This window comes from Streptomyces sp. NPDC101194 (genome assembly GCF_044767885.1).
Classification (GTDB): domain Bacteria; phylum Actinomycetota; class Actinomycetes; order Streptomycetales; family Streptomycetaceae; genus Streptomyces.
On record NZ_JBIWOS010000009.1, the window covers coordinates 56692 to 114362 of the forward strand.

Genomic DNA, 57671 nt, shown 5'->3' on the forward strand with positions numbered 1-57671 from the left:
CGCTGACGCGATGGCTGACGCTGGTGGCCCGGTCGTGGACACCGGTCGTGTTCCGCAACGACCGTCCGGGGCTGGTGTTCTGCACGGTGCTCGCGGTCTGCATCGCCGGGCTTGCCTCCGCCTTCGACTTCCTGATGACTCTGCCGGCCATGACGCTGTACGCGGCATCCTTCATCGCCCCGTCGCACCCGCCGGTGCTGGTCTTCGTCGGAAGTGTCGGCTACCTCGCCGTGAACAGCACCACGTTCCTCCTGACGACACTCACACTGACCGCCGCGCTCGTCCCACTCGTGGGGCAGCGCGTCACCTGGCGCAAGGGCATGCAGCACACCTTCACGGAGTTCGGACCGCCCCGGCCGGCGGCGGGTGTCCTCGCACGGTTCGGCGTTCCCACGGGGCTGGGGGCCGCCTTCCTCGGAGTGCTGGTGCCGGTGCTCGGCATCCCGTTCTCCGTCTGGTCCCTGATCATGCTGATGGGCATCGCGCAGGCGGCCGCCGCGCTGTGGGCCGGGAGAGGGTGCGCGCCCCTGCCCCTCCCCCGGGGGCTGATCGCCGCGTACAGCTCGGGGGTGCTCACCCTGCTGGCCTGGACCACCGGAGTGGAGGTGCTGACGGGCTGCCTCCTGGGCGACGGTCCCTGCCGACCGCTCCCCGGCCACGACCACATCCGTCTGGCGATCACGGTGGCGGCTCCGGGAGCCGCCACGGCCTGGTTGCTGCATGCGGCGCTTCTCGCACTCACGCGGCGCCCGAAGCGGTACCTCTGACCGTGCGAGCGGTGTGGATGACACCACGTCGGCACCAGTACCCCGACCACCGGACGGGCGGCCCGAAACGCTTCCGGAAAGGTGCGCGGCCTCGGTCGGACCCGGCGACCCGGCGACCGGGGGGTGCCCCGCCCCGCCCCGGTGGTGTCGACCTCTACCGTCCCTCGCCCGCGATCCGTCGGGCCCGCAGGGCGACATAGAGCTCGGCGGCGTCCACCGGCCGGGTCGGGGAGCGGCCTGTCAGCTCCGTGATGCGTGCGATCCGGTACAGCACGGTGTTGCGGTGGCAATGGAGCCGCCGCGCCGCCTCGGCGGTCGAACCGTTCGCGGCGAACCACGCGTCGAGAGTGTCGAGCAGAACCGCGTCGCCGTCCTCGCCCGACAGCAGTGGCCCCAGCACGTTCGCGCCGAGTTCGGCCGCGGACTCGGCGTGCGCCGCTACGAGGGTGTCGATGGGGGCGGTGCCGTAGCAGTGGACGCCCGCCCCGGCCGGGGCCACGCATTCCAGGGCGACGCGTGCCTGACGCACCGCCTCCGGCGCGGCGGCGAGTGAGGTGAACGGTCGGCTCACGCCCACCCGTGCGGTCGCCGCCCGCCTCACGGCCCCGAGCGCCGCGATGGACTGCGCGTCGCCGGTCGGGGCGGCAAGACCCAGTCGCTCGCCCAGCTCGGTGGTCCAGACGGATGCCACGCCCATGCTCGCCAACCGGGCGGTGATGCCGGGCAGCGGGTCCTCCCCGTTCCGCCCGACCTCGCCCGCCACCACACGGTACGAGGCCCGTTCCGGCAGGCCCAGGGCGCGCTGGACGCCCGCGGCGCTCCCGAACCGGGCATCGCTCGCTCCCTCGAAGACGCCGAGCAGGGTGACCCGCCGCGATATCCGTTCCTGCTGTTCCCGGTCGTCGGCGACCAACCGGTACGCCTCTGTGGCGGCCGTGGAGAAGCGGTCGAGCTCACCCCAGAAGTGCGACGACCGGCGCAGCAGTGCGTCGGCCTGCTCGCCGGTCGTGGCGCGGGCGATCGCCCACTCCCAGATCTCCAGCCCGCCGAGCCGGAAGGCGTGCAGCAACTCCGGGAGCGGGATGCCGTGCTCGGCCTTGATCCGCCCCGCCCGCCGGGCCGTCTCGTCGCCGATGTCCGGGCCTCCGGTCTCCCTGCGCAGGAGGGCCTCGATGTTGGCACGGACGATGTCGCGGAGTACATCGGGAGGCAGCCGGCTCCGTGTGGAGAACGACTCGTCCTCGGTGATCTTCCGGACGGTCACATCGGTGAGTTCTCCGAGCGAGGCGAGGATCTCGCCGAAGACATGCTCGCAGCCCGTGGAGTCGTTCATCCCGTAACCGTACCCGCGCACCCCGCCAACGGAATTGTGCCGCTGCACAAAGCAGTTCGGAGAAACTCGCGGTGCTCGCCCATGGCGGGGAGCTCCACCGTCCGCCATCTTGGTGTGGCCCGGAGAACCTTGTGCCATGAACCAAATCCGCGGCACCACGCCCGCCCGTGCCGTCGCGACCGAGGGAGATCACCATGACCGCCGCAGCCCCCATGGACAGCACCCGGAGCATGCCCGAACTCGACGCGGTCCTGCGCGAGCTCTCCGAGGGCGAGCGGCGCTGGGCGGCGACCTCACCGGCCGAGCGCGGTGCCCTTCTCGACCGGGTGCATGCCGCCGTCTCGGCCGAGGCCGAGACCTGGGTGCGGATCGCGAGCCGGATCAAGCTGCTGCCGGACGGCTCCCCGCTCGCCGGTGAGGAGTGGCTCTCCGGTCCCTATGCGCTGCTCACCTCTCTGGAAGTACTCGCCCGCACGCTCCGGACACTCGCTTCGGGGCGCGGGCCGCTCGACGGCGCAAAGTTCGGGCGGGCACCGGGGGGACGGGTGAGCGTCCCCGTCCTCCCGCTCACCGCCTACGACCGCCTGCTCCTGAACGGCTTCAGCGCCGAGGTGTGGATGCCGCCGCGGGTCGACGCGGACACCGTACGGCGCCGGGCGGGCCTCGGCGCGCGCCACCCGGAGCGCACCGCGGGCATCGGACTCGTCCTGGGCGCCGGCAATGTCACGTCCATCGCACCGCTCGACGTGCTGTACGAACTGATCGCGCACAACCGGGTCGTCGTGCTCAAGCTCAATCCCGTCCTGGGCGACCTGGAACCGGTCTACCGGCGCGCTCTCGCACCGCTGCTGCAGCACGGCGTCCTGCGCATCGTCTCGGGCGGCGGCGACGTCGGCGGATACCTCGCCCATCATCCCGCTGTCGCGCACGTCCACATCACCGGCAGCCTCGCCACCCACGACGCCGTCGCCTTCGGGCCCGGCGAGGAGGGCCGCGCCCGCAAGGCCGCCGGCACCCCGCTCCTCGACAAGCCGATGACGAGCGAACTCGGCGGCGTCTCCCCGGTCATCGTGGTCCCGGGCGTCTGGAGCGCGGCCGACCTCCGCTACCAGGCCGAGCACATCGCGACCCAGCGCCTGCACAACAGCGGGCACAACTGCATCGCCGCGCAGGTGGTCCTGGTCAGCAGCGACTGGCCGCAGCGCGAGGCATTCCTCGGCCATCTCCGCGACGCCCTGCGGAAGGCCCCGGCCCGACCCTCCTGGTATCCGGGCAGCGCGGAAAGGCTCGCCGACGCGACGCACAGCTATCCGCGGGCCGAATGGCAGGGCGCCGAGGGCTCACGTCTGCTGGTCGAGCCCGGCGACGGCGACGACGTGTCGGAGCTGGCGACGAACGAGTACTTCGCGCCCGTGCTCGGTGTCCTCACGCTGCCCGGCACGGGCGCCGAGTTCCTGGACCGGGCCGTCGAGACGGCCAACCGTGATCTCTTCGGCACCCTCGGGGCGAACATCGTCGTCGACCCCACCACTCTGAAGCGGCTCGGCCGGGCATTCGACCACGCGTTGGCCGCGCTGCGTTACGGCACGATCGCCGTGAACGCCTGGACTGCGGTCGGCTTCCTCACCGCGAGCGCCCCGTGGGGCGCCTTCCCCGGCCACACCGTCGCGGACGCCGGGAGCGGGGTCGGTGTCGTGCACAACGCCCTGCTCATCGACGCCCCGGAGCGGACCGTGGTCCGGGGACCGTTCCGGCCCTTCCCGAGGTCGGTCGTGGGGGGCGAACTCGCGCTCTTCCCGAAGCCGCCGTGGTTCGTCACCGCACGCAGTGCCGCCGTGACGGGCCGTCGCCTCACCGAGCTGGCGCGACGGCCGTCGTGGTCGCGGGTGCCGGCCGTGTTCACCTCCGCCTTCCGCGCCTGAGACTCGCGGGCCGGTCGGGCGCCGATCAGGCGGTCGAAGAGCGAGCGGTGGCGCCGATGCGCCGGCTGCCGCCTGCTTCGGGACGCGCCAAGGGGCTGCGCGGGGAACGGACTTCGCGACCGGTGTGAAGTCCGGGCCCCGCGCCGCCTCCGCTCTCGCGGCTCGCCCACCGCCGGGCCTACTCCTGCGGTGCGACCACCGGGACGCTCTCGGGATTCAGCAGCTGCGTCAGATGGCGGGCCGACGCGTCCCAGGACCAGGACTTCCGGGCCCACTCACGGCCTGCGGCGCCCATCTCGTCCGCCAGCTCCCCGTCGAGCAGTATCCGGGTCAGCGCGCCGGCGACGGCCGCGACGTCGGTGCCGTCCACAACGTGTCCGGTGCGGCCGTCGACCACCGTGTCCGGAGCACCGCCCGAATCGCCGACGACCACCGGCAGACCGCTCGCCGCCGCCTCCAGGAACACGATGCCCAGCCCCTCCGCCTCCAGACCGCCCTTCCGGGTACGGCACGGCATCGCGAAGACGTCCGCCGCCGCGTAGTAGGCCGGTGTCTCGGTGTGCGACTTCCCGCCCACGAAGCGGACCGCGCTCCCGTCCAGGCGTCCCGCCATCTTGCGCAGCCGGGCCTCGTCCGGCCCCCGGCCGACCACCACCAGCACCGCGTCGGGCACCTCCCGCCGGATCAGTGGCAGGGCGCGGATCAGCATGTCCTGGCCCTTGCGTGGGACCAGCCGGGCCATGCACAGGATCACCCGCTCCCCGTTCAGGCCGAGTTCGGTCCGCAGGTCGAGTCGGGCAGCGGCGTCGGGCCGGTACACCTCCGCGTCCACCCCCGGCACCAGGCGGCTCATCCGGGCACGTGGGCCGAGGGCGGGCTCGATCCGGGTGCGTGTGTACCCGCCGAGGTAGGTGACGACGTCCACGCCCTCCCCGATACGGCGCATCATCCGCCGCGCACCAGGGGTCCTGGCCCACCAGATCTCATGACCGTGGGTGGTCGCGACCATGCGCCGGATGCCGCTGCGGCGCAGGGCCGGCGCCATCAGGGCCAGCGGCGCGGCAGCCCCGAACCAGACCCGGTCGCACCCATGCGCCTGAGCGATCTCGACGGCCCTGCGGGTCACCCGCCGGGTCGGCAGCAGCATGCCGCTGGAGTCGCGTACGACGGGAAACGGGAGGGCCGCGTCGTACGCGGCATCGCCCGGCTCGCGCGAGGTGTAGACCACCACGTCGTCGTCGGGTATTCGGGTGACCATGGCGTGGACGAACGTCTCTATGCCCCCTTGACGCGGCGGGAAGTCGTTGGTGATGACAAGGGTGGAACCCATGAATGTGTCGGATCCTTCAGCTGGATGGGGTCGTGCGGGCCGAGAAGAGGTAGTTGCGGCAGTCTTCGGTCACATCGGTCACGTGCGTCCAACCCCGGTTCCACCAGCGGTACATGTCGTAGCCGAGAGCGTCGAGCCGGCCGACGACCTCGTCCGGCGTCATGGCGTACTTCTGCAGGTGACGGTCCTCGATCTCCAGCAGGAGGGCGGGTCGGTGGCGCAGCAGTGTGTGTCGGGCGCCCGACAGCACGGCCGCCTCCGCCCCCTCGACGTCGGCCTTGATGAAGTCGACACGGTCCAGCCCCATGTGGTGGCAGAGCCCGTCCACCGTCCGCACGGGTGTGGTCACCGGACGGGAGGTGGCGAACTCCGCGTTGGGGCCGGGCCCCGAGGCACCCTCGGTGAGATAGGCACGCCCGTGGACGGGCAGCAGCCGACGCCGGGGCAGGCTCATCGTGCCTTCGTGCGCCCGCTCGCCGAGGGCCATGCGGTGCACGGTGACGTTGTCGCAGCCCAGAGCGGATGCCGCGGCTCTCAACCATTGCGCGGGGCCATGCAGCGGTTCGACGCAGTGCACCTTCCCCGCCGGTCCTGCCAGCGCGGAGAGGCTCCACGTGTAGAGGCCGTACTCGGCCCCGATGTCGAGACAGACGGCTCCCGGCTTCACCAACGGCCGCAGTCCCGCGACTTCCTCCTCCACGAAGTGCCAACGCGAAGCCGCCCAGCGCAGTGTGAGCGCGATGGACGTCACACGCACCCCGGAGTACCGACGGCCACCGGTCCGGAGGCCCGGGGGTTCCGGACGACATGCCGGCCTGCCACTCATCGAACACCTTCCGGCCTGCGGGATGTACGGGTGCTGCTGCCGAGCGGCACCGCACGCGATCGGCCTTCCATCGCATCATCGGATGCGCTGTGATCACATCCTTCTTCAGGAGCAGATCGCCCGGCAAGTCAGACCTGGGACGTACCCCTCAGGGCCAGGGCATTTCGGCCCGATCGGGCGGATCAGCGAGCCGGGCTCGCGTGCCCGGTGCGATCCGAACGAGCGCCCTGCGCCGACAACAGTTCAAATCGGCCTGAAAGAAGACGAATCACAGCACGGCGGCGGACCGGAGCGGCGGGGGATGCCTCGTGGACGTTCCAAGCGGCGGTCCGGCACCCACATCGAAGGTGTGGGTGCCGAAACCCTCGAACATCCGGTCCGTCACGAAACCCACGTCCGTGGCGGGAAGTTGCATCCGCAGGTGCGACCCGAGAACGGCCGCGCGGACGACGGAGCCGCAGGAACGGCGCAGCGGGGAGTCGGGGCGGCAGCCTCGAATTCCTTCAACTCACGTAGAGGTGGCCGCAGTCGGGGCTCCGCTTCAACGACCCGGACCCACCTTGCCGCGGCCGGACTCACCGTGGCCGGTGTCTCGTGTCCGAGCCGGGCGACGACCGCGGACCCGTCGTCCCGTCACGCCCCCGGCGACCGGTGCGAGGGCGGACCCTCGCCGGTCGCGGACGGCCGACGACGACACACGGCCTGCTCGGTGCGGTTCTCCGGTCAGGAGTAGAAGTTGCGCTGCCACCGGTGCTCGGCCAGCACGGCGAGCTGGTCGGCGGTGAGCGGACGGCCGTCGCTCAGGGCCGCGTTGCGCTCGACGTTGCGGACCGTGCGCATGCCGGGGATGACGGTGGAGACCGCCGTCGAACTCAGCACGAACCGCATTGCGTGCTCGGCGAGTTCATCGAGGGTGATGCCCAGGTCGGCGACGATCGCGGCCGCCCTCTGTCCGACCTGCGCCGGGCGGTCGCCGCGGAAGTACCGGTTGCGCCAGTCGCCTTCGGGGAACGTCGTCCCGGCGTCGATCCGGCCGGTCAGGCCGCCCTCGTCCAACGCCACACGCACGATGACACCGACACCGTGCTCCGTACAGGCCGGCAGCAGTTCCTCGGCGGGCGCCTGGTCGAAGATGTTGTAGATGACCTGAACGCTGTCCACAGCACCACTGCGGACGAGTGCGAGCGCGGTCTCGGGCTGGTGGTCGTTGACGGAGACGCCGAAGGAACGGATCTTTCCCGACTGCTTGAGTGCGGAGACCGTCTCCAGCCAGTCCCCGCGGCCGACCCAGTCGTCGCTCCAGACATGGAACTGCAACACGTCGAAATGGTCCAGTCCGCTCACGCGCAGGCTGGTCTCCAGGCTCTCGCGGATGTGCTCGCCGGGGAACGTCGCGGCCGGGTCCAGTCCTTCGGGCGCGGGCCACATTCCGTTCTTCGGCGGCACCTTGGTCGCGACGAGCACCTCTTCGCCTGCCCGCTCGCGGACGACCCGGCCGACGATTCGTTCGCTCTCACCGTAGCCGCGGGCGGTGTCGACGAAGTTCACCCCGAGGTCGATGGCACGGTGCAGGGCGCGTACGGAATCGTCCTCCGTGGCACCCACCCAGCTGGACTCACCGATGCCCCAGGCACCGTATCCGATCTCGGAAACGGACAGTCCGCCGAGTCCCAGCTCGCGGTAACGCACAGTCGCCCTCCATGTCATGACCCCCCGCCCTGGACGGACGAGGTCTGCGTCCGGAATCACCTCGACGATAGAGGAGTCGGGCCGCGAGGTCAGCCGGGATTCGGCGGCGGCCACCGGTGTGAGTCGGGATGAGGGGTGGGGTGCGCGGTTCGCAGGACGGCGCTCGCGGACGGGGTTCCGGGAAAGGCCGGTTGGGACAAGTTGAAGGTGCCGGCGTCGGGTTCGTAGGGGGCCGGGGGGCTGCCCGCCGTGGGGCGGGCGGACCGGTGCCGGCCCGCGCGAGCGGCCTCGGGCCGGCCGCTCCCGCGCCCCGCCACGGGCCGTGGCGGGGCACGGTGCTCAGCGGGCGGCGAGATCGCGTGCGGCCCGGGCGATGTGAGTGCGTGAGATGCCCGCGATGTCGAGGAGTTCGGAGGAGGTGCCGGAGCCCGGCAGGTTGCGCACGGCGAGGTGGACGACGGCGGGCGCGAGTCGCTGTGTGGCGAGTGCGGACAGCACGGCCTCACCGATGCCGCCCTCCGGGTGGTGGTCCTCGACGACGACCAGCGCGCCGGTCTCCCGGGCCGCGTGGGCGAGTGTGTCGAGGTCCAGTGGCTTGACGGAGTACAGGTCGATGACCCGGACGGGAATGCCCTCGTCGGCCAGCCCGTCGGCGGCGGCCAGGCATTCGTGGAGGGTGACGCCGGCTCCGATGAGGGTGACCCGGTCGCTGCCGCTCGCACGCAGGGTCTTGGACCCGCCGACGGGGAAGGTTTCGTCGGGGGCGTAGAGGACGGGGTAGGCGCCCCGGGTGGTACGCAGGTAGGAAATGCCGTCCAGGTAGGCCATGGCGGCGGTCAGGGCCGCGGCGGAGGTGGCGTCGCCGGGGTAGAGCACGGTGGAGTCGTGGACCGCCCGCATCATGGCGAGGTCCTCCAGACCCATCTGGGAGGGGCCGTCGGCGCCGATCTCGACACCGCAGTGGGTTCCGCACAGACTCATGGAGATCTGCGAGACGGCGGCCATGCGGATGAAGTCATGAGCTCGGGTGAGGAAGGCGGCGAAGGTGGTGGCGTAGGGGCGGTAGCCGCGTACGGCCATGCCGACCGCGCTGGCGATCATCTGCTGTTCGGCGATGTAGGTCTGGAAGTACCGCTCGGGGTGCGCCTTGCCGAAGTCCTCCGCGTGGGTGGAGTTGCCCACCTCGGCGTCCAGGGCCACGATGTCGGGCCGGGCACCGATCGCGGCGAGCGCCTTGCCGAAGGCGACGCGGGTGGCCACGGTGTCACCGACCTGGAATTGCGGCAGCGTCACCGTCACGGGAAGGGCCTGGGCGGCGGCGGGCGCCGCGGGCGGGCGGGGTCCGCGCACGGTGAGGTGACGTACGCCGCCCAGTTCGTCGACGGCGCGCGCGGCGAGGTCGGCGGGCAGCGATTTGCCGTGCCAGCCCTCGGCGTCGGCGACCTCCTGGACGCCCTGCCCCTTGACGGTCTTCGCGACGACGACGGTGGGGGCCTGTCCGTCGGCCGCGGTGGCCAGGGCCTGTTCGACGGCGGCGAGATCGTGGCCGTCGACCACGAGGGCGCGGCAGCCGAAGGCTTCGGCTCGGCGGGCGTAGGCGCCGGTGTCCCAGCCCAGCTCCGTGGGGCCTCTCTGGCCGAGACGGTTCACGTCGATGATCGCGACGAAGTTGGCCAGGCGGTGGCGGCCCGCCTTGTCCAGGGCTTCCCAGACCGAGCCCTCGGTCATTTCGCTGTCGCCGCACAGCACCCACACCCGGTACGACTCGTGTTCCAGGTCGCGTCCGGCCAGCGCGATGCCGACGCCGTAGGCGATGCCCTGGCCCAGAGAGCCGGTGGCCACGTCCACCCAGGGCAGTACCGGAGTGGGGTGGCCCTGCAGGCGGGCGCCGTCGCGGCGGTAGGTGGCCATCAGCTCTTCCTCGCCGATCGCACCGGCCGCGAGGAACATGGCGTACAGGAGCGGGGAGGCATGCCCCTTGGAGAAGATCAGGTGGTCATTGCCCGGGTTCTTCGGGTCCTGCCAGTCGTAGCGCAACTGGCGTGTCATGAGGACGGCCATCAGATCCGCGGCGGACAGGCTGGAGGTGGGGTGCCCGGACCCGGCGGCGGTGCTGGCGCGTACGGAGTCCACGCGCAACTGCTGAGCCAGCTGGAAGACCTGGTCCAGACCGCTGTCGGGCCCGAGGGAGACAGTGGTGGTGTTCTCGGCCGACATCGCGGCCTCCTCTCTCGTCCTGCCTTCCGATCCGGCCGTTCCTGTCCCGACTGCTGATCCGGCCGTTCGGCAGTTGCGATGTACGAGCCGCGCACCGGGCTGTGCGTGGCACCTGCGCCCCTGCCGACCGTATGTCCGTGGCGCGAGCGCCGCGATTCAAGCGCGTGCGGGTCCGATGGCGCGGCCCAGCAGCGCCGTCAGTGCCGACCAGTGGCGTTCGTCCGCCGTGCTGTCGTACGCGGCGCTGTCGGCCTGGGTGAAGCCGTGGCGCGCCCCCGGGTAGACCTCGCTGTGGTGACGTACACCCGCTGCGGTGAGGGCTTCGTCGAGGCGGTCGATCTGTTCGGGCGGGAGCGCGGGGTCCTGGTCGGCGTGGCCGAAGTACAGTTCGGCGGTGATCCGGTCGGCGAGCAGGTGCGGGCTGTCGGCGGAGTCGGTGGCCAGGCGCGCGCCGTGGAAACCGGCCGCGGCCGCGACCCGATCCGGGTACGTGCCCGCGGTGCGCAGGGCGAGTCCGGCGCCCATGCAGTACCCCGTGACACCGACCGGACCGTCAGTCGTCAGGGGCGATTCGGCCAGCCAGGTCAGACAGGCGTCCGCGTCGCGCATCGCCGCGTCGGGTGTCAGCGACTGCATGATCGGGCCGATGCGCTCGAAGATCTCGGGGCGTACGGCCGGGTCGATGAAGTCGGGCAGTTCGACCACCGGCGCTCGCCCGTGGCGGTGGAAGAGATTGGGTACCAGGACGGCGTAGCCGGCCTCGGCCAGACGGTCGGCCATGCTCTTCAGCTGCGGACGGAGCCCGAAGGCATCCATGTAGAGCAGCACCGCGGGGTGGGGGCCGCTGTCGTCGGGGTGGGCCAGGTAGGCGTCGGCGACACCGTCCTGTGTGGGAATGTCCACGGTTGTTCCGCGCACGGAGGTCATGGGCGGCTCTCCTCTCCTGTCGCGGTCAGTGATCGTAGACGGCCGGTGACCGCTCGGGCGACTGCAGGGCCGCGACCGGGCGCGTTGCGCGGCCGGGACCGGCGACGAGACTCGGGCAAGGACCATCACGTCGTAGGCGCTGTGCCGGTCTTCCGACTCGATATCGTCGTCCGGCAGCCCCGGTGAGCGAACAGAGACCGAGCAGCCGGCAGGTGCCGTTCCCGGCAGGGAGCCAAGACGGTGAAGGATCCGAAGCCCCGATGACAGACAACTCCGAGATGATCGACTTCGTTCGGGCGCGCCTCGCCGAGGAGGAACAGATCGCGCAGGCGGCGGGCGGCGAGAGCTGGCGGTGCCCGGCCGACGTGTCCGGCGAGGTCCACGACCGCTCCGGCGGCATCGCGTTCGTCCTGCGCGATCGCGGCTTCGACCGGCACATCGCCTTCCAGGATCCGGCGCGTACGTCCCGTCGCATCGAGACGAGCAGGGTTCTCCTCGACGAGTACGCGGAGATCGCCGACAGGGACACCGACCGACCCGAACACGACTTCCCGTCCGGCCGCGCCGTCGGCCTCGGCTTCGCCGTCCGGCAGATGGCCGCGGAGCACGCCGGCCACCCGGACTACCGGGCCAAGTGGCTGCCACGGTTCATGCAGTAGCGTCCGACGACTGCCGCAGCCGGCCAGGCCCTCGCCGGTGGCATGCGCGCCGCTGTTCGGTGGCTGGTCGTTCCCGCACTCCACGGCCCGGCCCCGGACGGCGTCGCGATGCCCTGCCCGGATCCCAGCTTGAGGGCAACGGGCAGGGCGACATCCTTGACCTGTACGACCAGGGCCTGGCCGCGGTACGCGGCTAGCGTTCTGACGAACGATCCTTCACCGGAGCAAGATCGCCAGCAGGTCACCGAACCCTCGTTGATCTTGGATCGGCTCTCAGAATCCGTTCTCACTCAAAAGCGGGTCGAACCCCCTTCCGCCGGACCCCTGCCCGGCATCTACGACCCGACCGGGCCGGGCAAGCTGCTGTTGGCGTCCTTCGCCGCGATGGCGGAGACCGAACGCGAGAGCATCCGGGAGGCAACCCTCGAAGGACTCCACGCGGCGGCCCGCAAGGGCAAGCACGGCGGCCGGCCACCCGTCATCACCGACGACATGCTCCACACCGTGCTCCGCCGCCGCGTGAACGGCGAATCGGTCGAGCAGATCCAGCCCGACCTGATCATCCCCACCCGCAAACGCAAGGGCCAGGCCCCCGGCGTCGCGAGCATCTACCGGGCCCTCGCCGAGCACGCCAAGCGCGAGACACACCCCGAAGCCATCGAGGTCGCGCACGCCGACTCCGCCGCCCTCCAGACGGCCGGCGAGGTCCCCGGACCCCGCCTCGCTCTCTCTGACCGAGCGGCACCCTGATTGCGCGCGGCTACTTGTCACTTCGCGGCAGCTTCGGGAGAACAGGGCCGAGAGTCCCGTGAGTTCACGCAAACTGAAGGCCCTTCTGCGGGAACCCGAGGATGGGCTGTCGTGTTTTCGTGGGTTCGGTCTTCGGGTTCGGGTTCGGGCGAACATGCGAGGTGAGTGCCGAGCGGACCGCCCCTTGGGCGGCACGCTTCCCCCATCAAAGGCGTGCACCGGTTGAGCAAACTTCACCGAGGGTGGCCGTTCAGCGGCCTGGAGAACGCCTCAAGAATCCTGAAGTTACGTCACCGAATCGAAGAACACCCCAAGGAGACAGAACACCCTGGCCACGGGGACATGCAGTCAGAAAGGCTCATAGGAACTCACGGGATGTCGCACACCGAGGCGGAATACGCGACACGTCACCATGCGAGCCCACCAGTACCGAGGCGGTTCACCATGCCGGTGGGCGGTCAGTTCACGATACGGTTTGCCGCACTTTCTCGGACAATCAACTCTGGTGTCAAAAGGATGTGTTCCGGGTCTCGCTGCGGTTCTTCGATTCGAGCCAGTAATAATTGCACGCAGGCGCGCCCGGCCTCTCTCAGCGGCTGATGGAGACTGCTCAGGTTGGGGGAGAGCAGTCCAGCGGCGGAGGAGTCGTCGAAACCAATGACGGCGACATCGCGACCGGGTATAAGGCCACTGTCGCGCACCGCCTGGTAGCAAGCGAAGGCCAACGTGTCGCTTGCTGCGACCACCGCGGTGACACCTGCCGGGAAGAGCCTTCCGACCGCCTCCCGCGCGACGTCGACATCGTCCCCTGCACTTACCCGCAGTCCACGCACGGGGAGTTGATGCCGACGCATCGCCTCTCGCCAACCCTGTTCCCGGTCGTCACCGACCCCGGACCCCCGGGGCCAACCGAGGAAGGCGATTCTCCGGTGCCCCAGGCCGACCAGATGGTCGACGGCCGATGCTGTTCCGTGTGCACCGTCCACATCCACCCAGTCCTCCGGGTCACGCGCCGACGAGCGGCCGAAGGCGACGAACGGGATGCCGCGCTTGCGTAGCAGGCTCAGACGGCGGTCGCCCCGGTAGGTGTTGGTCAGGATGAAAGCGTCGACGGACCGCTCACGGGACAGCTCGGCATAGCGGTCTGTCTCCTCGTTGCCACCGGTGGATTCCGCGAAGAGGAGGATTCCATATCCGGCCTTCATGGCTGATTCCGACACCGCATGAAGGAAGCGCTCCGGGGCGGGTCCGAAAACACCATAGGCGGAAAGTTGAACTTCGAAACCGATGAGTCGACTGGAGTTGGTGCGCAGTGAGCGCGCGGCCCTATGAGGCCGGTAGTCCAACTCCTCGATGGATCTGCGGACACGCTCCAGGGTCCCTGACGCAAGCAGTTCCGGAGAATTCAGCGCATTGGAAACCGTCTGGCGCGATACCCCTGAGTGTTCCGCGACCGAAGCCAAGGTTGCAGGCTTACCGCGGCGCCGTCCACTCGGGTTGGAGTTGTGCGCCATCATTCCCTCCACTTACGATGCCGTGCACAAAACAAGCGGCTTCACCTCTCGAAAGAACCTTCTTCCACGCGTGGATGCCACCCGAACTTTTCGGCGAACGACTCCGCTGCGCCTCCAGGCACCTCCTGGTCCGGGAAGCACTCCGCCTCACACAAGAACCACAGCGGCACCTGGTGCGGCCCTTGATCAGGGTGAGCCGTCGACACCCATACATCCCGCTCGGCAACGAGCCGCTCCAGAGCATCGCGCATAGGCTCCGCCGTCCGGCGACGAACGGTTCCTGTGGTCTCCATGAGGACCGACCCTAGCCAAGCAGGCGCGAAGCGCGCCTGCGGCGCAGGACCTACTCCCAGCGGCCGATGAACCCCTCAGCTTTTGTCTCAGGGCGACCGACTTCGGTGCTCGGACAGCTCTGACTCCACCGGCACGAGCCGGACCGTAGCCGGCCCCGGGAGCCGCCCGGCGATCATTTCGCGAACCCCACCAGGACCGAGGCCCGAGACCGGAGATGTAGAGAACTTGCCGGCCAAGCCCGTGATCGTTCTCACCGGGATTTCCCGTACCTCAACTACTCACACCCGGGGTCCCGTGGGTTCCGGGAAACTGCTGCTTCCCCGGCGCGAACCCACGGGTCTCCCGTGTGCTTCAGGCCGACCGCCTCCCGTCCGGGGTTCCAGGTAGGCGTCCCGTAGCCGTGGCAGCACTTCGGACCCGTATCGTGCACCGGCTGCCCGGGCCAGGACCAGGAAGCTGCACAAAGGGTGGGAGACCGCGGCGTCGCCCCAGTCGAAGAATGCGAATCGACCTGGCTCGGGGTTGAACAGCTGGCCGTCGTGCAGGTCGGAATGGTCGAGGGAGTCAGCGATGCCCACGTCGGCAAGTTTCGTGCACCAGTTCACGAGGCGCGGCCGGAGCTCATAGACCGGCAGGCGCACCAGAACAGACCACGGTCGTAGCCGCACTCTCCGTTGCCCTGTCTCGCGTAGGCCGCGAGCAGCGAGCTCGCGCAAGTCGCGTACGGCTGCCGGCACCAACCCGAGCCTCCTCGCCTTCACCCCGATCACAGACCGATCGGGCGAAGTGAGAACGCTTCAGGAATCCCGAAGTGACGTCACAAGACGGAAGAGCACCCCTCACCGAGGAAGAAAGCCCTGGCCACGAGAGCAGGGACGCAGTGAGACTCAGGAGAACTCACGGGATGTCGCACACTCCGACGAACAGCGACGCCGCAACGATCAGGGCGGTCACGACATGCCCCGCAGTTCCGTGATCACGTTGCGGATATCGGTGCGCGGACCGCGGTTGTAGGGGAGCTTGGACAGCAGGACACCCATGGCACAGGAGTTGCTCACAGCCGCGTACGTCAGGCCCGCGCCGACCGCGGTTCCGATGAGGTGCGCGCCGGGAACGAAGAGGCCCACCACCCCGGTGACGAGGACGATCGAACCGGCGACGAGCCGGACCTGGCGCTCCATGTCCCAACGGTCGGCGCCGCGGTTCGTGGGAGCGCCTGCCATCTCCCAGGCGCTGATGCCGCCCTCCAGCACGCGGAGGTTCGGCAGGCCGGCCTCGGCCAGAGCCTTTTCGGCCTGGGCGGCACGGGCACCGGAGCGGCAGACCAGGACGACGTCCTCGTCGAGGTGGGCCAGCAGTTCGTTCCGGTGCTCGCGCAGGGTGTCGAGGGGCACGTTGCAGGCGCCGGGGATGTGGACCGTGCGGAACTCACCGGACGTGCGCACGTCGAGGATGCGCGGTGCGCGTTCCTCCTGTAGGAGGCGGTGCAGGACGGCGGGGGTGATCGAGGAGGTCTGGGCGGACGTCTCAGTCATGGGCGGGGCTCCGTTCGAAGAGTTCATGCACGTGGGTGGGTGTTGCGGGCCCGAGTGACCGCCCCGGGCAGAGGGATGCCCCTGCCCGGGGCGTACCGGGAGGCTGTGGGAGGAGGTCGGTCAGACGGCGGCGGGGTCCGCCGACAGGGCCCAGGCGGCGTAGCCGCCGAGGATGTCGGAGACGTCCTCGAAGCCGTGGTGGCGCAGGAGGCTGGCCGCGATCGAGGAGCGGTGGCCACCGGCGCAGTGCAGTACGAGGGGCCGGTCGGTGGAGATCTCGTCCAGGCGCGCGGGCAGTTCGCTCAGGGCCATGTGCAGGGCGCCCTCGATGAAGCCGTTCGCACTGCGCTCTCCGCAGGTGCGTACGTCGATGACGAGCGGAGGGTTCTCTCCTCGCAGAGCGGTGCGCAGTTGTGCGGCGGCCAGGCGGCTCGCGGGAGCGACCTCCTCGGTCAGCGCCTCGAGGGCGTCCTCGGGGTTGCGCAGGTAGCCCACTACACGGTCGAAGCCGATACGGGCGAGGCGGGTGACGACTTCCTCCTCCCGGTTCTCCGGAGCCATGACGATCAGCTCGTCGGCCGGATCGAGGACGGTGCCGGCCTGTTCGGCGAACCGGCCCTCGACGGGGACGTTGACCGCGCCTCGCAGGTGGCCGTTGGCGAATTCCTGCGGGGAACGGGCGTCGACCACGACCGCCCCCGCCCTGCGCAGTTCGGTGAACTCGGCCAAGGACAGCGGGCGTGGCGCCGCGGCCGAGTCGAACAGGAGACGGTCCTTGCGGTTGAGTTCCGCGTCGAAGGCGAAATAGCCGGGCGCGGCGGACTGGCCGGCGGTGACGAGTGCGACGAAGTCCTCACGACTCATCGGCACGCAGGCGTAGTTGGTGGCGCGCTGCTCCCCGATGGTCGACTGTTTCTCGGTGGAGAGGTTCTTGCCGCAGGCGGAGCCGGCGCCGTGGGCGGGGAAGACCCGGACCGCGTCGGGCAGTGCCATCAGCCTGTTCTGGACACTGTCGTGCAGCATCGCACCCAGTTCGTCGGCGGTCACGCCCACGGAGGCGAGCAGATCGGGGCGGCCGACGTCGCCGATGAACAAGGCGTCGCCGGTCAGCACCCCGTAGGGAACCATGTCGTCGGCGTGCTCGTACACGAGGACGCTGATCGACTCGGGGGTGTGCCCGGGGGTCTCCATGATCTGCAGGGCGACATCGCCGAGGGAGACGCGTTCGCCGTCGGCGAGCTTACGGATGGGGTACTCGGTCTCTGCGCGGCGGCCGTAGCCGATCCAGGCGCCGGTGCGGTCGGCCATCTCCAGGTGCCCGGCGACGAAATCAGCATGGAAGTGGGTGTTGATGACGCCCACGACGGTGAATCCGTGCGCCCGGGCGTCGGCCAGGTACTCCGAGACGTCTCTGCGCGGGTCGACGACCACGGCCTGGCCGGTCGTCTCGTCGGCGATCATGTACGACGCCTGTGACAGGCAGTCGAGGTAGTACTGGGTGAAGAGCACGGTAGAACCTCCGTCGGGGGACGCGCACCCGGCCGGGTGCTGAGAGTTGACCGAAGGCGCGGCAGCGCCTTCCGAATGGGTCCGAGGTCGAGGCTTCAGATCACCTCGGCGGCCGCGGCGCCGTGGTCGAGGGGCCGGTACTCGTCGGGCTCCCTGGCGTCGATCACGAACGCGCCGTTCGCGAGCTCCGTCGCGAAGACGGTCAGATCCACTTCATGCATGAAGATCCCCTGTTCCCCGATACCCCCCTAGGTATCGAATTCCTCTGACCATAGACAGCCCAGCAGCGGGAAGTCAAATACCCCTCGGGGTATCTTGGCTCACAGGTGAAAAATACCCATAGGGGTATTTTGATCTGCGGGTTTTTCGGTCCTGTCCGGAAGGGAGGAGCGATGGAACAGTGGACCGGCGCGGTCTCTCCCACGCCTGAGGTGCGGCTGGGCCTCCGGGAGAACCGGGCTCAGTCCACTCTGCTGGTGATCGTCACGGCCGGCGCCGGTTCGCGCGTCGGCCTGGAGCGCACGACGGTTCCACCTTCGGCTGCGCGGAAGGGACATCGCCGCCCCGGCAACGGCCGGAGCGACGACCGTGACAGCGATCGTCACGGCCCACTCCGCCTGTCCGACGGACTGGTGACCTCTGTTCGCTCCCCCAGCTCGTCAGGGTCGCCACGGGGAAGATCACGCGTGCGGCTGCCCTGAGGACCGCGCCGCCGCCCGTCGGTGCGGGCCGGTCCGAGCGACGTCGATGCGGCGAGCCTCAGGGACAAGAGGGCTTCCCGGCGGCTCCCTTGCCCACCTGGGCTTCCCCGTGCCGAGGTCCCACCCGGACAGTGGGCCGCGCCGCGGGACGGGCCGCAACCGTCGCTCCGGCCTCATTCCTACGGCACGTCGATGTCGATGTACCAGCCCATGCGCCTGAGGCGCTGCTGAGTGCCCAGGGTCAGCGAATGGTCCGGGCCGAGGGTGCGGACGTAACCCGACAGCACGACGACGAGAAGCCGAGCGGCTTCTTCGGTGTGTCCGAGGGTGTGCACCGCGGCCGCCAGGTTCCCGCCGGCGGCGAGGGTCTGGAGATCGTGCTCGCCCAAGGTGGTCCGGTAGGCCGTGTACACCCGTTCCAGCAGGGCGAAACCGTGTTCCTGAGCACCCGACTCGAACAGGACGGCGCCGAGGACGGAGGCGGTCTCCAGTGTGGCGGCGTGGTCCGGGCCGTGAACGCTCTCCCTCCGCTCCATGGTCCGCGTGAGAAGCGCGAGCCCCTCCTCGCGTTCGGCGCTCATCACCAGGGCCGTGGCGAGATTGTGGGCATAGGCCAGCGTGTCCGGGTCGTCGGGTCCGTTGCGGAGCTTGCTGCGGGAGTACGCCTCGCGATGCATGGCTTCGGCTTCCGGCGTCAACCCCATTTGGTACAGCGTGTGGCCCAAGGTGTCGTAGAGGGAGATGGTGGCGGGATCGTCCGGGCCGAGGTTGCGTTCGTAGTCGGACAGGAGGGCGCGCATCACCGGCTCGGCCGACGCGTGGAGGTCGTGGCTGAGCAACTCGGAGAGAAGCTCCTCCTGATCGACGGTCGACGCGGGCAGCGAGCGCACCTCCTCTTCCACGGGCGGTACGGGAGGTTCCATGGGTTGCTCGGGAGGCGTTGTGGCCGACGGCTCGGGGAGCGCCCTCCCCTCTGCCTCGGAGGGCGGCGCCTTCCTGCTCCTGCGGCGTCCGAAGCGCATCTGGGACCTCTTTCCCGCCGTGGTGGATCCTGGGTTCTCCGTCGGAGCGCTCGGTGCTCAACCGCCGACATGCGCGAACGGCGCCCAGACGAGGGGTGGGTAGCCGGCCGCGCGCAGCCTGCGGACGGCGTCGTTCAGGGCTGCGGCGGTTCCTTCGGATCGCAGGGCTCCGCCCCTGACGAGCGTACGGTAGAGATCCGCGCTCAGTTCCTCGGTTGCGATGCTCCCCACCGACCACAAGGTGCCGATGACATGTTGCCAGCCGGCGTACTGGAACGCGCTGGCGACGTTGATCGCTTCATCGGGTACCGCAGCGCCGCCGAGGGCCGTCTTGCAGGCGGAGAGGAAGGCGAACTCGCCGTGGGCGTGCCGGTCGGCCCGGAGATCAGCGACGGTCAGCACCTCATCGTGCAGGACGAGCCCTCCCTCCGACGGGCGAAGCAGTTGCTGGCCGCCGTGGCAGCTCAGGTGCACCCAGCGGTGGGTACGCAGTGCGTCGCGTACGGCCGCACGGGTCGCCCGCTCCCCCTGCAGCACCGTGGCCCGGGGAATCGCTTCGCGCAGGGCGGTCAGTTCCCCCGCGACCTGCGGCAGGGGGAGGTGGCCCGGGGTGACGGGCATCCCCACCACCAGCATTCGGTCCGCCGTCCCGGGACGGGGGGTGGCCTGCCGGTTGGCGAGCAGGGCACGCACGGTCGGGGTGTACGAGGGGGTGACCCGGTCAAGGACACAGGCGCCGGCTGGGTCGCCCGGGGACGCGGAGTCCGGCAGGCCGGCGGCGTGCAGGGGCAGCAGCGCCAGCGGTCCTGCCGGACACCACCACAGCCGTGGCCGAGGCCGACCGGCGGGAGGAGCCCCGGTGTGTCCGAGGGTTGTCAGCACCGGCTCCGCAATGTCGTGCCACAGCCACTTCAGCGTGCTGGTGACCAGGAGGTTCAGCTTGACCCGGGCGAGGGCGTCGCGCGGGCCTTCCTCGTACTGAGCGAGCGCGTTGAGGTAGCGCGCGGTCCGTTCCAGCATGCGCGGGTACGTGAGGCGGCCCAGCCGGACAGCCCGGACGGCGCTGGTCGTGACGATCAGGGCGTCGGTGCTCCACTGGCTGGAGACGACCATGACGATCGGGCCCCGGTTCGCGGCTTCGCGCAGTTCGGCCCCTTCGGCGGGTCTCCGGAAGTCGGCAAGCCCCGGCAGGCGTCTGATGTGCGCGAGGAGTTCGTCGCGTTCCGCGACCAGGGTCAGCCGCCGGTCCGCGATGCGGGCCCACCACGGATTGACTGATGCCGCCTCCGGCGTTGCGTTCAACTCGCTTTCCAGGCGAGTGAGTCGGTCGGCCAGTTCCCGGTCCACGGAGTCGAGAGTGTCCAGCCCGTCGCGCAGGTCGAGCAGTTGTGCCCAGAGGACGGACCGGCCCTGTTCCAGCAGTTCCACCGCGCGCTCCGGGTCGCCCGCGGCCACCGCGCAGCTCGCGGCCTCGGCCGACAGGCCGCTCCAAGCGGTGAGTTCGTCCTCCTGCGCCGTCCGTTCCCTGGCCGACGAGACGAGGGACGGCAGAAATCCGAGCGCTTGCGCGTACTGATCGGTGGCCGCGCCCCAGGCACCGCTCCGGGCCAGGCACCGTGCCGCGTACGCCGCCGCCGAGGCACGTGCCCAAGGCGGCGCCGTCAGGTCGGAGGCGAGCTGCTGCCAGAGAGACAGAGCACGGCCGTCGTCCGCGTGTCCGCGGAGATCCGTCAGGAGACGGGCGAGGTGAAGCACGACCGAGGCGTGCTCGGCGTGCTGCGCGGGAGTGCTCTGCAATGCCCGCTCGGCGAGTGCGACAGCCCTGTCCGCGTCGTTCTCCTCGCCGATGAGGCGGTAGCGGCTGTACAGGACGGCGCTCAGGCCCCGCAGGTGGGTGCCCAGGTCCGGATCCCTGGGGCCGGCGCCTGCCACGGCGCGTGAGCACGCCGCGTAAGCTTCTGCGAGATCCTGCAGTCCGCCGAGTTCCGCGGAAAGCAGTTCCGGCCCCCGAGTGTTCCGTAGCTGCTCCCATTGGAGCCGCGCCGCATCCGCGCGCAACTCGCTGACGCCGAAGGGCGTGATTTCGTCACGCAGGCCGAACTGTCGGGCCATCAGTGCCTGACCGAGGCTCGCTTCGTAGGTCGCCCGCCTCGGATCGTCCCGTCCCAGCCCGTCCAGAGCCAGGCGGAAAGCGTCGATGGCCTCGTCGAGGACCCGCGGCTCATGGGTGCGCGCGTGGGTGGCACGCAGCACCCAACCCCATGTGTGCAGCCGCCCGGAGCGCCGTGGATCCCCGGTCCCTGCCTCCTTGACGGATTCTTCGCCACAGTGGACGGCGTGATCCAGGTCTTGCCGGCTGCCGGTCTCCTGGAAGCGGCTGAGCAGGACGGCACCGAGGCCGGACAGAGCATCGAGCCGGACGCCCGTCGTGGAACCCCTGTCGGCGGCCTGGGTCAGCAGTTCGACCGCCTGCCCGAGCCGGTGCGGGTCACGGGTGAGCACGAAGAGTTCGTGCAGCGCACCGCCGAGCCTGGCCCTGCGTCGCGCGAGGTCCGGGTCGCTGCCCGGGGTCGCTGCCACCACCGCGCGTAACTCGTCCACGGCAAGGGCGAGTTCATCGCGGTCACCGGTCAGACGGAACCGGGTCAGGCGCGCGGCGGCGAGATTCTCCTCGAACAGCAGGCGGCGACGGCCCGTCGGCGGGACGGCCCTGACTGCCCGGGAACTGAGTCTGGCCGCCTCAGCGGCGGCAACGAAGTCGCCGCTGCGATTGGCCTGTGCCTGCAGTGCGGTGCTGAGGTTGTCGAGGCGCTCGGGCAGATTCGCGTCGGCCGGATCGGTGGCTCGGAGAGCGGCTCGTGCGGTCACGGTGGCCCGGTCGAGGTCCGACGGGTCGCCGCAGCGGTCGTACCGCATACGCAGCGCCAGACTCAGATCGGACATGTCCCCGGACCAGAATCTGTGCTCCTGCGGGTATGCCTCGACCGTCCCGCCGAACAGCTCGATCGCTTCGTCCAACTCTGTCCGGCCCTCTGTGAACTGGCCCTCCTTGAGCAGCCGGATCGCCAGGCGGCCCCAGTGCTCGGGGCCGAGGAAGCCGTGATCGATCCGTGCTCCTGCGGCGAGCATCCGACGCGGCTCTTCGGGGACCAGGGACGGGTCGACGTCGCCGACCCGGGCGTAGAACAGGAGTGCCTCCCACAGATCGGAACCATTCCTGCTGTCGTCGGCTTCATCGCGGGCCCAATGAAGCCGGGCCAGCGTGTGCCCGATCTCGACACTGCAGCCGCCGGGCGAGAGCGCCGTGCGCCAGAGTCGGCCCGCCCGGGCCATCACCCCGGGGCCCAGTACCGCCTCCCGGTCTCCGGTCCGCTCGTACCGCTCGATCCGCTCGTTCAGAACCGTCAGCGCCTCGTCCTGCGACGAGCTCACAACAACCCCCGTATGCAGGCTTGTTCGTCTACCGTAAGGGATTTGCGCGACTACAGATCCGCCTCGGCGAAGGAGTTCCCCATGTCCACCGCTGACAATCGTGCCGCTGCGGCGTGGCTGTGCTCCGCGGTACCGGATCTGATGGTCGGCGCCTTGGCGACGAACAGGTGCTCACCTGGATCGATCAGGCCACACAGGCCGTCCGGGACGGCGAATCGGCCGTCGCCGTATGCCGGCGGCTCGGCTATTCGACACGCACCGACCCCGACAAGCACGCCGGCGACCTGGTCGGTCTCGACGACTTCGGACTCGATCCCGTGCGGATCGAGGGTGACTACCATTGCCCGACCGGGCGTTGTTCACGCCGCGCCCACCCGGACGAGAGAGGCCGGGAACCGCGCTGCGCGGTCGATGACGCCCCGATGGTCCTGCGCGCCCGGCCCCGTCCGTGAACACGCTGCTCGCGGAAATGGGCAAGAAGGTCGCGGACCGCTGGCTGAGCGCCCTGCTGCTGCCCGGACTGCTGCTGGTGGCGGCGTCCGTCTGCGGAGTTCTGCTCGGTCACACCTCGGCACTCGATCCGGCGGAGCTCACCACCGAACTGGGCCGACTGGGCAGCCGGCTCGACTCCAGGCCTGCGGCGACGGTCCTCGCGGTCGTCGGCGGCCTGCTGGCGGCCACCGCCGCCGGGCTGGCGGCCCAGGGAGTGGCGGCGGGAGTCCGGAAGGTGTGGATCGCGCACCGGCCGCGCCGCTGGGTGGCACGCCGCAGGGAGAGGGCGAGGGCTGCGCGGGAGCGGGCCGGGGGGCAGGGGCCGGACCGGTATCTGCCCGTACGCGCTACGGACATCGGGGATCGCTTCCGCCTGGTCGATGAGCGGGTCGACGCACAGTACGGCCTGTCGGTGGCCCTGGTCTGGCCCCGTCTCTGGCTGCTCCTCCCGGAGACGGTACGGCCGGTGATCAGTGATGCGTCCAGCCGGTACCGGCGCGCGGCGGAGACCGCCGCCTGGGGGCTGCTGACGGTGGCGCTCGGCGTGGTCTGGTGGCCTGCGCTCCCGGTGGGGCTGGCCATGACGCTGATCGGCTGCCGCAGGGGCCGGGCGGCGGCCGCGGCCCTGGCGGACCTGGTCGAGGCTGCCGTCGACACACAGCAGCGTCAGCTCGCCGAGGCCCTGGGGATCGAGCTCCCACACGGCCGTGTCACCCCTGCGGAAGGACTGCGAATCAACGACGTTCTCAACAAGCGCGCGTGACCTCGGCCGAAACCTGTGCGACGACGCGGGACTCCGCCTTCGCGCCGTGGCGGTGCTGGGGAGTTCGGTCGTGAGGGCGGGGCTCCACGGCCCGGGACAGGCGGGATCGCCGCCTGCTCACGCAACACCGCTTCGACTCCGTGCCCACGTGCCGCCGCCCGACCACGTGGACGGGGAGTGGGGCCCGGTGGAAGGACACCTCGCCGCCGGCTGCGCAGGCGACCGGGTGAGCCGCTGAGGTGTCCGCACGGCAAGGAATGCGGCCGGCGTCCGGTGCCGCCCCGGTCAGCCCGACCTCGGCGGCTTCTGCGCGTCGAAGGCGAAGAGAGTGTTCTTGGCCGCGGCCACGACCAGCGCACGCCCCACAACGGTGACGCGCGGGCTGGCGCCTTGCTCGCCCGTCAAACCATCGGCCTGCGGGTCGGTTGTCCACAGGGGTTTGCCATCGTGCGGCGACAGCGCGACCAACCGGCCGGTGGCCGAGCTGAAATACACCGCGTCGGCTCCCGCCACGGGACCCGACGCACCCTCCACGCCAGTCTGCCGCGACCACTTCTTCCGGCCGGTCTCCGGGTCGAGCGCGGTGACGAGACCGGTCTGCCCGCTCACGTAGACGGTGCCGTCCGCCATGCCGGGCGTCCCCGCGTATGTCTTGGCCAGTCGGGAGTACGTGACCTTCCGCGAGGCCGGGTCGACCCGCGCCACCCCGTCGTAGCCGGCCAGCGCCGGTCCCTCCATGTGCACCTGAAGGAGTACCAGCCTGCCGTGGGCGACGCCCATCGGCACGGCGGGGCCGTCGACCTCGATGGGCGCACCCAGGGTCCCCGAGGCGCGATCGACCGTGTACAGGGTGGGGTGGCGCACCTCCAGGGCATCCACCTCCGCATCCGTCGCGCACATCGCGAGGAGCTGTGTGCCCACCGGGACGGGGGCGCACTGCGTGCCCGCGGGGAACGATGTCGTCCAGGTGACCTCACCGCTGTGCGCGTCCCGCGCCTCGAAGCGGGAATTGGAAGCGTCGACCGTCACGACGGCGGAGCCGACCACGAGGGCGTCCTGAGTCAGACCCGCGACGGCCTTCGACTGGGCGCCGGACGGCACGGACCACAGCTCCCGGCCGTTGTGCGCGTCGATGGCCACCACCTCGCTGGGAGGGTCCTGCGGGGCGTCCTGGGCGGCGAAGCGGTAGCCGAGCACCGTGTCGTCGGTGGCACCCACCAGGTGCATGCCCTGGACGGGGACGCCCGGGCTCTTCGCCGTCCACACCCGCGAGCCGTCCCGGGCCCTGATACGGGTCGCGACAACACCGCCGCCCCCGCAGAACAGCGCGTCGCGGCGCGCGACGCAACGCAGCTCGTCGGGGGTGTCCTCGCGACCGCCCAGCACGGTCTTGCGCCACGGCGCGAAGCCGTCCGGAAGTGCGGCACCCGGCGCCGCAACGCTGTTGCCCTTGCCACCGCCGCTGTTCCCCCCGAAGCCGCCCGCCTTCAGTACGGCGACTCCCCCGCCGATCGCCGCCACCGCGACCGCGGCCGCGAGCACAGGACGCCACCGGCTACGCAGACGGCGGCCGATGGGGGTGCCGGTGCTCCCTGTATCGGGACCGGTCGGGTCGGTGGTCGGGGCAGTCGGCGCCGGAGTGGCCCGCGTCTCGAAGTGATGCTGCGTGATCACGTCGCGGGTGCAGCTCGCGCCGACCCCGTTCGCGTCGGTCCCACCGAGGTCGGCCGGCAGGTCCCGCAGCAGCACGAGGAGTTCGTCCGCCGAGGGGCGCCCGTTGGGCTCCTTGTCCAGGCACGACTCGACGACCGCGCGCAAGGTCACCGGCACGGCACCCAGCGACGGCTCCTCGTGCACCACCTGATATGCGGTCATGTATGGGCTGTCGGCGTCGAAGGGCCCGCGGCCCGTCGCCGAGTACACGAGCAGTGTCCCCAGCGAGAAGACGTCGGACTCGGGCCCCACACCACGCGGCGCCTGCAACTGCTCGGGCGACATGAAGGGCGGCGTGCCGATGACCCGCCCTGTCATCGTCAGCGTCTCCTGGTCGATGGCGCGCGAAATGCCGAAGTCGATGACGCGCGGGCCCTCGGGCGAGAGCACGACGTTGGAGGGCTTCAGGTCACGGTGGACGACCCCCACCCGGTGGATGTCGCGCAGCGCCTCCGCCAGCCCGATGGCGAGCCTTCTCAGCTCCGCTCCGTTCAGCGGGCCCTTCGCGGCGATGCGCTGGGCCAGCGTCTGACCCTCGATATAGGTCGTCGCCATCCACGGCTGCTCGGCCTCAGGGGCAGCGTCCACCACGGCGGCGGTGAACGCGCCGCTCACCCGCCGCGCGGCCGCCACCTCCTGCCGGAAGCGGATGCGGAACTCGTCGTCCCCCGCGAACTGCTGGTGGATCAGTTTGATGGCGACAGGTCGCCCCGAACTCGTACGGGCCAGAAAGACCGTGCCCATGCCACCCGAGCCGAGCCGCGCCTCGAGCGGATAGCCGCCGATCTCGGCTGGATCACCTCCGCGCAGCGACACTCTTCCCGACCTCCCGTCCCCCGTGCACCTCTGGCACTACGGGCCTGCGTACTTGTCCTGCAGACAAACTAGCCGCAGGACAGTACGGCAGAGCAAAGCGGGTGACGAACAGACAGCCCGGACTGCTCCCGTGCCGCACCCGACGAAGCCCCGCCAAGAGCACGGCGGGGCTTCGTCGGGTCGTGGACCACCGCGCGGTGCGGCCCGTCGCCACACGCGGAACCCCCGTCGGCACAGCTTCCGTTCTAGTGGTCGTCGCAACACCCCAGTTCAGGGGATGCGATGGACTTCGAGATCCGGACGGGGGTTCGTGACCTCGCACGCTCGTCACCAACAGCGTCGATGCCCCTGTCTACGGCTCCACCGAAGCGATCGACCGACCGACGAAGCTCAGACGCACCTGACGGTCCGCATTGCCGATGTTCGTGTCCGCCAACATCCGCTAGGACAACCCCGACCCTGCCGATAGGCCCGCCGCAGCCCCGATGGGTGATCCATAGCAACGATCGGAGGCTGCGGTCCCAGGGCCGGAGATCACTGGGTGCTCGGATGGTCGCCGGGGCGGATGGAGCGCTGGCAGGTCATGGCGCCGTGGCCGAGCACCAGGTACGCGCGGGACAGGATGGGCCCGGCCTGGGCTGTCATCGCCGCACGATTCGTCGAACGCCCACCGGGCCCGCCGCCCCGAAGGTGGGAGGAGAACCAGGTTCTCCTCCAGTGCGTCACCCAGCGCCTCCACCGTCTTCCCGACCCGGTCCGAGGCACGAGGCTCGGGTCCGTGGCCTGCACGCGGCCACCCCACATTCCGCACCACATTGCGCTCGTCATTCCGCACCACATTGCGCTCGTCGAGCTCCATCGCCCCCCGGGGCGTGCATCATCAAAGGAGGGAAGTCCATCGACGAGGAGTGGCGATGAGGTTGTCGTTTCTCGAACCCCTCTACGCGGAGCCGGGCCCGTTCGTCTCCGTGTACCTGGATACCTCCCGGGACGTCGAGCATCCCGAACGGGCGATTGCGCTGCGCTGGCGGCGGCTGCGCGAGAGTCTGTCGCGTCAGGGCTCGGACCGGGCGCTGCTGAACGTACTGGAGGAGGCGGTCGGTGCCGACACAGCGGTGCCGGGGGTGCATGGTCAGGCCATCTTCGCCGCCCACGGCACACTCGTCCTGGACGGGGAGCTGCCGAGGCCGCCCGAACGCGACTGGGCGCGGTACAGCACCCTGCCGGACGCGATGCCCCTGGTCAGACAGCACGTTCCGGAGATCCCCTACATGGCCGTAGTCGTCCACTACGGCGGCCTTCCGACCGCCGAGACCCATGGCTGGGTAACTCTGGAGGCGGAGACCGGCACCTGGCCCGCGTCCACCGTCACCCCGGGTGAGCGGCTGCACCGCAGGGTCGCGGTGGCGACCTGGCACCGCACCTCCCTCCGGCTCGGCCACCGGCTGGACGAACGGGCGCGGCGCGCCCATGCCGACGCAGTCGTCGTGGGCGGGAACGAGTGGGCGTGCAACGTACTGATCCGCCGCCTGCCGCACGCCCTGCGGGACAAGGTCGTACGCGTGCGCGGCCGGACCCCCACCGACACCGGACGCGCCCTGTTGGAGCCGCAGCTCGACGGCGTCTTCCGCGGCCGCATGGCCGCGCACGACCGGGAACTCGTGGACATCTTCATCGGCAGGCGCGCCCTGGACGGCCCCATGACGGAGGGGCTGGCCGCGACCGTCGCCGCCCTCCAGCGCGGCCAGGTCGCGGCACTGCTGCTGAACCGGCCGCCAGGGTCTTCGCTGCGGCTCTGGACAGGCTCCGGGCCCACTCAGCTCGCCCTGACCGAGGCGGAACTGACCTCCTTCGGCGTTCGGGCCCCGCGCGAGGAACGCGCCGACGAGGCCCTCGTCCGGGCCCTCGTCGGCACCGGCGCCGAGCTGGTCGTCGTACCGGAGAACGAGCTGAGGCTTTACGAGGGCGTGGGCGCTCTGCTGCGGTACACCGACACAGGGACCCCGTCCTGATGCCGGCGCGCTGTGCCTCGGTTCCGCGCGCGGCGCGATCCGGGGCGCAGGTAAAAACACCCAGCCCCCGCTGATCGCCATGATGGTCCCCGCTCTCGGCTTCACCGGAGACCAGCAGGTCCTGGAGGTCAGGACCGGATACGGCTGGCCGGGCAGGGCGTGGACAATGCCGAAGTTGTACTCGGCGACGGGACCCTCCGCATGCTGGCCCGTGCCCCGCATGACGCCGTCATCGTCTGCGCGGTCTTCTCGCGAGTGCCTGAGCCGCTCGTGGATCAGCTCCGCTCCGGTGGTCGGCTCGTCCAGCCGATCGGGCATGGTGGGCAGGAGCACGTCCAGCTGTGCGAGCGGCGGGCCCGCGCGGCCCGGTGCACCGCAGGCCGGTCACCGCAGCCCGGTTCGTCCAGCTGTACGGCGCCCATGGCCACCCAGCACTGACGCGTCAGCGCTGATAGGTCCCGACCAGGGTGCCGGAGGCCAGTTCCCTGCCTTTCAGGGCACAGTGCACGTCCTCGGCGTCCGGGTGGTCGTGCAGCGGCAGCGGCTCGGCCAGGGCGTACAGGCGGAAGAAGTAGCGGTGCGGCCCGTGCCCCGGTGGAGGCATCGGCCCTCCCCAGCCCACGCGGCCGAAGCCATTGGGCCACGGAAGGCCCCCCTGGGGCTTCTGGCCCTCCGCCGCCCCGGTGCTCCTCGGATCGATGCCGGTCACCAGCCAGTGCAGAAAGATCGTCCCCGGCGCGTCCGGGTCCTCGCACAGGAGCACCAGCTCCGTGGCCTCGTGGGGCACCCCCGACCAGGTCAGGGGCGGTGAGATGTTCTCACCCTCCCCGCTGTACCGACGGGGGATCACCGTTTTGTCGTCGAACGCGGTGCTGCTGAGTTCAATTCCGCTCATGCGCGCCGCCATACCCGCAACGGCGGCACCGGCACCGGTCCGCACCTCAAATCCCCCGTTCGGCCGAGCCCACCCCTCCCGCTTCCGGAAGCGGGAGGAAAGATGGCAGTGTGCCGACAAGGATCCTGCTCGAAGGCCGCCCTGGCGCGGGCAAGACGACCGCCCTCCGCCGGCTGGCCGCGCTGCTGCCCACTCACGCGGCCACCGGCTTCACCACGGAGGAGATCCGGCAATCCGGCGCCCGCGTCGGTTTCGCCCTGGAGACCCTGGCAGGCCGACGGGAGGTGCTCGCCCATGTCGACCTGCCCGGTCCGCCACGGGTAGGGAAATACGGCGTCGACCTGGGCGTCATGGAAGGACTGGCGCTGCCGTCGCTTCGACTGGCAGCAACCGAGGGGGCAACAGGGCGGCTGGTGCTCATCGACGAGCTGGGGCGGATGGAACTGGCGTGCACGGCGTTCCGGCACGCGGTCGGCTCGCTGTTCGTCGCAGAGGTCGACATCGTCGCCACGGTTCACATGCACCCGGATCCGTTCACCGACGCCCTCAAGCGGCGCGCCGACATCGAGGTCGTCCAGCTCACCTCAGCAAACCGGGACGCCCTGCCGGGGAAGCTCGCGGCCAGGCTGCAGCAGCCCCGGACGCACGGGAGGCCTCCCTCTCACGGATGAGAGACCGGACTCCGACACCCTCCTCGGTCGTGCGGATCACGATGGCCTGGTACTCGACGAAGAGGGCTGCAGGAACGTTTCCGGCGTGACTGCTCCGGTGGTCGCGGCGTACGGGGACGCTGTCGGGTCCCGCGGTCGCGGGTACGTCGGCCGGCGGGACTGTAGTGATCCGTGCGAGGAAGGTCTCCCGGGTGCTCATATCGCCGCTCCCTTCTCGGATGCGTCGCCGCCGGGCCTGGAAGGACTCGCGGGGCGGTACGGGTGTGTCACAGGTGGCCCGGCCAACGGCTCAGCGGGCCCGGCAGCCGGCCGCTGGTGGCGCCCGCGCCGGAACCGCACACGGGCGGCGAGGTAGCCCTACCTTGTGTCGGCGAACAGGCGTGGAACCTCCGACACACCACTGGCCGATCTTCCGCGGCCGCCCGGCGGCTCACGGCCCCGATCATCGGGGCGGGGAGCATGTAATCAACCGCAACGCCGGGGCGAGCAGGCCCCGGCGAGGCCCGACTCGGCCACCACGCTGCGCACCACACGGGCAGTGCTCGCCGCCTACAAGGCCACGGCGAGGAGGCAGCGCGCCCAACCGCTGCTGAACAGCCGCGCATTCGTCTCTGCCGTCTCCTCGCTCGACCCGCCCGCCGCCAAATTCGGCGAGCAGATCATCGCGGCACAGGACCGCCCACACCCCGACAGAACCTCACGCGCCCTCTCACTTGGTCCGGCCGGACATCACCCCTACAGTCGTGACTTCCTCGGAGCTACCCGAGGAACGACAACCGCACCTGCCTGTCGGTATTGCTGGTGTTTGTATCCACCAACCTCCGTTGAGGCAACGGCCAAAGCACCCGATCGCGCCCACCAGGTCTTGAGGCGTCGGAAGGCTGTCAGCTTCAGCGCCATGGCGTGGCGCAGCAGGTCAGGAGGGTTCCGCAGCCGCCTGGTAGGTGCCAGGAGCCCGGTGAGCGTCAAACGAGAGTCATGGCATCGACGACGGCACTGCGTCGACCGTGGTCGACGCCGCCCCGTCCGTGAGCTCAGGCGCGGGTTCCGGCACGGCGCCCACCGCGGCATGCTGCGTTACGCGGCATTCGGGGCTCTGGGAGACGCCTCAACGAGCCCGCGTCTCCAAGTCCGACAACAGGTCGTCGAGCACCATTGCCGTCCCAGGTCGAGCAACCTCACCACGCGAAAAACCGCAGTTCAGGCACCCTTGTCCGCCGGCTCAAGAATCGCCACGCACTCCACGTGGTGCGTCATCGGAAAGACGTCACGAGGATCGACATTCAGAGAACCTGCAGGTCCGAGGCTGTTCGTCCTTGAGGTCATCCGGTTGGCCGCGTCGTAGGTATGCATCACGGTGCGACCATCGAAGCCGGACTCGGATATGAGACGTCCGGCCGGATCGTACTCGTAGTGCCACTCCAGGCCCTGGGGATTGATGACACCCGTCATACGCAAGTTGGCATGCCACGGGTGTGCCACGTGACGTCGCCTCTTTCGTCGACGAGTTGGCGGCCGGGAGCGGTTCGGGGACACGCCCGACGCACTGCCCGCGCCTCCGGAGCCGTGGCTCCGATTGACGGCACGGCCGGGGGGTGTGACGATGCGCCGATGTCGGACCTGCACGCCCGGATGGCCGCCCGGGTCGGTGACCTCACGGCCGTCGTGGTCGCGCGCTGCGCGGCGGAGGCGCCGTTCTACGGGGCGCTGCCCCGTGCCACCCTCCAGGGCGAGGTGGCGCGGTCCGTCGCGGCGGTGCACGCGCTGTTGCTCAGGGCACTGCGCGACGGCGACGGCGGGGGTTCGATGGGGCCGGGCGATCTGACCCGGCTCATCGAGTGGTCGGCGCGCCGGGCCGAGGAGCGCGTCCCCCTGGAGGCGGTGATCGCCGCGTACCTGATCGGCGCCGAGGTGTGGTGGCAGACGCTGACCGAGGCCGCGGAGCCCGGTGAGCTGGCCGGGGCGGGCGGCAAGCTGCTCGCCTGCCTGCACGCCGCGCTGCCCGCGGTCGTCCTCGCCCACCAGAACGCCCAGGAGGACCTCCACAGCGAGGACAAGCGCGTACGGCGGGCCCTGCTCGGCGCCCTGCTGGCAGGACGGCCGTACGAGGAGCTGGCGGGCATGGCGCGGGTGGCCGTGGCGGGTGAGTACGAGGTGGTTGCCTTCGCGTTCGAGTCCGACCCGCCGAGCAGATTGGTGCAGTCCTCGCTCGACGCCTTCACCGGGATCCCTGTGCTGATGGACCACGTCGTTCGGATCGCCTTGTTGCCGGGCAGGTCCGACGTGCCGGGCCTGGTGGCCCGGCTGGAGAAGGACGTGGGGCAGCCCGTGCGCGCCGCCGCCGCCCGCTCCTCCGTACCGGCGGCCATCCCCTCGGCGGCGCAGGAGGCCGGCCGCGTGCTGGATCTCGTCCGGCGCCTGGGACGCCCGCCCGGGTGCTACCGCCTCGACGACGTGCTGCTGGAGCACCAGCTCGCGCGCCCCGGGGACGGCCTGGTGCGGCTGGCGGCCAAACTCGACTCCCTGGAGGAGCATCCGTATCTGCTTGAGACGCTGCGCGTGTTCGTGGAGCGGGGGCTGAACCGCCGCCAGACGGCGTTGGAGCTGTGCGTCCACCGCAACACCCTGGACTACCGGTTGCAGCGAGTGAGCGCGCTGACGGGCCTCGACCTCGCGGTTCCCGCGCAGGCGCGGCTGATCCAGGCGGCGCTCGTCGCCAGGGACCTGGCCGGGCCCGCGGATCACCGCGGGGTCACCGGATCGCAGGGATCCGCAGGAGCAGCGGAAAGCGGATGAACCACGGCCGGCGTCGGCGAGCGCTCGGCCTGTCATCTGTCAGAGCCAGGCGCCGAGTTCCTCGTGCCGCGGTGCGCGGACCGGGCCGGCGCCGGGGTGGTCGAAGACCATGACGGGCCGGTCCGCGTTCCAGCCGGACCAGCCCGGCTGTCCGGTGGTGGCGAAGGCGCACCAGGCCCGGTGCATGGCGTCGGCCAGTGGCTGGGGCGCGCCGGGCCCGGTCAGGTCCTCGGCGGCGCGCAGGTTGTCGAAGACGAAGCCGAGTTCCAGCGCATGGCACGCGCCGAGTCCCATCACGGGCGAGCGCCAGCAGAATTCGTAGACGAAGGTGCGGGCGGGCCGGGAGTCGGCGAGGCGGTTCAGCGGCCCCCGCAGCAGCAGGTCGGTGGCCATCTCTCCCAGGATCTCACCGGGTTTGGCGTGCGGCCGGGTGGCTCGGTACAGGCGTGCCACGCGTTGCGGGACACGGATCTTCAGCAGTGCCAGCCGCAGGGTGAGCCAGCTGATCCGGTTCACGGTTCCGCCGGGTACGAGCCACAGCCGGTACTCCTCCCGGTTGCAGCCCAGCAGCAGGTCGGCCTCGGGAAGGGGCGGGGCCGCGGGCACCACGTCGCCGTCGACCACGATGTGGAAGCCGGGACCGCCGCCGATGGGGTCGGACCGGTCGACGACGGCGGCCTGCGCGTCCAGCAGCAGGTCTCGGTCCACCGCCGCGAACGCCTCGGCGGTGGCCGGGATCCGCAGTCTCTTCGCCATCGCCCGTACGGTCTTCGCGCCCTCGCGACGCGAGATCGTGTGCGGCGGGCCGCTCTGCAGGATCGCCCGGTGGAACAGCCCGGCCGCGCCGGGGCTGGTCATGAGGGCCGCGACGCTGATCGCGCCGGCGGACTCCCCGCACACGGTGACGTTCGCCGGATCTCCACCGAAGGCGGAGATGTTGTCGCGGACCCAGATCAGGGCTGCGATCTGGTCGAGGAGGCCCCGGTTGACGGGGGCGTCGGGGAAGACCCCGAACCCCTCCACGCCGAGCCGGTAGTTGACGGAGACAAAAACCACCCCGTCGCGCGCGAAGGCGCCCCCGTCGTAGAGCGGCAGGTTCGCCGAGCCGTTGCGCAGGGAACCCCCGTGGATCCAGACCATGACGGGCAGCCGGCCCTCGCTGACGGATGGGGTCCAGACGTTGAGGTTGAGACAGTCGTCCCCGGCGATGCTCGGATCGGGTATCAGCCGGTCGAGGGGCGGGCGGTAGGGGCGTTTGGGGGCGGTCGGCCCGTACTCCAGAGCGTCTCGTACCCCTTCCCAGGACTCGACCGGGGCGGGAGCGCGGAAGCGGTGGGCGCCGAAGGGCGGGGCGGCGTAGGGGATGCCGAGGAAGGTGGCGATCCCGTTGTGGAGACGGCCTCGGACCTTGCCCTGCCCGGTGGTCGCGATGAGCTTCATGGCGGTCCTTCCATGTGCGAACGGGGGCCGGCCGCCCCTGGTCGAGGGAGCGTCAGGGGCGGGCGGCGTGGATCGGGACGGCCGCCGGTCACAGCGGAAGGGATCTCCGGGAGCGGGTCACTGGCTTGCGAGGGCGTTGCGGCGGACGTCGGACCAGGTGCCGCTGTCGGTGCAGATCCCGCAACCGGCCCCGAAGAACTGTGCCCTCGCCGTCTGGTCCCCCATCAGGTGTGCCTTGAACCAGGCGGTGGTGGGCGCGGCGAACGGGCCGGGGTCGCCCACGACCGTGAGGTGATCGGCGCCGCGCAGTTCCCCGTAGATGGCCGGTATGTGGTCGGCGTCGTTGTAGAAGGCCTTGACCAGGAAGGGGAAGACGATGCTGTCCTTCTGCCCGGCCAGGAGGAGCGCGGGTACGTGTACGTCGTCGATGTCGGCGAGCGGCCCGGGCTGGATGGGCAGGATGGTGTCGATGCGCGGGTCCGAGCCGACGACGATGGCGGCGGCACCGCCCTGCGAGTGACCGGACGCGCCGATGTGCTCCAGGTCGACACGGTCGTAGAAGGGGCTTCCCTGGTCGGCGTTGCGACGGGTGAGCAGGTCGATCCCGGCGCGCATGGAGATGCCGAGGTTGGACTGCGGGGTGTTGGCGGCGGCGACGATGAAGCCCTGACTGGCCCAGTGGAGCAACAGGTCGCGGTAGACGACCGGGAAGGCGAAGGTGCCGTTTCCCCACACGATCACGGGGTGGCGGCGGTTGCTGGTCGCGATGTCACGCGGGTAGTACAGGGTGGTCACCGCCCCGACCTCCACCGCGGTCGCGTAGGGGCCGGGAGCGCCGTAGTCGGCCGCGGCCGCCTCGGCACTGGCACCGGCGGGGGAACCGGTGGACGCCGCTGCCGCTCCCGCGCCGGCAGAAGCCGTCAGCAGGAGCAGGAGCAGGAGCGAGGTCAGGGGGATGAGCAGTTTTCTCCGGAGCACAGCGGACTCCCGATGTCGTCACGGTGAACTGGAAGTTTCATCCGGCTCACGCCTTGTCTGATCGCACATCCTGAAGCACGGTTCGAGACCCGTCTCTGCGCAATCGCGGCAAGCAGCGACGTCGGAGTTTGTGCAACATACCGAGAGGCCTGAGCGCGGTGAGGGTGCCATGCTCGGTTCCGCCGCTACGACCAAGAGCCCGCCGCCCGGTCCCGAGAGGAGAACGCCAGGAACGGAGAAAGCCCCGCACACCGCCCGCCCCGCAAGACCTGCACGGTCAATCAGGTGACGCTCCATCAGAACGAGCGTCACATGAGCGCCACTACACCGATGGGCATCTCGGGCACAGTCGCCGGGGACCTCACGCTGTGCCGGGAGAAGTTCCGGCGGCCTCTGCCGCAGTCGCCGGACGAGTTGCACGGCCCCACTCAGGGGGTCGTGGAGCTGCCGCTGCATATGGCGTGGTCGGGGCTGACCTCGTACGACATGAGCAAGCCTCGCCGGCGCACGGGCCTGTACCGCACCGTCCTGCACGAGGGCCTGCACGATGATCTGCCCCACCACCTCAACCGGGATCTGCTTCTCTAGATATGGCCGGTGTTGCGCACCCTCGTCGGTCGCACCGTACGCGTCGTGCGGGAAGGCGCCTTCCCCTGAAAAGGACCAGCACCGAGATCGGTGACACGGTGCGGGTGACCTACGAGAAGGAGACCGCGAACCTGCGGATCGTGGGCGCGTCCTTCGACACCTCGGGCAGCGAGCTGCTCAGTAGCCTGCGGACCGGCGGGCAGCAGTGCGCACCACTCAGTCGGCGCGGCCGGACTTCCCCTCTGCGGTCCCACCGGAGCAACGCGCTATCCGAAGAAGCTCAACCGCACCTGACGGTTGTGATTCAAAATGTTGGTATCGACCAGGCACACCGACTGCCACGTCCCCAGCTCCAGCCTGCCCCCGATCACGGGCAGTGTCGCGTGCGGCGGGACGAGGGCGGGAAGTACGTGGTCGCGGCCGTGACCGGGGGAACCGTGACGGTGCTGCCAGCGCTCGTCGGCGGGGAGCAGGGTGTGGAGGGTGGCCAGCAGGTCTTCGTCACTGCCCGATCCGGTTTCGAGGATGGCGATGCCGGCGGTTGCGTGCGGTACGAAGATATTGAGCAGACCGTCCCCGGCCGCGGCTTGGGTGAGGAACTGCTCGCAGTCGTACGTGAGGTCGGTGACGGTCTCCGCCGCTCCGGTGGTGACGTGCAGGACGCTCGTCGTGAAGGCGTGGGGCATGGGTCCATCCTCTCGCCCTTGCGGCGAGATCGCGCGTCCACGTGCCGAGACACCATTGACCGTTTCAGTCATGGATCGCTACGTTCGGCGCCATGTTCCGTTCAGCTCTGCTCACTTCGCGCGGTCACATCGACCTGCTGCGGGTGGCCTCCGCCGCCTGTCGTCGCGGCTGCTGACGTTCCTTCAGCTCTTTCGTCCTGGGTGACCGGCCGCCCGCCCCCTCCGCTGTGCGTGCTCGTTCGCACGAGCCCCGGCACAAACCGCACCATCGACGGCGAACCGTAGCCGCTCGCCGTGCACGCGGCAGTGGTTCACGTGCGCGTGCGGCCGGGTGCGGCTCCCTCGTGCGGGGACTGCTCGATGGGGCCCTCATGACCAGCGGCCGCGCTCTCGTCCCACCGGACATGCCCTCGGACGCCGATGACCAATCTGTTCCGTCCGCTCGCCGGTCGCTCGATCCGGAGCCGGTCGCACCGGCTTCCGCCCGAGGTGTACGCACGCGAGCGGTACCCCGTTGGACACGGCGTGCCGTGGGGCCGCTGTCGCTCCTCGCGCCGTGGCAGGTGCTCAGCGCCCTCCCCGCTCGTACCGAAAGGCCTCGTCATGAATGTTCATCTGCACTGGTTCCTGCCCACCGGCGGTGACGGCCGGACGCTCGTCGACCGGCACGCGTACGCCGACGGCGGGATCAAGCGGAACCGGATCACCCCGGTGAGCGGGGTGCGCGCGCCCGACATCGAGTATCTGACGCAGATCGCCAAGGCCGCCGAACAGCTGGGGTTCGAGGCCGTGCTGACACCCACGGGGACCTGGTGCGAGGACGCCTGGCTGACGACGGTCGCCCTGGCTCAGCACACCGACCGGCTCAAGTTCCTGGTGGCGTTCCGTCCGGGCCTGATCTCGCCGGTGCTCGCCGCGCAGATGGCGGCGACGTATCAGCGGATCACCAGGGGACGGTTGCTGCTCAATGTGGTGACAGGGGGCGACTCGACGGAGCAGCGGCGCTTCGGCGACCGTCTGGACCACGACCGGCGCTATGCGCGGACCGCGGAGTTCCTCTCGGTGGTGCGGGGTGCGTGGAACGGACGGCCTTTTGATTTCGACGGTGAGCACTACCGGGTGGAGGGCGGACTGACCGCGCTGCCGCCGGACCCGCTGCCGGACATCTTCTTCGGTGGGTCGTCGGCGGCTGCCGGGCCGGTGGCCGCCGCTCACGCCGATGTCTATCTGACCTGGGGCGAGCCCCCGGCGGCGGTGAAGGGGAAGATCGACTGGATCCGTGGACTGGCGCAGGAGCAGGGTCGAACGGTCCGTTTCGGCATCCGGCTGCACACCATCTCCCGCGACTCCTCGCGCGAGGCGTGGACGACGGCGGACCGGCTTCTGAACGATCTCGATCCGGAGACGATCGCCGCCGCTCAGCAGGCGTTGGGGCGGAGCGAGTCGGTCGGGCAGCAGCGGATGCTGGCGCTGCACGGTGGCTCACGCGACAAGCTGGAGATCGCGCCGAATCTGTGGGCCGGTGTCGGCCTGGTACGGGGCGGTGCGGGCACCGCGCTGGTCGGAAGTCATGCGGAGGTCGCCGACCGCATCGAGGAGTACCACGCGCTGGGTGTGGAGCACTTCGTACTGTCCGGATACCCGCACCTGGAGGAGGCGTACTGGTTCGGCGAGGGCGTGACACCCGAGCTGGCAGCGCGCGGCCTGCTCTCCACCGTCCCGGCGTCGCCCCTGCTCGGGATCCCCGCCGCGAACGGCCGGCCCGCGTCCGCGCCGGGCGGGGCTCCGCTGTTGGTCGCCGACGGTCGATGAGCCCGGTCACGGGAGTGGGCCCGGTCGGGAAGGTGAGCCGGTCGGGGAGTTCGTCGGAGCGGTGGGCCGGTCAGGGCGGTCGGCGGCGGAGTGGTCGAGGGGGTGAGCCGGACGGCGACGCCCCGGCGTCCCTGTGGGCGGGCCGGGCCGTCGAGGGGCCGGTGAGCGAGAATCGTGGCCGCTCCCGGGAAGATCCGCGCCCCCGGACAAGTTGGTAGAAGCGTGAACAACTTCGGGGTGGCCTCAGCGCGGACGGTCGATGTCGTCGTGGTGGGCGCCGGGCAGGCAGGACTGTCCGGCGCCTACCACCTGCGACGTGTCGGCCTGGAACCGGACCGTGACTTCGTCGTGCTCGATCACGCTCCGCGCCCCGGCGGGGCCTGGCAGTTCCGCTGGCCCTCGCTCACATACGGCAAGGTCCACGGCATGCACGCCCTGCCCGGAATGGAGCTCACCGGAGCCGATGACAGCCGGCCCTCGTCCGAGGTGATCGGCGAGTACTTCGACACCTATGAGCACACCTTCGACCTGCGGGTTCACCGACCGGTCGAGGTGAGCGCGGTGCGTGAGGGCGAGGACGGGCGGCTGCTCGTCGAGACGTCCGAGGGCACGTATGCCACCCGCGCCCTCATCAACGCCACCGGCACCTGGGACCGGCCGTTCTGGCCGCGCTACCCGGGCCAGGAGACCTTCCGGGGGCGGCAGCTGCACACCGCGAACTACCCGGGGCCCGACGAGTTCGCGGGGCAGCGCGTGGTGGTGGTCGGTGGCGGAGCCTCCGGTACGCAGCACCTGATGGAGATCGCCGAGGTGGCGGCGGAGACGTACTGGGTGACCCGTCGGCCGCCCGTCTTCCGGGACGGGCCGTTCGACGCGGACCGGGGGCGGGCCGCCGTGGCGCTGGTGGAGGAGAGGGTACGGCGCGGGCTGCCGCCGCAGAGTGTGGTGAGCGTGACCGGGCTGCCGCTCACCGACGCGATCCGACACGCCCGCGAGAAGGGTGTCCTCGACCGGTTGCCGATGTTCGACCGGATCACGCCGACCGGGGTCGCCTGGGACGACGGCCGCACGGTCGAGGCCGACGTCATCCTCTGGGCGACCGGATTCCGGGCGGCCATCGATCATCTCGCACCGTTGAAGCTGCGTGAGCCGGGCGGCGGCATCCGGGTCGAGGGCACGCGGGCGGTGCGGGACGAACGGATCCACCTCGTCGGGTACGGGCCGTCCGCCAGCACGATCGGCGCCAACCGGGCAGGGCGGGCAGCGGTGCGTGCGATCACACGGCTGCTGGACGAGCCGGACGTGGAGAGGGGATCGGGGAGAGGGACGGACGGAGAGTTCGCCCCCGCCGTGGTGTGACGGCACGGCTGCCGTCACAGCCGACATGACAACGCGGATGCCGACCGGAGGGGGCGACAGCGGCGGGTGCCGACGGCCCGGGTGCTCTGGTACCGAGTTGCCCGGCACTCAGGCGCTCAGCCGCCGGACGCGCTGCGGCGGTTGCGGTTGAACTCCTCCACGTTCTTCCGCTGCTCCGCGTAGCTGTCGGTGAAGCGCGTGTCCCCCGGCGCGACCGTGACGAAGTACAGCCATGGTCCAGGTGTGGGGGTGATCGCGGCCGCCGTCGCCTGCTCCCCCGGATTCCCGATAGGCGTGGGCGGCAGTCCCCTGCGCTCATAGCTGTTGTACGGGCTGTCGATCTTCGTGTCGCCCGTGGTGGTGTCCAGGGAGCTGCGGTTCAGGGCGTAGTTGAGCGTGGAGTCCATCTGGAGCGGCATGCCCCGGCCGAGCCGGTTGTAGATGACTCTGGCGACCTTGCCCATGTCGTGCTCGGTGTCCGCTTCGGCCTGCACGATGCTGGCGATCGTCACCGTCCGATAGACGGAGAACCCATTGCGTCGCGCACCCGTGGTGATGTGGTCGGCGCCGAATCGCTGGACCGCCGTGTCGACCATGTACCTGAGCAGGCCCTGCGGGGTGGTGCGGGAGGTGACGGGGTAGGTCGCCGGGAAGAGGTAGCCCTCGGGATTGCCGTTCGCCTCGGCCGGCAGCGGCAGATCCGCCCCTGCGACGGCCTTCTCCGTGGTGCCGGACTCGACGGACAGGGCCCGGTCGACCGCGGCGTACACCTGGGACGCCCGCCGGCCTTCGGGGATCACGAGTGGGCGGGCGTGCTCGACCTTCGGCCCCCGTGTCAGCAACGGTACGAGGATCGCTGCCGCCACGGCGAGAACGAGGACGACACCGATGAGCAGCGCCAGGCGCCCGCGGCGCGGTGCGCGGTGGGTGTGATGTGGCGGGACGTCCGGGGACTCGTTCACCATGCGGGCACGCTATCCCGCCGACCGGAATCCGGAACCGGTAGACACGGGCCCTGCCATCCGCGACGGAACACACGAACAGGGGATCGGATGTTCGCTGGAACGCGTGATCGCTTCGCTATTCGTTGCTCAACTCCCCCGCGAAAGATGATGATTACAGGGCGCAACCGACGGGCTGCAGACCGCGACTGCGCTGTCCCACAGATGCACCACGTATCAAGGAGAAACACCGGATGAACCTCATCACCAACCTGCTCGCCGGCATCGTCCACTTCGTGGGTTGGCTCGTCTGACCATTGCTCCGCACGACGCCGTCGCTCCCCGTCCCACGGGAGCGGCGGCGTCGCCGCGTGTTCGGACCTCGGCCGGGGTGTGTCCGGGCACGCCGATCAGTTTGCCGCGGGAGCCAGTCGGGTGTCCCGCCGCACCAGGGCGGCGTAGCGGCCGTCCTGCTGAAGGAGTTCGTCGTGACTGCCCCGCTCCACCGTGAGGCCGCCGTCCAGCACGATGATCTGTTCGGCGTCGCGGACGGTGGAGAGCCTGTGCGCGATGGTGATGGTGGTGCGCCCCGCGGAGAGGGCGTCGATCGCTTCCTGCACGGCGAACTCCGTCCGGGTGTCGAGGGCGCTCGTCGCCTCGTCGAGCACCAGGACGGGAGGGTCGCGCAGAATCGTACGGGCGATGGCGAGACGCTGCTTCTCGCCGCCGGAGAAGCGGTAGCCGCGTTCACCGACCAGGGTGTCGTAGCCGTCGGGCAGTGAGGCGATGTGGTCGTGGATCTGCGCCGCGCGGGCGGCCGCCTCGATCTCGGCGTCCGTCGCATCGGGTTTGGCGAAGCGCAGGTTGTCGGCGACCGAGGCGTGGAAGAGGTAGGTCTCCTGGGAGACCACGCCCACGGCTCGTGCCAGGGTGTCGAAGTCCAGATCGCGCACGTCGACCCCGTCGAGCGTGACCCGGCCGCCGGTGACGTCGTAGAGCCTGGGAACCAGGTAGCTGAGCGTGGACTTCCCGGAACCGGTGGGCCCGACGACCGCCAGGCTGCCGCCTGCCGGCACGGTCACATCGATGCCGCTGAGCGTCGGGCCGCTCTTCTCGTCGTAGCTGAAGTCGACGCCCTCGAAGCGGATCTCACCGCGGACCCTTTCCAGCCGGACGGGGTTCTCCGGCTCGGTGATGTCCACATCGAGGTCGAGGTACTCGAAGATCCGCTGGAAGAGCGCGAGGGACGTCTGCATCTGCACGCCGGTCGAGAGCAGGCTCACAGCGGGGCGGAAGAGACCCTGCTGGAGCGAGACGAAGGCGACGAGCGTGCCGATGGAGACGGCGGGACCACCGGACTGCAGGGCGAGCCCGGCCGCCCAGTAGATGACGGCGGGCATGGCGGCCATGACGATGCCGATCGTCGACATCCGCCACCGCCCGGCCATGCTGGAGCGCACTTCGAGGTCGACCAGCTTCTCGGACTCCTCGGCGAAGCCCTTGGTGAGGGAATCCGCCCGACCCATCGTCCGGCCGAGCAGGATGCCGCTGACGGAGAGCGACTCGGTGACCGTGGCCGCCATGGCGGCCATCTGCTTCTGGCGGCGGGAGGTGATCTTCTTGCGTTCACGGCCGACCCGGCGGCTGATCCAGACGAAGACCGGCAGCAGGAGCAACGAGACCAGGGTGAGCCGCCAGTCGAGCGCCAGCATGGCGACGACCGTGGCGACGACCGCGGTGAGGTTGGAGACCAGCGACGTCGCCGTCGACGTGACGGTCGCCTGCATGCCGCCGATGTCATTGGCGATGCGGGACTGCACCTCACCGGTGCGGGTCCGGGTGAAGAAGGCCAGCGGCATCCGCTGCAGTTGGGCGTAGACCGCGGTGCGCAGGTCGTGCATGACGCGCTGACCGACCGTGGTGGAGATCAGGGTCTGCAGGACACCGAAGACGCTGTTCATCACGGCGGTGAGGATCATGCCGAGGGCGAGCAGCGACAGCAGTCCCGTACGCCCCTGCGGGATGGCGGTGTCCAGGATCTCGCGCAGCAGGAACGGCGAGGCGACCGACACCAGCGACGAGGCGCCGACGAGCAGCCCCACCAGGGCCAACCGCCCCCGGTAGGGACGGAAGAGACGCAGGATGCGGCGCAGCTCGGCGGGCGGGCGGCTCTCGTCCCGGGGCGGCGGTGTCCAGGTGATTTCGTCGGGTTTCATGGGCTCCTTCGTCGGGTTCGACAGTGCGGCCTCAAGGCCGGGTGACCGGATCCCGCGACACGGATCCGGCGACTCGGCTTTTGAGAGCATAGCTCATTGTTACCTATGCTCACAATTCACAAGATCCTGATATTGTTCCTCCATGGAATCCTCCGACGCCGAGGGCGTGCTCGCCGAGCAGCTGCTGCGGGTGACCCGCAGACTCCAGCGGATTCAGAGCCGCCAGCTGGAGCCGATCGGTATCACTCCCGCGCAGTTCCGGCTGCTGCGCATCGTCGCCCACTGCGACGGTCCGCCCCGGATGGCGGATCTCGCACAGCGCCTGGACGTCGTCCCGCGCGCCGTGACCAGCCTGGTCGACGGTCTGGAGGCGAGCGGACGGGTCCGTCGCGCCCCCGATCCCGACAGCCGCCGGGTGGTCCGGATCGAGATCACCGAGGAGGGCCTCGCCACGCTCCGGTCACTGCGCGACGCGCGCCGGGCCGCCGCAGAGGAGATCCTGACTCCGTTGACCGCCGATCAGCGCGAGGTGCTCGGCGGACTGTTGTCCGCCCTGGTCGACGGGATGCCGCAGCGCCGCTGCTGAACCCGCGCGCCCGCGCACCCGAGGGGTGTCGCGTGTGCCGCTGCTGTGCCGAACCGAACAGAACAGAACCGCCGAGGAGAGCCCGACATGCCACTGCTGGAGCCGAAGCCGGAAGCACTCCGCCCCGGTGCGGTGCGTACTCCGTCCCCGGACCGGGTCCCCGACCGACAGGCTCCGGGTACGCCGGAACCGCTGCGCGGCGAGCTGATCGACCTGCTGGGGCCGGAGAAGGTGCTGTGGAAGGTCTCCGACCTGGTGAAGTACGCCTCCGACGCCAGCCCCTACCGGTTCGTCCCCCAGGTCGTCGTGGTCCCGGAGGACATCGACGACATCTCGGCGATCCTGTCCTACGCGCACGGCAAGGGACGCGAGGTCGTCTTCCGGGCGGCCGGCACCAGTCTGAACGGCCAGGCCCAGGGGGAGGACATCCTCGTCGACGTGCGCCACCACTGGGCAGGCATCGAGGTCCTGAACGGCGGCGCGCAGGCCCGCATCCGGCCGGGGACGACGGTCCTGCGGGCCAATGCCGCCCTCGCCCGGCACGGACGGTTGCTGGGGCCCGACCCGGCCAGCGCCATCGCCTGCACGATCGGTGGAGTCGTCGCCAACAACGCCTCCGGAATGACCGCGGGAACGACCCGCAATTCCTACCGGACCGTCTCGTCCCTCACCTTCGTGCTGCCGAGCGGCACGGTCGTCGACACGGGCGACCCCGCGGCCGACGAGGACCTGGCCCGTGCCGAACCGCGGCTGTGCGAGGAACTGCTGGCGCTGAAGGCGGAGATCGAGGCCGATGCCGGGCTCACCGCCCGGATCCGCGCCAAGTACGAGATCAAGAACACCAACGGCTACCGGCTCGACGCCTTCCTGGACGGCTCGACGCCCGTACAGATCCTGCGCGGGCTGATGGTCGGCTCCGAGGGCACCTTCGGCTTCATCTCCGAGGTCGTGTTCGACACCCTGCCCCTGGACCGCCGTGTCTCCACCGCCCTGCTCTTCTTCCCCTCCCTCACCGCGGCGGCGGCCGCCGTGCCCCGGTTCAACGAGGCGGGGGCGATCGCCGTCGAGCTGATGGACGGCAATACGCTCCGCGCGTCCGTGAGCGTCCAGGGTGTGCCCGCGGACTGGGCCGAGCTGCCCAAGGAGACCACGGCGCTGCTGGTGGAGTTCCGTGCCCCCGACGAGGCGGGACAGGAGGCGTACGAGCGGGCGGCGGCAACCGTGGTCGAAGGGCTCGACCTGGTCGCCCCCGTGGCCTCGGTGACCAATGGGTTCACCCGCGACGCCAAGGTCATCTCGGGCTACTGGAAGGCCCGCAAGGCGTTCGTCACCGCGGTCGGCGGCTCCCGTCCCTCCGGCACGACGCTGATCACGGAGGACTTCGCGGTGCCGCCCTCCCGGCTGGCCGACGCCTGCGAGGCCCTGCTCGCGCTCCAGGCGGAGCACGGCTTCGACGCCGCCGTGGCCGGTCACGCGGCGCACGGCAATCTCCACTTCCTGCTCGCCTTCGACGCGGCGAAGCCGTCCGACGTCGACCGGTACGCCGCGTTCATGGACGACTTCTGCCGGCTGACGGTGGAACGCTTCGACGGCTCCTTGAAGGCGGAGCACGCCACCGGCCGCAATATCGCCCCCTTCCTGGAGCTGGAATGGGGCCCGAAGGCCACCGAGCTGATGTGGCGCACGAAGCAGGTCATCGACCCCGACGGGGTGCTGGCTCCCCGGATCGTCCTGGACCGTGACCCGAAGGCCCACCTGCGGGGGCTGAAGACCATCCCCGAGGTCGAGCTGATCGCCGACCCCTGCATCGAGTGCGGCTTCTGCGAGCCCACCTGCCCCAGCCATGACCTGACCACCTCACCGCGCCAGCGGATCGTGCTGCGCCGGGAGATGATGCGACAGCCCGGCGGTTCACCGGTGGAGGAGCGGCTGCTGGACGCCTACGGCTACGACGCCGTCGACACCTGTGCGGGCGACTCGACGTGCAAGCTCGCCTGTCCGGTCGGCATCGACACCGGCGCCATGATGAAGGACTTCCGGCACCAGCGGCACTCCCCCCGCGAGGAGCGGATCGCGGCACTCACCGCGAAGAACTTCAAGGCGGTCGAGGCGGCGGCACGGCTCGCCGTCGCCGCCGCCGGCCGGATCGGCGACCGGATCGGCGACGGTCCGCTGGAGACCATCACCGGGCTGGCCCGCAAGGCCGTACGCCCGGACCTCGTGCCCGAGTGGCTGCCCGAGATCCCCGGTGCCGCCGCGCGGAAGCTGCCCCGCACCTCCCGTGTCGGGGCGAGCGCCGTCTACTACCCGGCGTGTGTCAACCGCATCTTCGGCGGCCCCGAGGGCCATCATGGCCCGTCCCTGCCGCAGGCCGTCGTCGCCGTCTCCGCCCGTGCCGGAAAGCCGGTATGGATCCCGGACGACGTCGCGGGGACCTGTTGCGCGACGATCTGGCACTCCAAGGGCTACGACGAGGGCAACACCGTGATGGCCAACCGCATCGTGGAGGCGGCATGGGGATGGACGGCGGGTGGAAGGCTGCCGCTGGTCGTCGACGCCTCCTCGTGCACACTCGGCATCGCCCATGAGGTGGTGCCCTATCTCACCGACGACAACCGTGAGTTGCACCGGGAGCTGACCATCGTCGACTCCCTCGTCTGGGCGGCCGACGAGCTGCTTCCGAAGCTGACAGTTCTCCGAAAAATCGATTCGGCAGTCCTGCACCCGACGTGTTCCATGCAGCATCTGGACGACGTGGAGCAGCTGCGCAAGGTCGCGGAGGCCTGTGCCGAGGAGGTCGTGATCCCTGACGACGCCGGGTGCTGCGCCTTCGCGGGTGACCGGGGCATGCTGCACAAGGAACTGACGGCCTCCGCGACGGCGAAGGAGGCGGCCGAGGTCGGCACCCGGAAGTACGACGCGTATCTCTCGGCCAACCGCATGTGCGAGATCGGGATGGACCGGGCCACCGGGCACTCGTACTACTCGGTGCTGATGGAGTTGGAGCGGGCCACGCGGCCGGGGGCCGTCGTGAGGTGATCACCGGGGGTCGACCCGGCCCGTCCACGGTCGGCCGCCGGTCCTGACGAAGTCCGCGAGCGCCGGGTGGGCTCGGAATCCGAGCCCACCCGGCGCTCGCGTGTGCACGAAAGTCCATGGTTTCGGAGCAGGAGTCCAATCGCTCCCCTTGCGCATCAGCAGCCTCAACTACCAAGGTCCATGGCGAGGTTCATTCACCAGCCGCGCACGTCAGACCCCCCTTCTGGAGGATCGATGAACGACGCAGCACAGCAGAACGACGGTACGCAGGACGGTGACGAAGGCTCGATGAGCCGCCGCTCGGTCCTGTGGACGACCGCCTCGGTGGCCGGCGCCGGGCTCGGACTCGGCGCTCTCGGCAGCGGCACCGCAGCCGCCACCACGCCCGGCCGGGGCCCGGAAGCCGCTGTCACGGAGCAGGCGGCCGCTCCGAAGCGCCAGGGTCGCACCATGGTGGGAGTGCCGTTCGAGCGGCGGTCCACCGTCCGGGTCGGCTTGGTCGGCCTCGGCAACCGTGGTGGCAGCATGATCGACCTCTTTCTCGCCGTCGGCGGCGTACAGGTCGTCGCCGTCTGCGACCCGGTCAAGGCCAAGGCCGAAAGAGCGGCCGCGAAGGTGACCGCCGCCGGTCAGCCGGCACCCGCCGTGTACACCAACGGCGAGAACGACTACGAGAACCTCTGCAAGCGCGGGGACATCGACTTCGTCTATGTGGCGACGCCCTGGGACTTCCACTTCGAGATGGCGAAGACCGCCATGCTCAACGGCAAGCATGTCGGCGTGGAGTGTCCGATCGCCCTCCGGCTCGACCAGCTCTGGGAGCTGGTCGATCTCTCGGAACGCACCAGGCGCCACTGCATGCAGCTGGAGAACTGCTGTTACGGGCAGAACGAGATGCGGGTGCTCCGCATGGCGCATGCCGGGCTCTTCGGCGACCTGCTGCACGGCGCGGGCGCGTACAACCACGATCTGCGTGGCCTGATGTTCGACCCGAAGTACTACGAAGGTCCGTGGCGCAGGCTCTGGCACACCAGGTTGCGGGGCGATCTCTACCCCAACCACGGCTTCGGTCCGGTCGCCAACTACATGGATCTCAATCGCGGCGACCGTGCGGTGAGCATCACCAGCGTCGGTTCGCCGTCCCTGGGGCTGGCCGAGTACCGCGAGAAGAACATGCCGGCCGGCGATCCCAGCTGGAAGGAGACCTATATCGAGAGCGACCGGACGATCAGTCTCGTCCAGACCGCCAAGGGACGGGTCATCCGTCTGGAGCACGACGTGTCCACTCCGCACCCGTACTCGCGGATCAACAGCCTCGGCGGTACGAAGGGCGTCTTCGAGGACTACCCGGCCCGCATCTACATCGAGCCCGACCACACGAATGACAACTGGGGCGACTTCTCCAAGTACGCACAGTGGGACCACTGGCTGTGGAAGGAGCACGCCAACCCGCCCGGCGGACACGGTGGCATGGACTACATGCTGGTGTTCCGGCTGATGCAGTGCATGCGGCTCGGACTCGTTCCCGATTTCGACGTGTACGACGCGGCGACGTGGACCTCGCCCGTGCCGCTCAGCCATCTGTCCATCAAGGCCAAGGGCGCCCCTCAGCAGATCCCGGACTTCACGCGCGGTGAGTGGAAGAAGGCGCGCTCCGGCATGGATTCGGAGAATCCGGAGAAGGCCTGACCGGCCGGCACCACGGGCTGCAGGGCCCGGCTCCACCGAGCCGGGCCCACACCCCGACGGTCTCACGGCCATGGCGCGATTCACGCCGTCCACGGGGAAAACCAATTGCTCCGACGGACGTCCCGGAGAGAGCCTTGCACGGTTTGAGTCATTCAACGAACAAACCGACACATGGGACGTCATGCAGATTCGCGATCTTCCGTACTCGGATCCTGGCGATCCCGATGTCCGGTCAGGGCCACGCTTCCTGCTCTGGCTCGGCCGCAGCCAGCTCGGCGGTCAGCTCAAGGCCATGTCCTGGGGGCTGTTGCACCAGTGTTCCCTGGCCGGACTGCCACCTGCCGTCGGCCTCGCCGTGCAGGCCGTCGTCGACCGGTCGGGCAGCCGGCTCGCGTGGGCGGGCGGCCTGATCGCGGTCCTGGGCGTGCTGATCGCGCTGGGCGACACCATGCTCCACCGGACCGCCATCACCAACTGGATCACCGCCGCCGCGCGCGTTCAGCAGCTGCTGGCCCGCAAGACCGCGGAACTCGGCTCGGCATTGACCCGCCGGGTCGCCGCGGGCGAGGTCGTCGCGGTCTCCACCGGCGACGTCGAGAAGATCGGCTGGTTCGTCGAGGCGCTGTCCCGCTTCGCCGCGGCCGCTGCCGCCCTGGTGCTGATCTGTGTGGGGCTCATCCTCTATCTGCCGTCGCTGGGCGTCCTGGTGGCACTCGCCGTGCCGTTGCTGGCCCTGGCGGTACTGCCGCTGCTCCCCCGGGCCACCCGGCGCGCCGACCTCCAGCGGGAGAAGGCGGGCAAGGCGACCGAGCTGGCCTCGGACACCGTCGCCGGGCTGCGGGTGCTCCGCGGGATCGGCGGTGAGGAGCTGTTCCTCGGCCGCTACCGACGTGCTTCCCAGGAGGTCCGCAAGGCCGCGGTGCGCAGTGCCCGGATGTGGTCGCTGATCTCCGCGATCCAGGTGCTCCTGCCCGGCCTGCTGCTCATCTCGCTGGTCGTGTACGGGGCGACACTCGCCCGCGACGGCAGGATCGGGGTCGGTCAGCTGGTCACGGTGTACAGCGCGGCGACGCTCTTGCTGTTCCCGCTGCGCCACTTCGAGGAGATCGCGATGGCGTACTCCTTCTCGCGGCCCTCCGCCAAGCGCGCGGTGCGGGTGCTCTCGCTGCACCGCACGGACCGGCCGTCGACCGTCGACGCCACCCCGGTCGGTGATCTGTACGACCCGGTCACCGGGCTGATGGCCCCGGCCGGTCTGTTCACCGCGGTGGTCTGCGGCGATCCGGACGAAGCGGGACGGCTGGCCGAACGGCTGGGCGGACACGCTCACGCGGAAGCGGACCGGGGCCCGGACGTGGACGCGGCGGAGGACGGAACGCGGGGCGCACCGGCTGCCGGAACGGACGACGCCGAGGACGACATGGTGGCGGCGCAGCACCCCCCGTCCGTCCTCCTCGGCGGCGTGCCGCTGGACGAACTCCCGCTGGACTCCGCCCGGACGGCGGTACTGGTCCAGGACAAGGACCCGGTCCTGCTCTCCGGCACCCTGCGTGAACTGCTCGATGTTCCCTCGTCCGGCCGGGTGAGCGCCGAGGACGCGCTGTCCGCCGCCCAGTGCGGTGATGTGCTGGACTCGTTGGCGCAGGCGTCCGCGACGACGGACGGCGGCCCGATGACGACACGCATCACCGAGCGAGGGCGTTCGCTCTCGGGCGGTCAGCGCCAGCGGCTCGCCCTGGCCCGTTCGCTGGTGACGGATCCGGAGGCGCTGATTCTCGACGAGCCGACCTCCGCCGTCGACTCGCACACGGAGGCCCGGGTCGCCGCCGGGATCAAGGCGCTGCGCCAGGGGCGCACCACCGTGGCCTTCGCCTCGTCGCCGCTGCTGCTCGACCTGGCGGACCGGGTGGTACTGGTCCACGAGGGCGTGGTCGCCGCGGTCGGCCCACACCGTGAACTGCTGCACTCGGACGCCCGCTACCGGGCGGTCGTGACGCGCGAGACGGACGACGAGATCGCGGCCCTGGCCTCCCAGGGCACGCTCAGGACGATCGAGGAAGTCGAGGAACGGGCATGATCGGCGTCGCGGAACCGACGTACGACCCGGCCGCGCCGGAGTCGGCGACGACCCTGCCGGTCGGCACCCCCACGACCGTACGAAAATATGTACGGGAGCTGCTGGGGCGTCATCGCAGGCCGTTCGCCGTGCTGGTCGCGTTCAACGCCATCGCGGTGATCGCCTCGCTCGTCGGCCCGTATCTGCTGGGCGGGCTGGTCGAGGACCTCTCCGACGGCGTCACCGACCTCCATCTGGAGCGCACCGCCGGAGTGTTCGCGCTCGCGCTGATCGTGCAGACCGTCTTCACCCGGATGATGCGTCTGCGCAGCGCGATGCTCGGCGAGGAGATGCTGGCCGACCTGCGCGAGGACTTCCTCGTACGGTCGGTGGGTCTGCCGCCGGGTGTGCTTGAACGGGCCGGGACGGGGGATCTGCTCTCCAGGATCACCACGGACATCGACCGGCTGGCCAACGCGATGCGCGAGGCCGTGCCGCAACTGGCGATCGGCGTGGTGTGGGCGGGGCTGCTGCTGGCCGCGCTGACGGCGACGGCTCCGCCGCTGGCCCTCTCGGTGCTGATCGCCCTGCCCGTCCTGGTCATCGGCTGCCGCTGGTACTTCAAACGGGCCCCGTCCGCGTACCGTTCGGAGGCCGCGGGGTACGCGGCGGTGGCGGCGATGCTCGCGGAGACCGTGGACGCCGGGCGGACCGTGGAGGCGCACCGTCTGGGTGCGCGCAGGGTGATGCTGTCGGACCGGCGGATCAAGGAGTGGACGGCTTGGGAGCGGTACACACTGTTCCTGCGTTCCGTTCTCTTCCCTGTCATCAACACCACCTACGTGACGATTCTCGGTGCGGTGCTGATGCTCGGCGGCTGGTTCGTCATCGAGGGCTGGCTGACCGTGGGGCAGTTGACGACGGGTGCGCTGCTGGCGCAGATGATGGTCGATCCGATCGGCCTGATCCTGCGCTGGTACGACGAGTTGCAGGTCGCTCAGGTGTCACTGGCGCGGCTGGTCGGCGTGCGGGACATCGAACCGGACGCGGGCGACGCGGAGGTGATCCCGGACGGCCGGGACGTCCGGGCCGACCAGGTGCGCTTCGGCTACCGCGCCGGTATCGACGTTCTGCACCGCGTGTCGCTGGACGTGGCACCGGGCACACGCCTCGCGCTGGTCGGCCCGTCCGGGGCCGGCAAGTCCACGCTGGGCCGGCTGCTGGCCGGCATCTACGCGCCACGGGCCGGTGAAGTGAAGCTCGGCGGTGCGGAGTTGTCGCACATGAAGGCCGAGCACGTACGTACGCATGTGGCACTGGTCAACCAGGAGCACCATGTGTTCGTCGGTTCACTGCGGGACAACCTCCTCCTGGCCCGAGCCGGTGCCGAGGACGCCGAGCTGTGGGCGTCGCTCGCGGCGGTCGACGCGGACGGCTGGGCGAAGGCGCTGGAGAAGGGGCTGGACTGCGAGGTCGGCTCCGGCGGCCTGGCGCTGACGCCCGCTCAGGCCCAGCAGATCGCGCTGGCCCGGCTGGTACTGGCCGATCCGCACACCTTGGTGCTGGACGAGGCGACGTCGCTGCTGGACCCACGGGCCGCCCGGCACCTGGAGCGGTCGCTGGCCCGGGTGCTGGACGGCCGTACGGTCGTCGCGATCGCCCACCGGCTGCACACCGCGCACGACGCGGACGTGATCGCGGTGGTGGAGGGCGGCCGGATCAGTGAACTCGGCAGCCATGACGAGCTGGTGGCGGCGGACGGCGCCTACGCGGCGCTGTGGCGGTCCTGACACGGCTGAGGAGCGATCACGTCCGCCGAACCGGCCCCGGCGGCCGGCCGTCGGCCGATCCCGCGTTCCCGGTGACCGCGCCGCCGTGACCGTCGGGCCCGTGCGAGCCCGCCGACGAGATCCTCGTCGGCGGGGTCGCACACCGGTTGCGCCGGGCGGTGCGAACGGCCGGGGCCGTCCCAGCGGGATCACCGCCCGAACCGGCCACGGTCGCACCGCTGCCGGCTCCGCCACGCCGGGCGGCCGGTGCTCAGTCGCGCCGGGATGCCCGGACGATGCGGGCGACGATCTCCTCCGCGACGGCCGCCACGTCGGCGTCCACGACGAGGTCGACGTTGCCGTCCGGGTCGGCCGTGAAGACGGTCAGTCCTTCGTCGGTGACCTCGACCGTGCCGCGCCGGACGGTGTAGAGGTCGGGGCGCAGCAGGGAGAGCGCCGTGATCGGGTCGTGCGGGACGCTCCACGGTTCGCCGGTGAAGCCGGTCCAGGCGTCGATCTCGCGGGCGAGTGCGGCACCGTAGGCACCGGCTTCCCGGATCGCTTCGATACCGGGCCGCTCGATGCGCAGCCGCGTGGTGATGTCCAGGCCGGTGACGACGGTGCGGATACCGGAGCCGAACACGATGCGGGCGGCCGTGATGTCGCTGACGATGTTGTGCTCGGCCTTGGCCCCGGGCCCGAAACTGCCGCCCATCATGTACAGGGTTCGTACGCCCGCGGCAAAGCGGTCGTCGAGGCGGATCGCACGGGCGATGTTGGCCAGCGGGGCGATGGCGATGACATCGGTCGCGCCGGGCCGGGCGAGGACGGAGTCGACGAGGAAGCGGTCGGCGGCGACCGTGTCGCGTACCGGCTCGGTCTCCAGGTCGGTGAAGGCCCTGCCCTCGTGCCCGGCCCACCAGACCTCCTTGCCGGAGAGGGTTTCGGTGGCTCCGGGAACAACGGTGAGGTCGTGGCCGGCGAGCGCGCCGAGCCGGTGTGCGAGGCGGGCCCGGAGCAGGGTGTCGCCGTAGACGGTGGTGATTCCGGTGAGGCGGGCCTCGGGCGAGCCGAGCAGGACGCCGAGGGCGAGCGCGTCGTCGACGTCGCTGCCGATGTCGGTGTCCAGGAGGATGTCGGCGAGGTGATGGGTCACGGTGTTCCTCGGGTCGTGGGAATGGGCTTCTTCGGGCGGGCGGCCGGCGGTCACTTCAGACCGCTGCCCGCGATCGACTGTGTGAAGTACCGCTGCAGGCGCAGCAGGACGACGAGCGGGATGACGGTCAGGACGACGGCGGCGGCGAACACCTGGCCGTAGTCGACGACCATCTGGCCCTGGAGGGTGCCGAGGGCGATCGGGCCGAGTTGTTTGTCCGGTTCGGTTCCGACGAGCAGCGGCCACATGTAGGACTGCCACTGGAAGGTGAACAGGGTCAGTCCGGCGCCGATCAACGCGGGCCGCGACAGGGGCACGTAGATCCGTAGGAAGATGCCCCACCAGCCGAGACCGTCCATGCGGGCGGCCTCGACGAGTTCGCGTGGGACGGCGAGGAAGAACTGACGCAGCAGAAAGATCGCCAGGCCGTTGCCGATGCCGGGCAGGACGAGTCCGGCGTAGGTGTTCTGCAGACCCCAGTCGCGGAAGACGTCCGAGAGCGGGATCGCTATGGCGTCGAACGGAATCATGAAGCTGAGCAGGATCACGGCGAAGACGAGCCCGCGGCCTCGGAAGGTGAAGACCGAGAGCGCGAACGCGGCCATCGCCGAGAGCAGCAGCCCCAGCAGGACGGTGGCGGCGGCCACACCGATGGAGTTGAGCACGGCGCGGCCGAAGTCGCCCTGGAAGAGCGTCACATAGTTGTGCAGCGTGGCATCGGTCGGGATCAGGCTGCTCCAGGAGAGCCGGTCGAGCCCGGCCAGGACCTTGTCACCGGGGCGGAGCGATCCGGTGAGCACCCACAGGAGCGGGAGGGCGAAGAGCACGCCGATGACGACGGCGGTGACGAGCGGCATGTGTCTGAGAGCAGAGGGGCGGCGCCCCGTCGGCTGCTGGGAGGCGGTGGTCGTCTTCATCGGTTCACTCCTCGCCCTTGCCCCGCATCATCCTGAACTGGACGGCTACGACCGCGAGGGTGATGGCGACGAGCACCACCACTTCGGCCTGGGCGAAATTGATGTCGCCGACGCTGTAGGCGCGGCGGAACACGTCGTACATCATGAGATCGGTCGAGCCGTCGGGACCGCCGCGGGTCAGCAGTTGCACCGGGGCGAACACCAGGAAGTTGGAGACGGTGTCGGCGACCAGGACGAAGGCGAGCGGGCGGCGCAGCAGCGGGAGCGTGACGTGGACGAACCGCTGCCAGGCGGTGGCACCGTCGACCGCGGCCGCGTCGTAGCACTCCTGCGGGATGTCCTGGAGGCCGGCGATCAGGAACATCATCCAGTAGCCGACGCCGACCCAGGACATCAGCACGATGATGGCGAAGAGCGCCTGTTGCGAGCTGGTGAGGAAGGGCTGCGGCGGAATGCCCATCGTGCCGAGGACGGCGTTGAGCGGCCCTTCCGGGCGGTAGAGGATGCCCCAGACGACCGCCGAGACGGCCGGCGGTACGGCGATGGGTGCGAAGACCAGCGACCGCCAGAAGCGGACGCTCGCGAAGCGACGGTTCAGCAGGACGGCGAGACCGAGAGCGACGAGGACCTGGAGCGGGTTGATGACCAGGCTGAACAACAACGTGACGCGGACGCTCTGCCGGAACTGGCTGTCGGCGAAGAGGTCCGCGTAGTTGTCGAAGCCGACGAAGGTGGTGACGCCGTCGACGAGGCTGTGGTGGCGCAGGCTGCTGACGACCGCCATCGCGGCGGGCAGCAGTCGCAGCACGACGAGGGCGAGCAGCGCGGGTGCCAGGAAGTACAGGGCGGTCCGGCCCTGCGAGGCGGGGCGGCGGCGCGGGAAGCGCTTCGGGGTTCGGGTGGCCGTGGTGGTCATCGCAGTCGCTCCCAGGTACGCACCAGTTCCCCGGACGCCTTGACCAGCCGGGGTTCCACGGCCGAGCCGTTGCGGATGTCGGAGAAGGCGGAGCCCATGACGGTCTCGAACTGGGTGTAGCCGATGCTGCGGGGGCGGCTGACGGCGGTGTGCGCGAGTTCGTACCGCATGATCGTGGCCACGCCCGAGGTGCTCCTGGTGGCCTTGTGCTCCAGGTCCGCCGCGTAGCGCTCGAAGGCCGCGCGGTTGGACGGGATGAGCGGGGACGCCTCGACCGTCTGCAGGCTGCCGCCGGTGGTGAGCGCGGCGTACTCCATGAACCGCAGTGCCGCATCGGGGTGTCGGGCGTACGGGTTCACTCCCCAGGACCAGGAGTCGGTGGGAGTGACGGCCCGTCCCTCGGCGAACTTCGGCTGCGGCGCGGTGCCCCAGGTGAAGTCCTTCAGTCCGGCGAAGGCGCCGAGGTTCCAGGGACCGCCGACGAAGAACGGCACCCGGCCGGAGGTGAAGAGCGAGGAGAGCTGGTACGAGGGGATGCCGCGCGGTGAGGAACCGTCGGCGAAGAGCGTCCGGTACCAGTCGAGCGCGTCGATCCAGCCCCGGGTGGTGACGGCGGGGGTGAGCATGTCCTTGCCGGTGATGCCGGAGCCGCCGTGCAGCGACTCGACGAGTGGCTGGAGCCCGTAGTAGAGGTCGGTCTGCTCCAGCAGCAGGGCGTGGTCGGCACCGGCCCGCTCCATGGTGCGGCGGCCGACGCTCTTGGTCCGCTCCCAGCTCCAGCGATCGGCGGGGGCCGCTCCGGGCAGGGGTGCGCCGGCCCTGGTCAGCAGGTCCGCGTTGTAGAAGAGGTACTGGGTGGACGTCCAGATCGGCAGCGAGCGGAGCCTGCCCTGCCAGGAGCTGACGCCGTACTGCTCGGCGGTCACGGCGGCCCTGGCCCGGCCGGCGATCGGGGAGAGGTCCGTGAGGAAGCCGCGCGCGGTGAGCGCCGGTACACGGGGCTGGTCGACGGCGTACACGTCGATCGCGTCGTCCTTCGCGGAGAGCCGCAGTTGGAGGACGTCACCGAGCTGGTCCGGCGGTACGGGGGTGTAGTCGATCCGCAGGTCGGGATGGGCCCGCTCGAAGCCTCGGATGACCGCCCGGAACGTCTCGGGGGTCTCCGGACCGAGGAACCGTACCGTTGTTCTGCCGTCCGCCGGACGACCGCCCGAGCAACCCGTCAGGACCGCGGCCGACGCCACGCCGAGCGCGGCACCGAGTACGGTTCTGCGGCTTGGAGAGCTCGTCATACGGCTCTCCGGCCTGCAATGGACATCAAGTCTCCAAATCGTTTTGCATCCCTGATGCGGCGCATGTGCGGCGCGATCGCAAGCACAATACAAAACGTTTTGCACCATGGATAGAGTGACCTCGAACACCGGGACAACATCCCGGACGACAGCGGGAGGCCGATGGTGCAGGGCGGGAGCCGGGTCAAGATCGTGGATGTGGCGTCCGAGGCGGGCGTCAGCGTCACCACGGTCTCCCATGTGCTGAGCGGTCGCCGCCCCGTGTCGGCCACCACCCGCGCCCGGGTCGAGGACGTCATACAACGCCTCGGCTACCAGGCCGACCCGTCGGCACGCGGCCTGCGCACCCAGCGCACCCGCACCCTGGGGCTGGTCGTCCCGGACATCACCAACCCCTTCAACACCTCGATCGCCGCGGGCATGCAGGAGATCGCCCTGGCCCACGAGTACCTCACCGTGGTCTGCGAGGCCCCGATGGACGGCCCGCACCTGCCCGCGGTGATCCGGCAGCTGGTGGCGCGCCGCATCGACGGCATCGTGATCGGCCGGTACGGCGCCACCCGGCGCGACCTGGACCGCATCGTGGCGTCGGGATCGAAGCTGGTACGGCTCGGCGGGGTGCTGGAGACGGGGCTCGGCGATGTGGTCAGGGCCGCCGAGACCGAGGGAATGCACGACCTGGTCGGCCATCTGGTGGGCCGCGGCTACCGGCGTATCGCGTTCATCGGCGGCACACCGGGGGTGGAGCCGGGCGGGGAGCGGTTCGCGGGCTACCGCAAGGCCCTGGAGTCGGCCGGGCTGCCGGTCGCGGACGAGCTCGTCGTCTGGACCGGCTTCACCCGCGAGGGCGGGCGGACCGGGGCCGCGGTCGTGCTGAACGCGGCGGAGCGCCCGGACGCCGTGGTGTGCGCCAACGACCTGATCGCGATCGGCGCACTGGACACGGCACGGGCCGCCGGGCTGCGCGTGCCGCACGACGTGGCGATCACCGGGTACGACGACATCGAGGCGGCCTCACTGGTCTCCCCCGCACTCACCACCGTGCTCAACCCGGCGCGCGAGATCGGGCGTTCGGCGGCACAGCTGCTGGTCGACCGTCTCGACGGGGACGGTACGGGGACGGCCAGGGAGATCGTCCTGGCCCACCGGCTGGTACCGCGCGAGTCCGCCTGAGCGAACCGGGAGGTGCCGGGTCCGGCGGTCAGATGAAGTTCAGCGCCGCCGCTCCGCCCAGTCCACCGAGCACCATGAAGGCCGGCATCAGCACCTTCAGCTCCACCCAGCTGCCGGCCCGGAACCGCATGCCCTTCGGCGGCCCGATCGGGTACCAGCGCTTGCGGCCCACCGGTATGGGCCACAGGATCGGGCAGCCGGAGACGGTCAACGCGTCACCGATGTCGTGGACGAGCGCCCCGAGCACGATCGGCAGCCCGAGCCACAGATACTCCTGGCCCGGGGCGCTGAACAGCCAGTCCGAGCCGTTGCCCGGCTTGTCCAGGACATCCGCCAGTATCCAGGCACTGGTCGCGCCGAGCAGCCACACCAGGACGTCGCTGGACATCCGCGCGGCCCGCCACAGCAGTCCTTCGACGGCGAGCACCAGGTGCACGAAGAGGATCGCCAGAACCGCCCACCGACCGCCGGTG

The 57671-nt window shown here is 70.4% G+C and carries 44 protein-coding genes and 3 pseudogenes (2 of these 47 only partly in view); 19 read left to right on the forward strand and 28 right to left on the reverse strand.

The window, feature by feature from the left end; genetic code table 11:
* Window positions 1-767 carry the final stretch of a M48 family metalloprotease gene (locus ACIRP2_RS28760; protein WP_404255226.1) on the forward strand. The gene continues 1375 nt to the left of window position 1, outside the view, so only the last 767 of its 2142 coding nucleotides appear in the window; its start codon lies off the left edge, out of view; the stop codon is at window positions 765-767.
* 154 nt (window positions 768-921) lie between these two features.
* Here the strand turns inward: ACIRP2_RS28760 and ACIRP2_RS28765 are convergent, their stop codons facing one another.
* Window positions 922-2100 carry a PucR family transcriptional regulator gene (locus ACIRP2_RS28765; RefSeq protein ID WP_404255228.1) on the reverse strand — a complete coding sequence of 393 codons (1179 nt, stop codon included), beginning with the start codon at window positions 2098-2100 and terminating at the stop codon, window positions 922-924.
* Window positions 2101-2294: 194 nt separating this feature from the next.
* Between ACIRP2_RS28765 and ACIRP2_RS28770 the strand changes: the two genes are divergently transcribed.
* A complete protein-coding gene (locus ACIRP2_RS28770; protein WP_404255230.1) occupies window positions 2295-4022 on the forward strand; it encodes an aldehyde dehydrogenase family protein in 1728 nt (575 codons plus the stop codon).
* A 178-nt stretch (window positions 4023-4200) separates the two neighbouring features.
* Here ACIRP2_RS28770 and ACIRP2_RS28775 read toward each other — a convergent pair whose 3' ends face one another.
* The 5 genes from ACIRP2_RS28775 to ACIRP2_RS28795 all read right to left on the reverse strand — a co-directional run bounded on the left by ACIRP2_RS28775 (window position 4201) and on the right by ACIRP2_RS28795 (window position 11011).
* Window positions 4201-5352 (reverse strand): glycosyltransferase family 4 protein, encoded by a 1152-nt coding sequence (locus tag ACIRP2_RS28775; RefSeq protein ID WP_404255232.1) that lies wholly within the window; start codon window positions 5350-5352, stop codon window positions 4201-4203.
* A gap of 16 nt (window positions 5353-5368) precedes the next feature.
* Entirely contained in the window at window positions 5369-6103 is a 735-nt protein-coding gene (locus ACIRP2_RS28780; RefSeq protein ID WP_404255234.1) for an FkbM family methyltransferase, read from the reverse strand.
* Between the two features lie 798 nt (window positions 6104-6901).
* Window positions 6902-7867, reverse strand: a complete 966-nt coding sequence (locus ACIRP2_RS28785) for an aldo/keto reductase (protein ID WP_404255236.1) — start codon at window positions 7865-7867, stop codon at window positions 6902-6904.
* Window positions 7868-8206: 339 nt separating this feature from the next.
* Window positions 8207-10084 carry a transketolase gene (locus ACIRP2_RS28790; RefSeq protein ID WP_404255238.1) on the reverse strand — a complete coding sequence of 626 codons (1878 nt, stop codon included), beginning with the start codon at window positions 10082-10084 and terminating at the stop codon, window positions 8207-8209.
* 156 nt (window positions 10085-10240) lie between these two features.
* A complete protein-coding gene (locus tag ACIRP2_RS28795) occupies window positions 10241-11011 on the reverse strand; it encodes a dienelactone hydrolase family protein (RefSeq protein ID WP_404255240.1) in 771 nt (256 codons plus the stop codon).
* A gap of 260 nt (window positions 11012-11271) precedes the next feature.
* Between ACIRP2_RS28795 and ACIRP2_RS28800 the strand changes: the two genes are divergently transcribed.
* Both ACIRP2_RS28800 and ACIRP2_RS28805 read left to right on the forward strand, forming a co-directional pair.
* On the forward strand, window positions 11272-11670 hold the full coding sequence (locus ACIRP2_RS28800) for a DUF6221 family protein (protein ID WP_404255241.1): 399 nt from the start codon (window positions 11272-11274) through the stop codon (window positions 11668-11670).
* 261 nt (window positions 11671-11931) lie between these two features.
* The gene (locus ACIRP2_RS28805; protein WP_404255243.1) at window positions 11932-12420 is read left to right on the forward strand and encodes a recombinase family protein; all 489 of its coding nucleotides are present in this window, start codon (window positions 11932-11934) and stop codon (window positions 12418-12420) included.
* A 458-nt stretch (window positions 12421-12878) separates the two neighbouring features.
* Here ACIRP2_RS28805 and ACIRP2_RS28810 read toward each other — a convergent pair whose 3' ends face one another.
* The 9 genes and pseudogenes from ACIRP2_RS28810 to ACIRP2_RS28850 all read right to left on the reverse strand — a co-directional run bounded on the left by ACIRP2_RS28810 (window position 12879) and on the right by ACIRP2_RS28850 (window position 22768).
* Entirely contained in the window at window positions 12879-13883 is a 1005-nt protein-coding gene (locus ACIRP2_RS28810) for a LacI family DNA-binding transcriptional regulator (RefSeq protein ID WP_404255245.1), read from the reverse strand.
* A gap of 101 nt (window positions 13884-13984) precedes the next feature.
* Window positions 13985-14227: pseudogene (locus ACIRP2_RS28815) on the reverse strand (pyridoxamine 5'-phosphate oxidase); the annotation flags it as partial.
* Window positions 14228-14584: 357 nt separating this feature from the next.
* Window positions 14585-14998: pseudogene (locus ACIRP2_RS28820) on the reverse strand (phosphotransferase); the annotation flags it as partial.
* Between the two features lie 180 nt (window positions 14999-15178).
* Window positions 15179-15763 carry a rhodanese-like domain-containing protein gene (locus ACIRP2_RS28825; protein WP_404255247.1) on the reverse strand — a complete coding sequence of 195 codons (585 nt, stop codon included), beginning with the start codon at window positions 15761-15763 and terminating at the stop codon, window positions 15179-15181.
* 120 nt (window positions 15764-15883) lie between these two features.
* The gene (locus tag ACIRP2_RS28830) at window positions 15884-17272 is read right to left on the reverse strand and encodes a rhodanese-like domain-containing protein (RefSeq protein WP_404255249.1); all 1389 of its coding nucleotides are present in this window, start codon (window positions 17270-17272) and stop codon (window positions 15884-15886) included.
* A gap of 95 nt (window positions 17273-17367) precedes the next feature.
* Window positions 17368-17493, reverse strand: a complete 126-nt coding sequence (locus ACIRP2_RS28835) for a hypothetical protein (RefSeq protein ID WP_404255251.1) — start codon at window positions 17491-17493, stop codon at window positions 17368-17370.
* A 659-nt stretch (window positions 17494-18152) separates the two neighbouring features.
* Window positions 18153-18875 (reverse strand): tetratricopeptide repeat protein, encoded by a 723-nt coding sequence (locus ACIRP2_RS28840; RefSeq protein ID WP_404255253.1) that lies wholly within the window; start codon window positions 18873-18875, stop codon window positions 18153-18155.
* 177 nt (window positions 18876-19052) lie between these two features.
* Complete coding sequence (locus ACIRP2_RS28845; RefSeq protein ID WP_404255255.1) at window positions 19053-22427, reverse strand: CHAT domain-containing protein; 3375 nt, start codon at window positions 22425-22427, stop codon at window positions 19053-19055.
* 50 nt (window positions 22428-22477) lie between these two features.
* Window positions 22478-22768, reverse strand: a complete 291-nt coding sequence (locus ACIRP2_RS28850) for a hypothetical protein (RefSeq protein ID WP_404255257.1) — start codon at window positions 22766-22768, stop codon at window positions 22478-22480.
* A gap of 107 nt (window positions 22769-22875) precedes the next feature.
* Here ACIRP2_RS28850 and ACIRP2_RS28855 point away from each other — a divergent pair, with 107 nt between their 5' ends.
* Window positions 22876-23682, forward strand: a complete 807-nt coding sequence (locus tag ACIRP2_RS28855) for a hypothetical protein (RefSeq protein ID WP_404255259.1) — start codon at window positions 22876-22878, stop codon at window positions 23680-23682.
* A 285-nt stretch (window positions 23683-23967) separates the two neighbouring features.
* Here the strand turns inward: ACIRP2_RS28855 and ACIRP2_RS28860 are convergent, their stop codons facing one another.
* On the reverse strand, window positions 23968-26211 hold the full coding sequence (locus ACIRP2_RS28860) for a serine/threonine-protein kinase (protein ID WP_404255261.1): 2244 nt from the start codon (window positions 26209-26211) through the stop codon (window positions 23968-23970).
* Window positions 26212-27125: 914 nt separating this feature from the next.
* Between ACIRP2_RS28860 and ACIRP2_RS28865 the strand changes: the two genes are divergently transcribed.
* Complete coding sequence (locus ACIRP2_RS28865) at window positions 27126-28223, forward strand: hypothetical protein (RefSeq protein WP_404255263.1); 1098 nt, start codon at window positions 27126-27128, stop codon at window positions 28221-28223.
* Between the two features lie 201 nt (window positions 28224-28424).
* On the forward strand, window positions 28425-28661 hold the full coding sequence (locus ACIRP2_RS28870) for a hypothetical protein (protein WP_404255265.1): 237 nt from the start codon (window positions 28425-28427) through the stop codon (window positions 28659-28661).
* A gap of 4 nt (window positions 28662-28665) precedes the next feature.
* Here ACIRP2_RS28870 and ACIRP2_RS28875 read toward each other — a convergent pair whose 3' ends face one another.
* Window positions 28666-29118: a YbhB/YbcL family Raf kinase inhibitor-like protein gene (locus tag ACIRP2_RS28875; RefSeq protein ID WP_404255267.1), complete on the reverse strand. Its 453-nt coding sequence runs from the start codon at window positions 29116-29118 to the stop codon at window positions 28666-28668.
* A 110-nt stretch (window positions 29119-29228) separates the two neighbouring features.
* Between ACIRP2_RS28875 and ACIRP2_RS28880 the strand changes: the two genes are divergently transcribed.
* Window positions 29229-29789, forward strand: coding sequence for a nucleoside-triphosphatase (locus ACIRP2_RS28880; protein ID WP_404255269.1), 561 nt, complete (start codon window positions 29229-29231; stop codon window positions 29787-29789).
* 1200 nt (window positions 29790-30989) lie between these two features.
* On the opposite strand, the gene ACIRP2_RS28885 is transcribed toward ACIRP2_RS28880, so the two are convergent.
* Window positions 30990-31415, reverse strand: coding sequence for a hypothetical protein (locus ACIRP2_RS28885; RefSeq protein ID WP_404255271.1), 426 nt, complete (start codon window positions 31413-31415; stop codon window positions 30990-30992).
* Here ACIRP2_RS28885 and ACIRP2_RS28890 point away from each other — a divergent pair.
* Complete coding sequence (locus ACIRP2_RS28890) at window positions 31401-32585, forward strand: PucR family transcriptional regulator (RefSeq protein ID WP_404255273.1); 1185 nt, start codon at window positions 31401-31403, stop codon at window positions 32583-32585. The two genes, ACIRP2_RS28885 and ACIRP2_RS28890, sit on opposite strands and share 15 nt — an antisense overlap.
* 39 nt (window positions 32586-32624) lie before the next feature.
* Here the strand turns inward: ACIRP2_RS28890 and ACIRP2_RS28895 are convergent, their stop codons facing one another.
* Both ACIRP2_RS28895 and ACIRP2_RS28900 read right to left on the reverse strand, forming a co-directional pair.
* On the reverse strand, window positions 32625-34025 hold the full coding sequence (locus ACIRP2_RS28895; protein ID WP_404255275.1) for a carboxylesterase/lipase family protein: 1401 nt from the start codon (window positions 34023-34025) through the stop codon (window positions 32625-32627).
* Window positions 34026-34142: 117 nt separating this feature from the next.
* Window positions 34143-35003 (reverse strand): alpha/beta hydrolase family protein, encoded by an 861-nt coding sequence (locus tag ACIRP2_RS28900; RefSeq protein WP_404255277.1) that lies wholly within the window; start codon window positions 35001-35003, stop codon window positions 34143-34145.
* Between the two features lie 312 nt (window positions 35004-35315).
* Here ACIRP2_RS28900 and ACIRP2_RS28905 point away from each other — a divergent pair.
* Window positions 35316-35660: pseudogene (locus tag ACIRP2_RS28905) on the forward strand (hypothetical protein).
* Between the two features lie 197 nt (window positions 35661-35857).
* Here the strand turns inward: ACIRP2_RS28905 and ACIRP2_RS28910 are convergent.
* Window positions 35858-36277 (reverse strand): secondary thiamine-phosphate synthase enzyme YjbQ, encoded by a 420-nt coding sequence (locus ACIRP2_RS28910; protein ID WP_404255279.1) that lies wholly within the window; start codon window positions 36275-36277, stop codon window positions 35858-35860.
* A 92-nt stretch (window positions 36278-36369) separates the two neighbouring features.
* Here ACIRP2_RS28910 and ACIRP2_RS28915 point away from each other — a divergent pair, with 92 nt between their 5' ends.
* The 3 genes from ACIRP2_RS28915 (at window position 36370) to ACIRP2_RS28925 (ending at window position 39448) form a co-directional block, all read left to right on the forward strand.
* Complete coding sequence (locus ACIRP2_RS28915) at window positions 36370-36453, forward strand: putative leader peptide (RefSeq protein WP_350692898.1); 84 nt, start codon at window positions 36370-36372, stop codon at window positions 36451-36453.
* A 427-nt stretch (window positions 36454-36880) separates the two neighbouring features.
* The gene (locus ACIRP2_RS28920; protein WP_404255281.1) at window positions 36881-38089 is read left to right on the forward strand and encodes an LLM class flavin-dependent oxidoreductase; all 1209 of its coding nucleotides are present in this window, start codon (window positions 36881-36883) and stop codon (window positions 38087-38089) included.
* A 222-nt stretch (window positions 38090-38311) separates the two neighbouring features.
* Entirely contained in the window at window positions 38312-39448 is a 1137-nt protein-coding gene (locus ACIRP2_RS28925) for an NAD(P)-binding domain-containing protein (protein WP_404255283.1), read from the forward strand.
* 116 nt (window positions 39449-39564) lie between these two features.
* On the opposite strand, the gene mltG is transcribed toward ACIRP2_RS28925, so the two are convergent.
* Entirely contained in the window at window positions 39565-40413 is an 849-nt protein-coding gene (mltG, locus tag ACIRP2_RS28930; RefSeq protein ID WP_404255285.1) for an endolytic transglycosylase MltG, read from the reverse strand.
* Between the two features lie 386 nt (window positions 40414-40799).
* Complete coding sequence (locus tag ACIRP2_RS28935; protein WP_404255287.1) at window positions 40800-42605, reverse strand: ABC transporter ATP-binding protein; 1806 nt, start codon at window positions 42603-42605, stop codon at window positions 40800-40802.
* Between the two features lie 142 nt (window positions 42606-42747).
* Here ACIRP2_RS28935 and ACIRP2_RS28940 point away from each other — a divergent pair, with 142 nt between their 5' ends.
* From ACIRP2_RS28940 to ACIRP2_RS28960, 5 genes are all read left to right on the forward strand, one after another.
* Window positions 42748-43191 carry a MarR family winged helix-turn-helix transcriptional regulator gene (locus tag ACIRP2_RS28940; RefSeq protein WP_404255289.1) on the forward strand — a complete coding sequence of 148 codons (444 nt, stop codon included), beginning with the start codon at window positions 42748-42750 and terminating at the stop codon, window positions 43189-43191.
* Window positions 43192-43278: 87 nt separating this feature from the next.
* Window positions 43279-46230 (forward strand): FAD-binding and (Fe-S)-binding domain-containing protein, encoded by a 2952-nt coding sequence (locus tag ACIRP2_RS28945; protein WP_404255291.1) that lies wholly within the window; start codon window positions 43279-43281, stop codon window positions 46228-46230.
* Between the two features lie 234 nt (window positions 46231-46464).
* Window positions 46465-47919 (forward strand): Gfo/Idh/MocA family protein, encoded by a 1455-nt coding sequence (locus ACIRP2_RS28950; protein ID WP_404255293.1) that lies wholly within the window; start codon window positions 46465-46467, stop codon window positions 47917-47919.
* Window positions 47920-48100: 181 nt separating this feature from the next.
* Window positions 48101-49996 (forward strand): ABC transporter transmembrane domain-containing protein, encoded by a 1896-nt coding sequence (locus tag ACIRP2_RS28955; RefSeq protein ID WP_404255295.1) that lies wholly within the window; start codon window positions 48101-48103, stop codon window positions 49994-49996.
* A complete protein-coding gene (locus ACIRP2_RS28960) occupies window positions 49993-51765 on the forward strand; it encodes an ABC transporter ATP-binding protein (protein ID WP_404255297.1) in 1773 nt (590 codons plus the stop codon). The genes ACIRP2_RS28955 and ACIRP2_RS28960 overlap by 4 nt, the downstream gene beginning before the upstream one ends.
* Window positions 51766-52015: 250 nt before the next feature.
* Here ACIRP2_RS28960 and ACIRP2_RS28965 read toward each other — a convergent pair whose 3' ends face one another.
* Genes ACIRP2_RS28965 through ACIRP2_RS28980 form a run of 4 tightly spaced genes read right to left on the reverse strand, consistent with a single transcriptional unit; the run spans window position 52016 to window position 56025 of the window.
* Window positions 52016-52900: a nucleoside hydrolase gene (locus tag ACIRP2_RS28965; RefSeq protein WP_404255299.1), complete on the reverse strand. Its 885-nt coding sequence runs from the start codon at window positions 52898-52900 to the stop codon at window positions 52016-52018.
* Between the two features lie 50 nt (window positions 52901-52950).
* Complete coding sequence (locus tag ACIRP2_RS28970; RefSeq protein ID WP_404255301.1) at window positions 52951-53817, reverse strand: carbohydrate ABC transporter permease; 867 nt, start codon at window positions 53815-53817, stop codon at window positions 52951-52953.
* Between the two features lie 4 nt (window positions 53818-53821).
* A complete protein-coding gene (locus tag ACIRP2_RS28975; protein ID WP_404255303.1) occupies window positions 53822-54733 on the reverse strand; it encodes a carbohydrate ABC transporter permease in 912 nt (303 codons plus the stop codon).
* A complete protein-coding gene (locus ACIRP2_RS28980; RefSeq protein ID WP_404255305.1) occupies window positions 54730-56025 on the reverse strand; it encodes an ABC transporter substrate-binding protein in 1296 nt (431 codons plus the stop codon). Before ACIRP2_RS28980 ends, ACIRP2_RS28975 begins: the two co-directional genes overlap by 4 nt.
* A 162-nt stretch (window positions 56026-56187) precedes the next feature.
* Between ACIRP2_RS28980 and ACIRP2_RS28985 the strand changes: the two genes are divergently transcribed.
* Window positions 56188-57198: a LacI family DNA-binding transcriptional regulator gene (locus tag ACIRP2_RS28985; protein ID WP_404255307.1), complete on the forward strand. Its 1011-nt coding sequence runs from the start codon at window positions 56188-56190 to the stop codon at window positions 57196-57198.
* Window positions 57199-57226: 28 nt separating this feature from the next.
* Here the strand turns inward: ACIRP2_RS28985 and ACIRP2_RS28990 are convergent, their stop codons facing one another.
* Window positions 57227-57671, reverse strand: partial view of a metal-dependent hydrolase gene (locus tag ACIRP2_RS28990; RefSeq protein ID WP_404255309.1) — the 3' portion only. It continues 347 nt past the right edge of the window; the window shows 445 of its 792 coding nt (coding positions 348-792); the start codon falls outside the window, past its right edge — the gene reads right to left on this strand; it ends in the stop codon at window positions 57227-57229.

Bases quoted from the DNA above. Each gene is read 5' to 3' on its own strand.
- ACIRP2_RS28765 (WP_404255228.1), bottom strand. From the start codon at position 2,100: ATGAACGACTCCACGGGCTGCGAGCATGTCTTCGGCGAGATCCTCGCC.
- ACIRP2_RS28770 (WP_404255230.1), top strand. From the start codon at position 2,295: ATGACCGCCGCAGCCCCCATGGACAGCACCCGGAGCATGCCCGAACTC.
- ACIRP2_RS28775 (WP_404255232.1), bottom strand. From the start codon at position 5,352: ATGGGTTCCACCCTTGTCATCACCAACGACTTCCCGCCGCGTCAAGGG.
- ACIRP2_RS28790 (WP_404255238.1), bottom strand. From the start codon at position 10,084: ATGTCGGCCGAGAACACCACCACTGTCTCCCTCGGGCCCGACAGCGGT.
- ACIRP2_RS28795 (WP_404255240.1), bottom strand. From the start codon at position 11,011: ATGACCTCCGTGCGCGGAACAACCGTGGACATTCCCACACAGGACGGT.
- ACIRP2_RS28800 (WP_404255241.1), top strand. From the start codon at position 11,272: ATGACAGACAACTCCGAGATGATCGACTTCGTTCGGGCGCGCCTCGCC.
- ACIRP2_RS28825 (WP_404255247.1), bottom strand. From the start codon at position 15,763: ATGACTGAGACGTCCGCCCAGACCTCCTCGATCACCCCCGCCGTCCTG.
- ACIRP2_RS28835 (WP_404255251.1), bottom strand. From the start codon at position 17,493: ATGCATGAAGTGGATCTGACCGTCTTCGCGACGGAGCTCGCGAACGGC.
- ACIRP2_RS28850 (WP_404255257.1), bottom strand. From the start codon at position 22,768: ATGGTAGTCACCCTCGATCCGCACGGGATCGAGTCCGAAGTCGTCGAG.
- ACIRP2_RS28865 (WP_404255263.1), top strand. From the start codon at position 27,126: ATGAGGTTGTCGTTTCTCGAACCCCTCTACGCGGAGCCGGGCCCGTTC.
- ACIRP2_RS28870 (WP_404255265.1), top strand. From the start codon at position 28,425: ATGCTGGCCCGTGCCCCGCATGACGCCGTCATCGTCTGCGCGGTCTTC.
- ACIRP2_RS28875 (WP_404255267.1), bottom strand. From the start codon at position 29,118: ATGAGCGGAATTGAACTCAGCAGCACCGCGTTCGACGACAAAACGGTG.
- ACIRP2_RS28890 (WP_404255273.1), top strand. From the start codon at position 31,401: ATGTCGGACCTGCACGCCCGGATGGCCGCCCGGGTCGGTGACCTCACG.
- ACIRP2_RS28895 (WP_404255275.1), bottom strand. From the start codon at position 34,025: ATGAAGCTCATCGCGACCACCGGGCAGGGCAAGGTCCGAGGCCGTCTC.
- ACIRP2_RS28910 (WP_404255279.1), bottom strand. From the start codon at position 36,277: ATGCCCCACGCCTTCACGACGAGCGTCCTGCACGTCACCACCGGAGCG.
- ACIRP2_RS28915 (WP_350692898.1), top strand. From the start codon at position 36,370: ATGTTCCGTTCAGCTCTGCTCACTTCGCGCGGTCACATCGACCTGCTG.
- ACIRP2_RS28920 (WP_404255281.1), top strand. From the start codon at position 36,881: ATGAATGTTCATCTGCACTGGTTCCTGCCCACCGGCGGTGACGGCCGG.
- mltG (WP_404255285.1), bottom strand. From the start codon at position 40,413: ATGGTGAACGAGTCCCCGGACGTCCCGCCACATCACACCCACCGCGCA.
- ACIRP2_RS28935 (WP_404255287.1), bottom strand. From the start codon at position 42,605: ATGAAACCCGACGAAATCACCTGGACACCGCCGCCCCGGGACGAGAGC.
- ACIRP2_RS28940 (WP_404255289.1), top strand. From the start codon at position 42,748: ATGGAATCCTCCGACGCCGAGGGCGTGCTCGCCGAGCAGCTGCTGCGG.
- ACIRP2_RS28945 (WP_404255291.1), top strand. From the start codon at position 43,279: ATGCCACTGCTGGAGCCGAAGCCGGAAGCACTCCGCCCCGGTGCGGTG.
- ACIRP2_RS28950 (WP_404255293.1), top strand. From the start codon at position 46,465: ATGAACGACGCAGCACAGCAGAACGACGGTACGCAGGACGGTGACGAA.
- ACIRP2_RS28955 (WP_404255295.1), top strand. From the start codon at position 48,101: ATGCAGATTCGCGATCTTCCGTACTCGGATCCTGGCGATCCCGATGTC.
- ACIRP2_RS28960 (WP_404255297.1), top strand. From the start codon at position 49,993: ATGATCGGCGTCGCGGAACCGACGTACGACCCGGCCGCGCCGGAGTCG.
- ACIRP2_RS28970 (WP_404255301.1), bottom strand. From the start codon at position 53,817: ATGAAGACGACCACCGCCTCCCAGCAGCCGACGGGGCGCCGCCCCTCT.
- ACIRP2_RS28975 (WP_404255303.1), bottom strand. From the start codon at position 54,733: ATGACCACCACGGCCACCCGAACCCCGAAGCGCTTCCCGCGCCGCCGC.
- ACIRP2_RS28980 (WP_404255305.1), bottom strand. From the start codon at position 56,025: ATGACGAGCTCTCCAAGCCGCAGAACCGTACTCGGTGCCGCGCTCGGC.
- ACIRP2_RS28985 (WP_404255307.1), top strand. From the start codon at position 56,188: ATGGTGCAGGGCGGGAGCCGGGTCAAGATCGTGGATGTGGCGTCCGAG.